Origin of the sequence: Allohoeflea poritis (assembly GCF_027889715.1) — a bacterium.
Lineage (GTDB): Bacteria > Pseudomonadota > Alphaproteobacteria > Rhizobiales > Rhizobiaceae > Hoeflea_A > Hoeflea_A poritis.
The window spans coordinates 57018-114145 of sequence record NZ_JAPJZH010000015.1 but is presented as its reverse complement, the minus strand read 5'-3'; the positions used below and the strand labels follow the sequence as shown (position 1 = coordinate 114145).

The 57128-nt window shown below is 59.7% G+C and carries 57 protein-coding genes (1 of these 57 only partly in view); 33 read left to right on the top strand and 24 right to left on the bottom strand.

Features of this window, described 5'->3' with window-relative positions:
- On the bottom strand, positions 1 to 690 hold the 5' portion of the coding sequence (gene tyrS / locus OOZ53_RS20725) for a tyrosine--tRNA ligase (protein ID WP_271091640.1). 564 nt of this gene lie to the left of the window's left edge; 690 of the gene's 1254 nt are visible here — the first part of the coding sequence; its start codon is at positions 688 to 690; its stop codon lies beyond the left edge, outside the window.
- Between the two features lie 122 nt (positions 691 to 812).
- Between tyrS and OOZ53_RS20720 the strand changes: the two genes are divergently transcribed.
- Complete coding sequence (locus OOZ53_RS20720) at positions 813 to 1955, top strand: anhydro-N-acetylmuramic acid kinase (RefSeq protein WP_271091639.1); 1143 nt, start codon at positions 813 to 815, stop codon at positions 1953 to 1955.
- Here the strand turns inward: OOZ53_RS20720 and OOZ53_RS20715 are convergent.
- Both OOZ53_RS20715 and OOZ53_RS20710 read right to left on the bottom strand, forming a co-directional pair.
- Positions 1952 to 2827: a formylglycine-generating enzyme family protein gene (locus tag OOZ53_RS20715; protein WP_271091638.1), complete on the bottom strand. Its 876-nt coding sequence runs from the start codon at positions 2825 to 2827 to the stop codon at positions 1952 to 1954. The genes OOZ53_RS20720 and OOZ53_RS20715 overlap by 4 nt on opposite strands.
- A 16-nt stretch (positions 2828 to 2843) precedes the next feature.
- Positions 2844 to 3521, bottom strand: a complete 678-nt coding sequence (locus OOZ53_RS20710; protein WP_271091637.1) for an alpha/beta hydrolase — start codon at positions 3519 to 3521, stop codon at positions 2844 to 2846.
- Between the two features lie 192 nt (positions 3522 to 3713).
- On the opposite strand from OOZ53_RS20710, the gene OOZ53_RS20705 reads away from it, so the two are divergent.
- From OOZ53_RS20705 to sufA, 7 genes are all read left to right on the top strand, one after another.
- Positions 3714 to 4892, top strand: a complete 1179-nt coding sequence (locus OOZ53_RS20705; RefSeq protein WP_271091636.1) for a cysteine desulfurase family protein — start codon at positions 3714 to 3716, stop codon at positions 4890 to 4892.
- Between the two features lie 154 nt (positions 4893 to 5046).
- A complete protein-coding gene (gene sufB, locus OOZ53_RS20700) occupies positions 5047 to 6516 on the top strand; it encodes a Fe-S cluster assembly protein SufB (protein WP_271091635.1) in 1470 nt (489 codons plus the stop codon).
- A gap of 75 nt (positions 6517 to 6591) precedes the next feature.
- Entirely contained in the window at positions 6592 to 7347 is a 756-nt protein-coding gene (gene sufC, locus OOZ53_RS20695; protein WP_271091634.1) for a Fe-S cluster assembly ATPase SufC, read from the top strand.
- A 26-nt stretch (positions 7348 to 7373) separates the two neighbouring features.
- Positions 7374 to 8645, top strand: a complete 1272-nt coding sequence (gene sufD / locus OOZ53_RS20690) for a Fe-S cluster assembly protein SufD (protein ID WP_271091633.1) — start codon at positions 7374 to 7376, stop codon at positions 8643 to 8645.
- Positions 8638 to 9894, top strand: a complete 1257-nt coding sequence (locus OOZ53_RS20685) for a cysteine desulfurase (protein WP_271091632.1) — start codon at positions 8638 to 8640, stop codon at positions 9892 to 9894. Before sufD ends, OOZ53_RS20685 begins: the two co-directional genes overlap by 8 nt.
- A 21-nt stretch (positions 9895 to 9915) precedes the next feature.
- Complete coding sequence (locus OOZ53_RS20680) at positions 9916 to 10296, top strand: SUF system Fe-S cluster assembly protein (protein WP_271091631.1); 381 nt, start codon at positions 9916 to 9918, stop codon at positions 10294 to 10296.
- 77 nt (positions 10297 to 10373) lie between these two features.
- Complete coding sequence (gene sufA / locus OOZ53_RS20675) at positions 10374 to 10772, top strand: Fe-S cluster assembly scaffold SufA (RefSeq protein WP_271091630.1); 399 nt, start codon at positions 10374 to 10376, stop codon at positions 10770 to 10772.
- Positions 10773 to 11155: 383 nt separating this feature from the next.
- On the opposite strand, the gene OOZ53_RS20670 is transcribed toward sufA, so the two are convergent.
- From OOZ53_RS20670 to OOZ53_RS20660, 3 genes are all read right to left on the bottom strand, one after another.
- The gene (locus OOZ53_RS20670; protein ID WP_271091629.1) at positions 11156 to 11683 is read right to left on the bottom strand and encodes a GNAT family N-acetyltransferase; all 528 of its coding nucleotides are present in this window, start codon (positions 11681 to 11683) and stop codon (positions 11156 to 11158) included.
- A gap of 103 nt (positions 11684 to 11786) precedes the next feature.
- Positions 11787 to 12275, bottom strand: a complete 489-nt coding sequence (locus tag OOZ53_RS20665; protein ID WP_271091627.1) for a LysM peptidoglycan-binding domain-containing protein — start codon at positions 12273 to 12275, stop codon at positions 11787 to 11789.
- A 91-nt stretch (positions 12276 to 12366) separates the two neighbouring features.
- Positions 12367 to 12804: an SRPBCC family protein gene (locus OOZ53_RS20660; RefSeq protein ID WP_271091626.1), complete on the bottom strand. Its 438-nt coding sequence runs from the start codon at positions 12802 to 12804 to the stop codon at positions 12367 to 12369.
- Positions 12805 to 13058: 254 nt separating this feature from the next.
- Here OOZ53_RS20660 and OOZ53_RS20655 point away from each other — a divergent pair, with 254 nt between their 5' ends.
- The 3 genes from OOZ53_RS20655 to OOZ53_RS20645 are packed head-to-tail and all read left to right on the top strand — an operon-like array spanning position 13059 to position 15020.
- A complete protein-coding gene (locus OOZ53_RS20655; RefSeq protein WP_271091625.1) occupies positions 13059 to 13553 on the top strand; it encodes a GNAT family N-acetyltransferase in 495 nt (164 codons plus the stop codon).
- Between the two features lie 32 nt (positions 13554 to 13585).
- The gene (locus OOZ53_RS20650) at positions 13586 to 13975 is read left to right on the top strand and encodes a methylglyoxal synthase (protein WP_271091624.1); all 390 of its coding nucleotides are present in this window, start codon (positions 13586 to 13588) and stop codon (positions 13973 to 13975) included.
- Between the two features lie 19 nt (positions 13976 to 13994).
- Positions 13995 to 15020: a threonine ammonia-lyase gene (locus tag OOZ53_RS20645; RefSeq protein ID WP_271091623.1), complete on the top strand. Its 1026-nt coding sequence runs from the start codon at positions 13995 to 13997 to the stop codon at positions 15018 to 15020.
- Here OOZ53_RS20645 and OOZ53_RS20640 read toward each other — a convergent pair.
- Positions 15008 to 15823: a helix-turn-helix domain-containing protein gene (locus OOZ53_RS20640; protein WP_271091622.1), complete on the bottom strand. Its 816-nt coding sequence runs from the start codon at positions 15821 to 15823 to the stop codon at positions 15008 to 15010. The two genes, OOZ53_RS20645 and OOZ53_RS20640, sit on opposite strands and share 13 nt — an antisense overlap.
- A gap of 170 nt (positions 15824 to 15993) precedes the next feature.
- Between OOZ53_RS20640 and OOZ53_RS20635 the strand changes: the two genes are divergently transcribed.
- The 6 genes from OOZ53_RS20635 to OOZ53_RS20610 all read left to right on the top strand — a co-directional run bounded on the left by OOZ53_RS20635 (position 15994) and on the right by OOZ53_RS20610 (position 23901).
- The gene (locus tag OOZ53_RS20635; protein WP_271091621.1) at positions 15994 to 17871 is read left to right on the top strand and encodes a TRAP transporter permease; all 1878 of its coding nucleotides are present in this window, start codon (positions 15994 to 15996) and stop codon (positions 17869 to 17871) included.
- Positions 17868 to 18887 carry a TAXI family TRAP transporter solute-binding subunit gene (locus tag OOZ53_RS20630; protein WP_271091620.1) on the top strand — a complete coding sequence of 340 codons (1020 nt, stop codon included), beginning with the start codon at positions 17868 to 17870 and terminating at the stop codon, positions 18885 to 18887. The genes OOZ53_RS20635 and OOZ53_RS20630 overlap by 4 nt, the downstream gene beginning before the upstream one ends.
- A 63-nt stretch (positions 18888 to 18950) precedes the next feature.
- Positions 18951 to 20639: an alkaline phosphatase family protein gene (locus tag OOZ53_RS20625; RefSeq protein ID WP_271091619.1), complete on the top strand. Its 1689-nt coding sequence runs from the start codon at positions 18951 to 18953 to the stop codon at positions 20637 to 20639.
- A 21-nt stretch (positions 20640 to 20660) separates the two neighbouring features.
- Positions 20661 to 21929 carry an alkyl/aryl-sulfatase gene (locus tag OOZ53_RS20620; RefSeq protein ID WP_271091618.1) on the top strand — a complete coding sequence of 423 codons (1269 nt, stop codon included), beginning with the start codon at positions 20661 to 20663 and terminating at the stop codon, positions 21927 to 21929.
- Positions 21930 to 22028: 99 nt separating this feature from the next.
- Positions 22029 to 23444, top strand: coding sequence for a magnesium transporter (gene mgtE, locus OOZ53_RS20615; RefSeq protein WP_271091617.1), 1416 nt, complete (start codon positions 22029 to 22031; stop codon positions 23442 to 23444).
- Positions 23445 to 23514: 70 nt separating this feature from the next.
- On the top strand, positions 23515 to 23901 hold the full coding sequence (locus OOZ53_RS20610) for a MerR family transcriptional regulator (RefSeq protein WP_271091616.1): 387 nt from the start codon (positions 23515 to 23517) through the stop codon (positions 23899 to 23901).
- Between the two features lies 1 nt (position 23902).
- Here the strand turns inward: OOZ53_RS20610 and OOZ53_RS20605 are convergent, their stop codons facing one another.
- From OOZ53_RS20605 to OOZ53_RS20590, 4 genes are all read right to left on the bottom strand, one after another.
- Positions 23903 to 24370 (bottom strand): methyltransferase family protein, encoded by a 468-nt coding sequence (locus OOZ53_RS20605; protein WP_271091615.1) that lies wholly within the window; start codon positions 24368 to 24370, stop codon positions 23903 to 23905.
- A complete protein-coding gene (locus OOZ53_RS20600) occupies positions 24367 to 25362 on the bottom strand; it encodes a heparan-alpha-glucosaminide N-acetyltransferase (RefSeq protein WP_425499202.1) in 996 nt (331 codons plus the stop codon). Before OOZ53_RS20600 ends, OOZ53_RS20605 begins: the two co-directional genes overlap by 4 nt.
- Complete coding sequence (locus OOZ53_RS20595) at positions 25346 to 26263, bottom strand: DMT family transporter (protein ID WP_271091612.1); 918 nt, start codon at positions 26261 to 26263, stop codon at positions 25346 to 25348. Before OOZ53_RS20595 ends, OOZ53_RS20600 begins: the two co-directional genes overlap by 17 nt.
- A gap of 116 nt (positions 26264 to 26379) precedes the next feature.
- Positions 26380 to 27072, bottom strand: a complete 693-nt coding sequence (locus OOZ53_RS20590; protein WP_271091611.1) for a DUF599 domain-containing protein — start codon at positions 27070 to 27072, stop codon at positions 26380 to 26382.
- Between the two features lie 568 nt (positions 27073 to 27640).
- On the opposite strand from OOZ53_RS20590, the gene OOZ53_RS20585 reads away from it, so the two are divergent.
- The 4 genes from OOZ53_RS20585 to OOZ53_RS20570 all read left to right on the top strand — a co-directional run bounded on the left by OOZ53_RS20585 (position 27641) and on the right by OOZ53_RS20570 (position 31106).
- A complete protein-coding gene (locus tag OOZ53_RS20585; RefSeq protein WP_271091610.1) occupies positions 27641 to 29041 on the top strand; it encodes an L-serine ammonia-lyase in 1401 nt (466 codons plus the stop codon).
- Positions 29042 to 29114: 73 nt separating this feature from the next.
- On the top strand, positions 29115 to 29552 hold the full coding sequence (locus OOZ53_RS20580) for a DUF1489 family protein (protein ID WP_271091609.1): 438 nt from the start codon (positions 29115 to 29117) through the stop codon (positions 29550 to 29552).
- A 114-nt stretch (positions 29553 to 29666) separates the two neighbouring features.
- On the top strand, positions 29667 to 30413 hold the full coding sequence (locus OOZ53_RS20575; protein WP_271091608.1) for a vWA domain-containing protein: 747 nt from the start codon (positions 29667 to 29669) through the stop codon (positions 30411 to 30413).
- Positions 30414 to 31106 carry a DnaJ domain-containing protein gene (locus OOZ53_RS20570; protein WP_271091607.1) on the top strand — a complete coding sequence of 231 codons (693 nt, stop codon included), beginning with the start codon at positions 30414 to 30416 and terminating at the stop codon, positions 31104 to 31106. It abuts the gene before it with no gap.
- 68 nt (positions 31107 to 31174) lie between these two features.
- On the opposite strand, the gene OOZ53_RS20565 is transcribed toward OOZ53_RS20570, so the two are convergent.
- Positions 31175 to 32599 carry a D-alanyl-D-alanine carboxypeptidase gene (locus OOZ53_RS20565; protein ID WP_271091606.1) on the bottom strand — a complete coding sequence of 475 codons (1425 nt, stop codon included), beginning with the start codon at positions 32597 to 32599 and terminating at the stop codon, positions 31175 to 31177.
- 268 nt (positions 32600 to 32867) lie between these two features.
- On the opposite strand from OOZ53_RS20565, the gene OOZ53_RS20560 reads away from it, so the two are divergent.
- The 6 genes from OOZ53_RS20560 to OOZ53_RS20535 all read left to right on the top strand — a co-directional run bounded on the left by OOZ53_RS20560 (position 32868) and on the right by OOZ53_RS20535 (position 38039).
- A complete protein-coding gene (locus OOZ53_RS20560; protein ID WP_271091605.1) occupies positions 32868 to 33221 on the top strand; it encodes a phasin family protein in 354 nt (117 codons plus the stop codon).
- A gap of 320 nt (positions 33222 to 33541) precedes the next feature.
- Positions 33542 to 33889 carry an ATP-dependent Clp protease adapter ClpS gene (gene clpS / locus OOZ53_RS20555; RefSeq protein WP_271091649.1) on the top strand — a complete coding sequence of 116 codons (348 nt, stop codon included), beginning with the start codon at positions 33542 to 33544 and terminating at the stop codon, positions 33887 to 33889.
- Positions 33890 to 33899: 10 nt separating this feature from the next.
- Positions 33900 to 36392: an ATP-dependent Clp protease ATP-binding subunit ClpA gene (gene clpA, locus OOZ53_RS20550; protein WP_271091604.1), complete on the top strand. Its 2493-nt coding sequence runs from the start codon at positions 33900 to 33902 to the stop codon at positions 36390 to 36392.
- Positions 36392 to 36913: a hypothetical protein gene (locus OOZ53_RS20545; protein WP_271091603.1), complete on the top strand. Its 522-nt coding sequence runs from the start codon at positions 36392 to 36394 to the stop codon at positions 36911 to 36913. Before clpA ends, OOZ53_RS20545 begins: the two co-directional genes overlap by 1 nt.
- 45 nt (positions 36914 to 36958) lie before the next feature.
- Positions 36959 to 37699 carry an AzlC family ABC transporter permease gene (locus OOZ53_RS20540; RefSeq protein WP_271091602.1) on the top strand — a complete coding sequence of 247 codons (741 nt, stop codon included), beginning with the start codon at positions 36959 to 36961 and terminating at the stop codon, positions 37697 to 37699.
- Positions 37689 to 38039: an AzlD domain-containing protein gene (locus tag OOZ53_RS20535; protein ID WP_271091601.1), complete on the top strand. Its 351-nt coding sequence runs from the start codon at positions 37689 to 37691 to the stop codon at positions 38037 to 38039. Before OOZ53_RS20540 ends, OOZ53_RS20535 begins: the two co-directional genes overlap by 11 nt.
- 3 nt (positions 38040 to 38042) lie before the next feature.
- Here the strand turns inward: OOZ53_RS20535 and OOZ53_RS20530 are convergent, their stop codons facing one another.
- The 3 genes from OOZ53_RS20530 to folE all read right to left on the bottom strand — a co-directional run bounded on the left by OOZ53_RS20530 (position 38043) and on the right by folE (position 40228).
- Entirely contained in the window at positions 38043 to 38924 is an 882-nt protein-coding gene (locus OOZ53_RS20530) for a patatin-like phospholipase family protein (protein ID WP_425499201.1), read from the bottom strand.
- Positions 38925 to 39117: 193 nt separating this feature from the next.
- The gene (gene hisI / locus OOZ53_RS20525; protein ID WP_271091600.1) at positions 39118 to 39582 is read right to left on the bottom strand and encodes a phosphoribosyl-AMP cyclohydrolase; all 465 of its coding nucleotides are present in this window, start codon (positions 39580 to 39582) and stop codon (positions 39118 to 39120) included.
- Positions 39583 to 39586: 4 nt separating this feature from the next.
- A complete protein-coding gene (gene folE, locus OOZ53_RS20520; RefSeq protein ID WP_425499200.1) occupies positions 39587 to 40228 on the bottom strand; it encodes a GTP cyclohydrolase I FolE in 642 nt (213 codons plus the stop codon).
- Between the two features lie 282 nt (positions 40229 to 40510).
- Between folE and OOZ53_RS20515 the strand changes: the two genes are divergently transcribed.
- The 3 genes from OOZ53_RS20515 to thrS all read left to right on the top strand — a co-directional run bounded on the left by OOZ53_RS20515 (position 40511) and on the right by thrS (position 43420).
- Entirely contained in the window at positions 40511 to 40960 is a 450-nt protein-coding gene (locus OOZ53_RS20515; RefSeq protein ID WP_271091599.1) for an iron-sulfur cluster assembly scaffold protein, read from the top strand.
- 7 nt (positions 40961 to 40967) lie between these two features.
- Positions 40968 to 41336, top strand: a complete 369-nt coding sequence (gene yidD / locus OOZ53_RS20510; RefSeq protein ID WP_271091598.1) for a membrane protein insertion efficiency factor YidD — start codon at positions 40968 to 40970, stop codon at positions 41334 to 41336.
- Positions 41337 to 41458: 122 nt separating this feature from the next.
- Positions 41459 to 43420, top strand: coding sequence for a threonine--tRNA ligase (gene thrS / locus OOZ53_RS20505; protein ID WP_271091597.1), 1962 nt, complete (start codon positions 41459 to 41461; stop codon positions 43418 to 43420).
- A gap of 62 nt (positions 43421 to 43482) precedes the next feature.
- On the opposite strand, the gene OOZ53_RS20500 is transcribed toward thrS, so the two are convergent.
- The 5 genes from OOZ53_RS20500 to OOZ53_RS20480 all read right to left on the bottom strand — a co-directional run bounded on the left by OOZ53_RS20500 (position 43483) and on the right by OOZ53_RS20480 (position 49275).
- Positions 43483 to 44601 carry a transporter substrate-binding domain-containing protein gene (locus OOZ53_RS20500; protein WP_271091596.1) on the bottom strand — a complete coding sequence of 373 codons (1119 nt, stop codon included), beginning with the start codon at positions 44599 to 44601 and terminating at the stop codon, positions 43483 to 43485.
- Between the two features lie 281 nt (positions 44602 to 44882).
- On the bottom strand, positions 44883 to 46016 hold the full coding sequence (locus tag OOZ53_RS20495; protein ID WP_271091595.1) for a transporter substrate-binding domain-containing protein: 1134 nt from the start codon (positions 46014 to 46016) through the stop codon (positions 44883 to 44885).
- Between the two features lie 19 nt (positions 46017 to 46035).
- Entirely contained in the window at positions 46036 to 47427 is a 1392-nt protein-coding gene (locus tag OOZ53_RS20490; RefSeq protein WP_271091594.1) for a formylglycine-generating enzyme family protein, read from the bottom strand.
- Positions 47428 to 47619: 192 nt separating this feature from the next.
- A complete protein-coding gene (locus tag OOZ53_RS20485; RefSeq protein ID WP_271091593.1) occupies positions 47620 to 48306 on the bottom strand; it encodes a TIGR02117 family protein in 687 nt (228 codons plus the stop codon).
- 66 nt (positions 48307 to 48372) lie between these two features.
- Positions 48373 to 49275 (bottom strand): hypothetical protein, encoded by a 903-nt coding sequence (locus tag OOZ53_RS20480; protein WP_271091592.1) that lies wholly within the window; start codon positions 49273 to 49275, stop codon positions 48373 to 48375.
- A gap of 130 nt (positions 49276 to 49405) precedes the next feature.
- On the opposite strand from OOZ53_RS20480, the gene OOZ53_RS20475 reads away from it, so the two are divergent.
- Together OOZ53_RS20475 and OOZ53_RS20470 are read left to right on the top strand one after the other, a co-directional pair.
- Positions 49406 to 49981 carry a nitroreductase family protein gene (locus OOZ53_RS20475; RefSeq protein WP_425499199.1) on the top strand — a complete coding sequence of 192 codons (576 nt, stop codon included), beginning with the start codon at positions 49406 to 49408 and terminating at the stop codon, positions 49979 to 49981.
- Positions 49982 to 50067: 86 nt separating this feature from the next.
- Positions 50068 to 50682, top strand: a complete 615-nt coding sequence (locus OOZ53_RS20470) for a flavin reductase family protein (RefSeq protein WP_271091590.1) — start codon at positions 50068 to 50070, stop codon at positions 50680 to 50682.
- 3 nt (positions 50683 to 50685) lie between these two features.
- Here OOZ53_RS20470 and OOZ53_RS20465 read toward each other — a convergent pair whose 3' ends face one another.
- Together OOZ53_RS20465 and OOZ53_RS20460 are read right to left on the bottom strand one after the other, a co-directional pair.
- Positions 50686 to 51576 (bottom strand): HpcH/HpaI aldolase/citrate lyase family protein, encoded by an 891-nt coding sequence (locus OOZ53_RS20465; protein WP_271091589.1) that lies wholly within the window; start codon positions 51574 to 51576, stop codon positions 50686 to 50688.
- A gap of 2 nt (positions 51577 to 51578) precedes the next feature.
- Entirely contained in the window at positions 51579 to 52031 is a 453-nt protein-coding gene (locus OOZ53_RS20460; RefSeq protein ID WP_271091588.1) for a MaoC family dehydratase, read from the bottom strand.
- A gap of 225 nt (positions 52032 to 52256) precedes the next feature.
- Between OOZ53_RS20460 and OOZ53_RS20455 the strand changes: the two genes are divergently transcribed.
- Entirely contained in the window at positions 52257 to 53303 is a 1047-nt protein-coding gene (locus tag OOZ53_RS20455) for a DUF2336 domain-containing protein (RefSeq protein WP_271091587.1), read from the top strand.
- 16 nt (positions 53304 to 53319) lie between these two features.
- Here OOZ53_RS20455 and parE read toward each other — a convergent pair whose 3' ends face one another.
- Together parE and gltA are read right to left on the bottom strand one after the other, a co-directional pair.
- Complete coding sequence (gene parE, locus OOZ53_RS20450) at positions 53320 to 55314, bottom strand: DNA topoisomerase IV subunit B (RefSeq protein WP_425499204.1); 1995 nt, start codon at positions 55312 to 55314, stop codon at positions 53320 to 53322.
- 325 nt (positions 55315 to 55639) lie between these two features.
- Positions 55640 to 56932 (bottom strand): citrate synthase, encoded by a 1293-nt coding sequence (gene gltA, locus OOZ53_RS20445; RefSeq protein ID WP_271091585.1) that lies wholly within the window; start codon positions 56930 to 56932, stop codon positions 55640 to 55642.
- Positions 56933 to 57128: the final 196 nt, after the last annotated feature.

Genomic DNA, 57128 nt, shown 5'->3' with positions numbered 1-57128 from the left:
CGTCAGCAATGGAGAGGTGACCGCGTAGAGCTGCGGTGTTCCCATCCGGTGGCCGAGATCGATGCCGTTGACGATGTTGCCCCACTGGTCGGAGCCGCCCATCTGCAGCCGGCAGTCATAGCGTTTGTTCAGCTCGACAAAGTCATAGGCCTGCAGGATCATGTAGTTGAATTCGAGAAATGACAGGGACTGTTCGCGATCGAGGCGCAGCTTGACGGAATCGAATGTCAGCATGCGGTTGACGGAAAAATGCCTGCCGACGTCACGCAGAAACGCGACATAGTTGATGTCCATCAACCAGTCGGCATTGTTGACCATAAGCGCGTCGGTGGAGCCGTCTCCGAATTGCAGATAGTTGGCGAAACACCGCCGGATGCCGGCAAGGTTCCCGTCTATCCTGTCCGGCGTCATCAATTGCCGGGCCTCGTCCTTGAAGCTCGGATCGCCGATCATGCCCGTTCCGCCGCCCATCAGCGCGATCGGACGATGGCCGGTCTGCTGGAACCAGTGCAGCATCATGATCTGGATGAGGGAGCCGGCGTGAAGGCTCGACGCCGTCGGATCGAAACCGATATAGGCCGTGACCGACTCCTTCTGCAGCAGGGCGTCTAGGCCTCTGTCATCCGATGTCTGGTGGATGAAGCCGCGCTCGCTGAGCGTGTGGAGAAAATCGGACTTGAAGGCGGACATGTTTTCTTTCCCTTGGCATCCGGCAACGGGACGCGTATTTGCTGTCTGTTCGGCGGCGCGTTTATCATCCTTTCCGGCAGATTTCACGCCATTTGTTTGAATGGCACCGATCGGGGGCATTGATGGCAGTTTCAAAGACAGGTGCGGAAGTGAAGACCGCCATCGGTCTGATGAGCGGCACATCCATGGACGGGATCGACGTTGCCCTGATCAGGAGCGACGGCGCGACGATTGCCGAACGCGGCCCGTTTCTGACGGTGCCTTATAGTCCCGCATTCAGGCGCCGGCTTGCGGACGGGCTTGAGACCGCGAAATCAATCGGGCGGCGGGGCGAAAGGCCGGGCGCGCTTGGCGCGCTTGAAGAAGAACTGACGAGGCTTCATGCCGAGGCCGTCTTTGCCTATTCGAGGCAATCCGGAATTCCGCTGGAATCGGTCGATCTCATCGGCTTTCACGGCCAGACGGTATTGCACAGGCCGGAGAAGGGTCTGACCGTCCAGATCGGCGACGGGAAGCTCCTGGCGTCTGAGACCGGGCTTCCGGTGATCCATGACATGCGGGCGGCCGATATGGAAGCCGGCGGCGAGGGCGCTCCGCTGGCGCCGGCCTATCACCGGGCGCTGGCGGCGTCGCTGGACCGACCCGGCCCGATCGTCTTTGTCAATATCGGCGGCATCTCCAATATCACGCTCATCGGGCAGAACGATGAACTCGAGGCCTTCGACACCGGTCCCGGCAATGCGCTGATCGACCAATGGGTCGAGACGAAGGCGGGCATTCCGTTCGATCAAGGCGGTGCCATTGCGAGCGAGGGGCAGATACTGCGCCGGCTCGTCGACCCCTATCTGCAAAACGATTTCTTCAGTGACGGGTCCCGCCGGTCCCTTGACCGTAACGACTTCCTGCCGCCCGACCCGGCTTCCGCGGACCTGGAAGACGGAGCGCGCAGCCTGGCACGGCTGACGGCCGAGGCAATCATGAAATCGATGCGATCCATGCGGGAGGCCCCGAAGACCTGGATCGTTTGCGGCGGCGGGCGCTGCAACCGGATGATCATGAGCGATCTTTCCGATCTTGCCGCAAGCCAGAACGGGACTGTACTGGCAGCCGAGGATGTCGGATTGAATGGCGATGCCATCGAGGCCGAGGCATGGGCATATCTCGCGATCCGCGCGCATTATGGATTGCCGTTGAGCTGGCCGACGACAACCGGCTGCAGAAAACCGGTAACCGGCGGCGTACTGGCGAAACCGAAAGAAGCCTAATCGCTGACGAGGCGGAAGCCGACGAGAATGTGCTTGATCGTGTCCGACCGGGAATGCCGCGCGGCCGGGCGGCACACGCCGCAGCCCTTGTCATCCCAGGAGCCGCCCTTGACGATATGGCGGGTATCGCCGGCGGGCGTCGCCGTCCATTCGAAGACCTGCCCCGCGGCATCGAGCAGTCCGTATGGGCTGGCGCCGTCCGGGAAGCTGCCGACCGGTATGGTGGCGAATGGTCCGGCGTCGTGGCTGTTTAACAGGGCGGCATTGAAGGTGTTGCCCCAGGGGAAATAGTTGCCGTCCGGGCCGCGTGCTGCCTTTTCCCATTCGGCCTCGGTCGGAAGCCGCCAGGCTTTACCTGCCTTGCCGCTCAGCCATGACGCATAGGCGATTGCGTCTTGATAGCTGACCATGACCACCGGGTGGTTCTCCCTGCCTGCCGGCGGGGCTGCCGACTGCCAGATATAGGGCTGCGCCCGCTCATAGGGGTGGATAAGGCCGTAGCCGTCCCATTCCTCGCGCCCGACGGATGGCGGCGTATGGCCGGTTTCCTTCAGGAACACGGCGTACTGCGCATTGGTGACCGGCGTCTCCATGATCCGAAACGCGTCGAGTTCGACCGTGCGCTGTGGCTCGTGGTCGTACCAGCCGCGCTGCCGGGTGACACTGTGGCCATAGGCCGCCTCATCGAGCCTGTAAGCGGCCTCGCGTTCCGCGGCGTCGGAACCCATGATGAACGGGCCTGCCGGTATCTCGATGGAACCGGGCGGCGGGAAAGCGTCATCGGCCATGCCCGGCGCTGCAAAAAGCGAAACCCAGGCAAGGCAAAAAAGCGCGGCCGACTTTACCGATCGGGGCCGCGCTTGTTTGTTCATGGCGTTCTCCGGCGTTTCAGCGGATCCGCTTGGGCGCCGGTTCGGGAACCAGTTCGCCATTCAGCCGGCGGTCCAGATAATCGGCGCATTCATCGACGAGGTTGTCGACCATGCCGTTGAAGAAGTGGTTGGCGCCGGGCATGATCTTCTGGGTGATCATGATGCCCTTCTGCGTCTTCAGCTTCTCGACAAGGCCCTGCACATCCTTTTCAGGAGCAACCCGGTCGGCATCGCCGTGGATGATAAGTCCCGAAGACGGGCAGGGGGCAAGGAACGCGAAATCGTAGATGTTCGGTTGCGGGGCGATGGACATGAAGCCCTCGATTTCCGGCCGCCGCATCAGGAGTTGCATGCCGATCCAGGCGCCGAAGGAATAGCCGGCGACCCAGCAGCTCTTGCTGTCGGGATGCAGGCTCTGGATCCAGTCGAGGGCCGCGGCGGCGTCGGAGAGTTCGCCGGTGCCGTGGTCGAAGGCGCCCTGGCTGCGCCCGATGGAACGGAAATTGAAACGCAGTGTCGTAAAGCCGCGCTGCTGGAACATGTAGAAGAGCTGGTAGACGATCTGGTTGTTCATCGTGCCGCCGAACTGCGGATGCGGATGCAGCACGATGGCGATCGGCGCATTCTTCTCCTTGCCGGGCTGGTAGCGGCCTTCCAGCCTTCCTGCAGGACCGTTGAAAATGACTTCGGGCATTGTGTCTCCGGCTCAAAATCGAGTGGCGGCGGAAGCTTGCCCCGAGGTGCGGGCTTTGCATGCGTTTCCACCAACTCTATTTAGGTAGGTTCGAATTGGTTTTTAGTTATCCTTCCGGATATAACGTCGTGTCATAAGGCATCGGCATCCGGAATTACAAGAAAAATGAACCAAGTGCGGGGCGTCTGTTCGATGAGCAAGTCACGACTGTATATGGACTACAATGCCACGGCGCCTCTGCTGCCTGCCGCGCGCAGCGCCATGGACGCGGCCCTGGATCTGGTGGGCAATCCGTCTTCGGTGCATGCGGAGGGCAGAGCCGCGCGGGCTCTCATCGACAAGGCGCGTCGCCAGGTGGCGCAATTGACGGGCGCAAGCAGCGGCGGTGTCATATTCACCAGCGGCGCGACGGAGGCCGCTGCGACGGTGCTCACACCGCAATTCAAGATGGGTCGTTCCGATCTGCGCATCGCGCATCTCCATGTGCTTGCCACCGAGCATCCCTGCATGCTTTGCGGCGGCCGGTTTTCGCCGGACTGCGTTACACGCGTACCGGTCGACGGCGAGGGCATCGTCGATCTGGACGATCTTGCCCGGCAGTTGCGGGCGCATGACAGATCCACCGGGCTTGCGATGGTGGCGATCCAGTTCGCCAACAATGAAACCGGTGTGGTGCAGCCGATCAAGGAGACCGCCGCCATCGCAAAGGAACACGGCGCTATCCTCGTTGTCGATGCCGTCCAGGCGGCCGGACGGCTGACGATCGATATCGAGGCGTTGGGAGCGGATTTCCTGTTGCTGTCGTCGCACAAGATCGGCGGGCCGAAGGGGGCAGGCGCCCTCATATGCGCAGGCGAGATCATGATGCCGTCACCGTTGATTCCCGGCGGGGGACAGGAAAAGGGGCACCGGTCGGGAACGGAAAATCCGGCGGCGATCGCCGGCTTCGGGGCCGCGGCGGCGCTTGCCTTGAATGAGCTCGATGAAAATGCACGCCGCCTGGCCGAGCTGCGTGACAGCCTGGAAGCCGGTATCAGGGCAGGTGCGGCGGACTATGTCATACACGGAGCCGATTCGCCCCGGCTCGCAAATACGACATTCTTTTCGCTTCCGGGTCTAAAGGCGGAAACGGCTCAGATTGCGTTCGACCTGGAAGGCGTCGCCGTCTCGGCCGGTTCGGCCTGTTCCTCCGGCAAAGTCGGCCCTAGCCACGTGCTTCAGGCGATGGGAAAAGACGCCAATCTCGGGGGTATCCGTGTGAGCATCGGGCATGCAACCACAGCCGAAGATGTCGACCGCTTCCTGACCGTTTTCGACAAAATCAACGCCAAACGTGAGAAAAATACGCAAGAAAAAGGAGCGCTAGTCTAGAAAAGTTACAAAATACAGCTTACAAGCTGCAGCAGCGATGGAAATCTGATTTCCCGCACACTAAATCTGATATGGCGCGGCACTTTAGCCGGACCGACTACATATGACGTTGACAACTGCCGGACCTTGACCCCGGCGAGATTGGAGAGCGCCAATGCCTGCTGTGCAGGAGACGATCGATCAGGTCCGCCAGATCGATGTGGACCAGTATAAATACGGTTTCGAAACCCTCATTGAAATGGACAAGGCCCCCAAGGGGCTGAACGAAGACATCATCCGTTTCATTTCCGCCAAAAAGGATGAACCGGAATGGATGCTCGAATGGCGTCTTGACGCCTATCGCCGCTGGCTGACGATGGAAGAGCCATCCTGGGCCCGGGTCGAGTATCCGCAGATCGACTTCAACGATATCTACTATTACGCGGCGCCGAAGAACCAGACCGGCCCGAAGACCATCGACGAGGTCGACCCGGAGCTGCTGGCGACCTACGAGAAACTCGGTATCCCGCTGCGCGAGCAGGAGATACTGGCCGGGGTTCAGGAATCGAAAGTCGCCGTGGATGCGGTCTTCGATTCAATATCTGTCGTCACCACCTTCAAGGAGGAACTGGCCAAGGCTGGCGTGATCTTCATGTCGATCTCCGAGGCCATTCGCGAGCATCCGGAGCTGGTTCGCAAATATCTGGGCTCGGTCGTACCGGTCACCGACAACTATTATGCGACGCTGAACTCCGCGGTTTTCACTGACGGTTCATTCGTGTTCGTTCCAAAGGGCGTTCGCTGCCCGATGGAGCTGTCCACCTATTTCCGCATCAACGAGAAGAACACGGGTCAGTTCGAGCGTACGCTGATCATCTGCGAAGACGGCGCTTACGTTTCCTATCTGGAAGGCTGCACCGCGCCGCAGCGCGATGAGAACCAGTTGCACGCAGCCGTCGTGGAGCTCGTCGCTCTTGACGATGCCGAGATCAAATATTCGACGGTACAGAACTGGTATCCCGGAGACAGCGAGGGCAAGGGCGGCATCTATAATTTTGTCACCAAGCGCGGCGATTGCCGTGGCGCCAACTCCAAGATCTCCTGGACCCAGGTCGAAACCGGCTCGGCGATCACCTGGAAATATCCGTCCTGCATCCTGCGCGGCGACAACTCGCGCGGCGAGTTCTATTCGATCGCCGTTTCCAACGGGCGGCAGCAGATCGACAGCGGCACCAAGATGATGCATCTGGGCAAGAACACGTCCAGCCGCATCATTTCGAAGGGCATTTCGGCAGGCCGTTCCAACAATACCTATCGCGGCCAGGTCTCGGCGCATCGCCGCGCCACCAATGCCCGCAATTTCACGCAATGCGATTCGCTCCTAATAGGCAACAATTGCGGCGCGCACACGGTGCCGTATATCGAGGCCAAGAACGCCACAGCCCAGTTCGAGCATGAGGCGACCACATCCAAGATTTCCGAGGATCAGCTGTTCTACTGCATGCAGCGCGGCATCCCGGAAGAAGAAGCCATCGCGTTGATCGTGAACGGCTTCGTCAAGGAAGTGATCCAGGAACTGCCGATGGAATTCGCGGTCGAAGCGCAGAAGCTCATCGGCATCAGCCTTGAAGGCAGCGTCGGCTGATCGATCATCCGTTCGCCGACCGCCACCGAGACAGAAACGGCCACGGTGCCGACCACTACAAGTTTGGACAAGAGAATGCTTGAAATCAGAAACCTGCACGCACGCATCGCCGAAGATGGAACGGAGATTATCCGCGGTCTTAACCTGACCGTAGGGAAAGGCGAGGTCGCCGCGATCATGGGGCCGAACGGCTCCGGCAAATCGACGCTTTCCTACATTCTGGCCGGTCGTGAAGACTATGAGGTCACCGAAGGCGATATCCTCTATAATGGCGAGAGCATCCTCGAGATGGACACCGCCGAGCGCGCCGCCGCCGGCATTTTCCTCGCGTTTCAGTATCCCGTGGAAATACCGGGTGTAGCGACGATGCAGTTCCTCAAGGTCGCGATGAACGAACAGCGCAAGGCCCATGGCGAGGAAGAGCTGACGACCCCCGATTTCATCCGCCAGGTGCGCGAGGCGGCCGGAGCATTGAACATCGATATGGACATGCTGAAGCGGCCTTTGAATGTCGGTTTTTCGGGCGGGGAAAAGAAACGCGCCGAAATCCTGCAGATGTCACTGCTGCAGCCGAATCTGTGCGTTCTCGACGAGACCGATTCCGGGCTCGACATCGACGCGTTGAAGATTGTTTCCGATGGCGTGAATGCGCTGCGTTCGCCGGACAGGGCAATCGTGGTCATCACCCACTATCAGCGCCTTCTGGAGCACATCGTACCGGATACGGTCCATGTCCTTTACAAGGGACAGGTCATCAAGTCGGGCGACAAGGCGCTGGCGCTGGAGTTGGAAAACAACGGCTATTCCAACATCATCAAGGACGCGGCCTGATTGCGGCTGATGGAACAGGTTTTGTGATGAACATGCAAAGCAAACGACCGATCACCGCCGCCGAACAGGGGCTTGTCGACAGTTTCGTGAACAGGCTCGGCAGCCTGCCCGGCGATCAGACGATCACGGAAATCCGCGATGGCTATATCGAGGATATCAAGCGTGACGGACTGCCAACACGCCGGATTGAGGCGTGGCACTATACGGATCTGCGCAGCCTGCTGAAAACGGTTCCGCAGGATACCGGCGATACTGCCGGGCCAGTGGAGCCGCTGGTTGCAGGCTCGAATGTCCTGGCCGTGGCGGCCGGACAGGCTGACGACGCGGTGGCAGCCGACGGAATCCAGATCAGCCAGTACCGGGATGCTTTAAGTGATGGAAGTGCCCGATCGCGGATGGCTGTGCACGGGGCCGACGATGTTATCGGGCGGCTCAACGGCGCCCTTACGCGGGATGGATTTGCATTGGACATCGCGGACGGCGTCTCGCTTGAAAAGCCCCTGGAAATCCAGATGGTTCAGGGCGGCGGACAGGGACATGCCCGTTTTCCCGTAACTATCGGCGCCGGCGCCAAGGGAACCTTTGTCGAGCGGCATGTTTCGGTTTCTGACGACAGCGCGCTTGTCTCCTCCATCACCGATCTGAAGGTTGGCGACAATGCCGAGATCGTCTGGGTCATCGCGCAGGAGCGTGGTCTTCAGGATACGCATTTCGGGCAGATCAATATTGAGCTCGGAGCCGGCGCGACGCTGACGCTCTTCGTCGCCAATTCCGGCGGGGAACTGGTGCGCCAGGAAATCCATATCCGGGCGCGCGGCGAAGGATCTGAACTCATCCTGCGGGGCGTCAATCTGCTCGGCGGCCAAAGCCATACCGATGTGACGATGACGCTCGATCACCTTGTGCCCAATTGCGTTTCCACCGAAACGTTCCGTAACGTGGTCTTCGACCGGGCACGCGGCGTTTTCCAGGGACAGATCCGTGTGGCGCAGATCGCGCAGAAGACCGATGCGCAAATGGCCTGCAACACGCTTCTGTTGTCGGATGACGGTGAATTCTCATCGAAGCCGGAACTGGAGATCTTTGCAGACGATGTCCAGTGCGCGCACGGCGCAACCGTCGCCGATATCGACGAGAACCATCTCTTTTATCTGAAGAGCCGCGGTATCGGCGACAAGAAAGCCCGCGCCATGCTCGTCAACGCGTTCATTGCCGAGATTGTCGAGGAACTGGAGGACGAGGCGCTGATCGAGGCGCTCGAAGCGCGTTTCGAGGAATGGCTGGACCATCATGGCTGAACTCCAGCAGGCCGTCATCGGCAAGACCGGTGCGTATGATGTCGAGGCAATCCGGCGGGATTTTCCGATCCTGTCGCGGGAGGTTTACGGCAAGCCGCTGGTCTATCTCGACAACGGAGCCTCGGCACAAAAACCGAAGGCGGTCATCGATGCGGTGTCGGACACCTATTCGCATGAATATGCCAATGTGCACCGTGGCCTGCATTTTCTTTCGAATGCGGCGACGGACGCCTATGAAGCGGCACGCGAGAAGGTCCGCGGCTTCCTCAATGCCGAGTCGGTGGAAGAGATCGTTTTCACCAAATCCACGACAGAGGCGATCAACACGGTCGCCTATGGCTATGGCATGCCGGAAATCGGTGAGGGCGACGAGATCGTTCTTACCATCATGGAACACCATTCCAATATCGTTCCCTGGCATTTCATCCGCGAGCGGCAGGGCGCCGTCATCAAATGGGTGCCTGTCGACGACAAGGGCCAGTTCCATCTCGACGATTTCGAGGCGCAACTGAGCGAGCGCACGAAGCTCGTCGCCATCACGCATATGTCGAATGTCCTGGGCACCGTGGTGCCGGTCAAGGAGATCTGCCGCATTGCTCACGAGCGTGGCATTCCGGTGCTCGTCGACGGCAGCCAGGCAGCCGTGCACATGCCGGTCGACGTGCGCGACATCGATTGCGACTGGTATGTCCTTACCGGCCACAAGGTCTACGGCCCGTCTGGAATCGGCGTGCTTTACGGCAAGAAGCAGATGCTGGAAAAGATGCGCCCGTTCCAGGGCGGCGGCGAAATGATCTTCGACGTCAGCGAGGACGTGATCACCTACAATGATCCGCCACACCGGTTCGAGGCCGGAACACCGCCGATCGTGCAGGCTATTGGACTGGGTGTCGCGCTTGACTATATGGATGGTATCGGTCGAGAGCGAATCGCGGCGCATGAAGCTGAACTTCAACAATACGCGCACGAAAAACTGAGCAAGATCAATTCTCTGCGCATTTTTGGTGAAGCTCCAGATAAAGGCGCGATCGTTTCCTTCGAGATGGAGGGTATCCATGCCCATGACATTTCGATGGTCATCGACCGTGCCGGGATTGCCGTGCGTGCGGGAACCCATTGCGCGCAGCCGCTGCTCAGGCGGTTCGGCGTAACTTCGACGTGCCGTGCGTCTTTCGGCATGTATAATACGCGCGACGAGGTGGACGCGCTTTACGATGCGCTGCTCAAGGCGCGCGACTTTTTCGCCTGATTCAGGACCGGGACCGGATCGATGAGTGACGATGTACAGATGAGCGAAAACAGCAACAGCGGTACCTTTACCGCGTCGGCCATTCCGCGGGATGAACTGGCCCGTTTGACCGATGATATCATCGCGGCGATCAAGACCGTCTACGATCCGGAAATCCCGGCCGACATCTATGAGCTTGGTCTGATCTACCGCATCGACATCGAGGATGACCGCACGGTCAAGATCGATATGACCCTGACGGCGCCGGGCTGTCCGGTGGCCGGTGAAATGCCGGGATGGGTTCAAAATGCGGTGAGCACGGTGGAGGGTGTATCCGGCGTGGACGTCAATATGACCTTCGATCCGCCATGGACGCCGGACCGCATGTCCGAGGAAGCGCAGATCGCTGTCGGCTGGTACTGATTGATTGTTTGCCGCCTGACACTATCCTCTTGGTGAAGTGTCCTTGAAACGGAACGCCAAAGGTTTGGAGACGAATAATGGGCCGATTTGAAGTCATGACAATGACAGACAAGGCCGCCGAAAGGGTCAGGAACCTGGTTTCCGGCTCCGAAGGCTCGGCCGAAGGTCTGCGCATCGGCATCAAGAAGGGTGGTTGCGCCGGCATGGAATACACGGTCGACCTGGCCACGGAGCACAACGACAAGGACGACATGGTCGAAAAGGATGGCGCCCGGGTCTATGTCGCGCCGGAAGCGGTGCTGTTCCTGCTTGGAACGGAGATGGATTTCGAGACGACCAAGCTGCGCTCCGGTTTCGTTTTCAACAATCCGAACCAGACGTCGGCCTGCGGCTGTGGTGAATCGGTCGAATTGAAGCCCGCCGACCTGCAGGCGCTTGCAGACAAGGGCGACGCGGTGGTGCGTACCGACAGTTAAGGCCGCCCGAGAAACCGGCAATCACCTGAATTGAAAGACCCCGCGACAATGTCGGCGGGGTCTTTGCTTTTCAGCCGGTTCGCCGGCCAGGATTTACCTGGAACCTGAAACGGCGCCTACCAGCCTGGTGTAAGCGCGGTGCAACCAGCTGTTCTTCGTCCGCCTCGGCGGAATGTGGTTGTTGATGTTGTCAAAACCCACGGTCGAAGAATGGGAATAGCGTGCGGTTTTATGTTCCATCACATTCACCCCCTTTCGGTAGACCTTATCTGGTAACTGAATATGACCATTGCCTGTCTGCCGCATTACAAAGGGGCAATGTTGCGGAGTGAACGTTCATTGCGACGTGTGGAACGCCGTGCGGCTTTGCGAGGAGCCGCGAATTACGGTGTCCACAGGGCGCGATGGCGCCAGGGTGGCGGAACTTCCAGTTTCCCGCGAGGCGACTGCGTATTGCCTGGCAGGTCAACGGATTGCCAGGCGCCGCGCCATTCGTCCGGCAACGCATAGGGCGGCGCGACATATTCATCGGGCGCAAAGCCGAAACGTCCATAATAGGCGGGGTCACCTAGGACGAGGACCCGATGCATTCCTGCGTCTGCGGACCGCCTCAGCCCTTCTCGAATGAGCGCGCTCCCAATGCCTTGCCGTTGCCGGCTGGAAGCGACAGCCAGTGGACCAAGGAGCGCGACCTTGCCGGATGCTCCGGAGACGCCACAGGTGGTGAATACGACATGTCCCGCAAAAGCACCGTCTGCAATTGCGACAAGCGAGAGAATGCTTTGCGTTTCCGCAAGCAGGCTTTTGACGAGAGGCAGCAGGTCCTCATCCGGAAAGGCGTCCGGATAGAGCGTTTCAATCGCGCGAAGGTCGTCTGGCATGCTGTCGCGTATCTCAATTGCGTCGGTCATGTTCCGCCTGCGTTTTCCGCGCAATCCGCCATTGCGCACCATCTCGTCTGTGAGCGCTATAGCACGAATTTGCGGTCGAAACGGACTGGTCCGCGCCCCGGCCTCAGACGTTGCGCGGGATGCGCAGAACCTGACCGGGAAAGATGAGGTCGGGATTAGCGATGATATGCTGGTTCGCCTGCATGATGGGCTGCCAGTCCGAGCTGCCCTCATAATAGTGCTGGGCGATTGCTGAGAGCGAATCGCCGGGGACCACTTCATGCTGGAAGTAGCCGGTATATCTCGGGAGGATCATCGGCCCGTAAAGAACCGGCACGGTGACAGTGGGAATGCCGCCTTCGCCGCCGGCGCTGTCATCCGCAACCGTGACAAAGAGGCGGTTGAGGGTGAAGCCGACATTGTCCGGAATGAAGATGCTTGCCTGGAACTGACGAATGGAGGTGGAGCCGGCCGTTGCCGATCCGACGACCTCGTCATGGCCTTCGCTGACCGTGACGGTGAGGTGCGATTCAAAGCCGACCGCGTTTCCTGCAATGAGAATTTCCTGACCGACGAGGTCGAAAGGCCGGGGCTGCTGAATTTCGATGTTCATTGTCGCCATCTCCGTGGGGCGGGGAATCCGCCACTAACCGGATGGTTGCATGCGAGCGCGACATTTTGATGGCTCGCCGCCTAGCGTTTCGTTATGCGCCGAGACCCGCTCGCCAGGCCGGATTCGCGCGCGGCTCGACGTGGCGCCTGACGTCCGACAGGTCCCGTTCCCATTGCGCGATCAGGCGTGTTGCAATCATTTGGACCAATGGCCCAAACGGTCCGACCGTACCCGACGGCGAGCTGACCGTGACCAGCGTGCCGCCACGCTCGTCCCGCAAGGCCACATCCACCCGAAGCGGTATTCCCAGCCAGCGGTATGCAAATGAGATCCGGTTCGGCGGCCGGTAGTCGACGATCCTGAACGGTCCTTTGAACAAGGAGCCTGCGGTGCGTTTTTCCCTTATCCGTGTGCCCGTTTCGATGGGGAGTGGACCAACGCGAACAACACGCTTCACGCTCTTCAGGACTGCCGCGCGGTTCTCCATGTCGGCGAGGACGGAAAACACGGCCACGGGGGCAGCGTTCATGAAAACTTTCACGCCTGGTTCCGGCCTATCGCTGGGTGGGGCCACAATTGCCTCCAAACGCGCACGGGTGCCGCATCATCGCCAATGGATCGGTGTGTATCGGGACAATGGGTGGATATTGCAATCGCCCATCATGATATGCCAGTTTCAATAGCACGTTTTGCTTAATTGGCTACCGGAAACAAGCATATAAGCGGCGCCGGACGAAACGGGACGGGCAGGGGACCAGGCTTTTTGGCCCGCAAGGAGGCGGCATGATCGAGATACGCGATGCCCATGCGCAGGATGCCCGCCAGCTTGCGTTGATCGGTATCCGGTCCTGGGAAGCGGCGATCACATCGTGGGGCGAAGATGCGGCTAGGATCAGGGACAATGCGCACGCCGCATACCGGGATTTCACCGCCAACTACTGGGACCGGATCGTGGTGGCGCAGTCCCGCGGAAGCATTCTCGGGTGGGGCGCGCGTGAAAATCTGGACCAGCTTATCTCGGATCTCTGGATCGATCCGCTGCACCATCGCAAGGGTGTCGGAACTGTCTTGCTGAATGCGCTGGAGGATGCCGTGGCGGCCGCGGGCTACGCGTTCACCGAACTCGAAACGCATGCGCGCAACACGTCGGCCATCGCATTTTACGAGCATTCAGGCTACAGGGTGACGTCCTTTTCGGTCAGATATTCTTCCAGCCTGCAGCAGGATATCGAGAAGGTCACGATGCGTAAGGACTTCGGCGGCAGTGTCGAAGCTTAGTTTCACGGTGAATACAGGAAGGCCGCCAAAGCATGAGCGCCAAGAAAATCGCGCTGGTCGCGCATGACGCCTGCAAGGACGAGATGGTTGCCTGGGCCGGCAAACATTTGAGTCGCCTGAGGCACATGTCCGTCGTCGCAACGGGCACGACGGGCGGGCGAATCGCCGAGGCATATCCTGAAATCTCCGTAACGAGGCTCAAGAGCGGTCCACTCGGGGGCGATCAGCAGATTGGCGCCATGATCGCCGAGGAGGCGCTCGACGGGCTTGTGTTTTTCGTCGATCCGATGTCGCCCATGCCGCATGATGTCGACGTCAAGGCGCTGACGCGCCTTGCCATTGTCTACGACCTTCCGATGGCCTGCAGCCCGTCGACGGCCGATGCCGTGCTTGATTATCTCGCCAGCGATGCGGAGCGTTGAGCCCTTGCCGAATTCCCATATGAACACCGAAAACGTAACGATTGATCTTATCGAGGATGCGGCGGAACGGCTCACCGGCCTTGCCGTGCGGACACCATTGCTGGAGTCGGCGCAGCTCAACGAAGCCTTGGGCATGCGCCTGTTTTTCAAGCCCGAATGCCTGCAACGCACCGGCTCCTTCAAATTTCGGGGCGCCTATACCAAACTCTCGCGAATTGCCCCGGACAAACGCAAATGCGGTGTCGTCGCCTATTCCTCCGGAAATCATGCGCAAGGTGTTGCGGCTGCCGCGCAACAGCTCGGCATGCATGCGACGATCGTCATGCCGAGCGATGCTCCACGCATCAAGATCGACAACACACGGGGCTACGGTGCGGATATCGTGCTTTATGAGCGCCACAGCGAAGACCGGCAGGCCATCGCGGAGGAGATCGCAGGCAGGAACGGTTCAATCATCGTTCCGCCGTTCGACGACATCGATATTATTTCAGGGCAGGGGACCGTCGGTCTGGAGATCGCGCGGCAGGCAGACTATGCCAATATCGGCGTTGACGAGGTCCTGTGTCCGGTCGGCGGTGGCGGGCTGCTTTCCGGTGTAGCGACCGCGCTCAAGTCAAAGCTTCCCATGACCCGTATCTGGTGCGCGGAACCGGCCGGTTATGACGACGTGGTCCGTTCACTTGCCGCCGGATCGCGTATCGCGATTGAGCCGGGCGCGGCCTCGATCTGCGACGCCATCGTGACGCCGCAGCCCGGCAGCATTACGTTCGAAATCATGAAACGGCTTGTGTCCGGTGGTTTCGCGGTTTCGGACCACGCGGTGATGAATGCCGTTGCGGCGCTGTTCGACCGCCTGAAACTCGTCGTGGAACCGGGCGGCGCGGCCGCCTTCGCGGCCCTGGTACAGCAGCGCGAGCGCTTTGCCGGCAAGACGATTGTCGTCGTTTTGTCGGGCGGAAATGTCGATCGTGCCGCCTTTTCCACATATCTCGACAGGGCTGATGACCTCGAGGGCGCTCTAACCGGCCAAACTCAAGAACCTTGAACGGACTTGCGATCATGGGCATCGAGCTCCTTCATGATCGCAGCCGCCGTCTCGTTCAATGGCTTGAGGAAAGATTCGGCGAATTCCTCGGCTGAAAGATAAGTGCGTGGCCACAGCATCGTTGCCGCGCCGACGGGCCGGTCACGCCATATGATGGGAACCGCGATCGCCGACAGGCTGTCGTCGATGATGGTGTCGCCGAGATAATCGTGCAGTCGTGCGCCGTATCCCCTGCCGCGCGCTGTTTCTATTTCCTGCCAGAATTGTTCTGGCAGCATACTGAAACGAGCCAGGCCCCATATGCGGTGATTTCCGAGGCGTTCGATCCGATACGCGATTTTCCTGTCTCTCATCGCCGACAGGCAGGCGATGCCTCCCGCCGCGCCGAACTGGTTGATTTTGCGGTCGATCTGTCCGCGATAAAGATGAAACGGACTGAGCGGTCTCGTCGAATCGATAATGCGCATCCAGTCGTCTTCAAGCAGATGCAGGTCCGACGGCCATTCAACCGACTTCGTCAGTTCCATGAGGTATGGCATGGCGATGTCGACCATCAGCATTTGTTCGAATGTCGGCGCTTCGATATGGCCTGACGGCATCGATACATTGGTGCGGTACTTGCCGTCGGACAGGCTGCGCCGGACGATCTGACGGTCGATCATGGTGGCCAGCAGGCGCCGGATCGTCGATTTCGCGATGCCCGTACTTTTGTGCAGCTCGCCAAGCGAACAGGCGCCGTTGCGGGCAAGTGCATCAAGCAGCGTGATGCCGCGGTCCAGCGATCGGTTTCGAACGACGTCCATTGCTCCCCCTCCGGTGGAGAGTATGGCACCCGGGCGTGCCAAATGCCACAACGTGCCAAACAGTGGCACGATAAGCGAATAAGAATTGCCGCAGAATGGGGATTACCGCACTGTCTGCAAAAAAAAGGAACGAAGTTCCGGCAAAGGGATAGTCCGCGGGAGGAAACGGGTTGAACGCCCTGCGCATGACAAGTCGTGTCGTTGCCGACATGCTGGCGGTGGTCCTGGCTTGCGGGGCCATTTATACCGCCGGTTTCGGCGTATTCGACAATGTCATCTACTATGGCAGCATCGTCGCGATTGCGATGACGATCGCCATTCTTGGCTGGGATGCGCAGGAAGGCAGCGCGTTGCGTTTTGGTTTCCACGCGGCGCTGGCCGTGCTGTTCGTCTATATCAGTTGGGTGTGGATCGGCTTCATGCTGGAGCAGGAGGAATTCCTGCTCGACGCTGAACAATGGCAGCTTATCCTGGCCTGGGCCGCCTTTGCTGTCGTGGCCTATGCGACCTGGCGGATATTCGGCCTGCCGATGCTGATCGTCTTCGCGCTGGTCGCGCTTTATGTGCTTCTTCCATCCCGGTTTTACGGGGCGGGAGAGGACTGGACGCGGGTCGCCGAAAATCTCTGGTATTCCAGCGACGGGGTCTTCGGACGACCGGTCGAGGTGGTTGGCCGCACGGTGCTCGTATTCATCGTTTTCGGAGCGGTCCTGCAAACCTCGGGGGCAGGCGGTGTGCTGCTCAAGATGGCGTTTGCGGCGACCGGCCGCTTTGCCGGCGGGGCCGCGCATGCGTCGATCGTCGGCTCGGCATTGTTCGGCACGATGTCGGGCGCTGCCGTCGCCAATGTCGTCTCGACCGGCGTCTTCACCATCCCGATCATCAAGAAGGCAGGCTTCAAGCCGAAATTTGCCGGCGGTGTCGAAGCGGCGGCTTCGACCGGCGGTCAGATCATGCCGCCCGTCATGGGCGTCGTCGCCTTCATGATGGCGGATGTGACCGGCATTGCCTATGTGAACATCGTTCTGGCGGCCCTGATCCCGGCTGTCTTCTATTATGTCAGCCTGTTCGTGGTCGTGCTGATCGAATCGCGCAAGCTCGGCATCGGTGCGGTTCCGCCGGCGGAGCGTGAGACCATGACGTCGCGGGATTGGCTTAACAGCATGTCGTTCTTCCTGCCGCTGGCGTTGCTTGTCGTGTTTCTGGCGATGGGGCGGACGGTTCAGTTTGCGGGTTTCTACGCGCTGATCGCGGCGACAGTGCTGTCGCTGATCCTGTTCCCGAGCTTCAGACACCCCTCCGCCTGGTGGCGGGCGCTGGTGTCCGCGGGCGGGACGGCGGCGACGCTGCTGGTAATCGTCGCGGCGGTTGGCTTCGTTATCGGGGTCATCAACATGACCGGAGTCGGCCTCAAGATGGCGCAGCTCATTCTGTCCGTATCCGGTTCGAGCCTCTTCTTCAGCCTCGTGCTGGTGATGATCGGCTGCCTGATCATGGGCATGGGCGTTCCGTCGGTGCCGGCCTACCTGATCATCGCCGTGGTCATGGGGCCGGCGCTCGGAAAGCTTGGCGTCACCACCATTTCAGCCCATCTCTTCATGGTTTATTTCGGTGTGCTTTCGGTGGTCACGCCGCCCGTTGCGCTGGCGGCGTTCGCAGCCGCGCCGCTGGCCGGCGCCAAGCCGATGGCGACCGGTTTCGAAGCGCTGCGCATCTCGATCGCCGGCTTCATCATTCCGTTTATATTCGTCTATCACACGGACATCCTGCTGATCGACGGTTTCACCGTGGCGGGACTTGCCTGGGCGATCGGCGCGTTTTTGCTGGCGACCTGGCTGATTGCCAGCGCCATGGCGCGTTTCGAACGGCTGGCGCTGCCGCCGTGGCAGAGCATCGCCCGGCTCGTCTGTGCGGCGGCATTGCTGGTGCCGGAACCGGTCCTGAGCCTGGCCGGTGCCGCCGGCGGTCTGCTTCTTTTGTTCGAGCACAAAATCGCATCCTCCCGGGATGCATCTTCAAAAACCGCGAAACAGGGAGAAAAAGCATGAACGCATTCAAGAAATGGGCGCTGGCCGGCGCCGCCGTCCTGGCGCTGGGAGGCGCACCGCAGGCCGCCGATGTCATCAAGATGGCGACGATCGCACCCGGAACGTCGGCCTATCTGACGCAATCCACGATGGCCAGCATCGTCAACCAGGAGCAGGACGATTACGAGATCCAGGTCGACGCCACGGGCGCTGCGACCAAGCACATTATCGACATGGCCGAGGGCGAACTCGACATGGTGATGACCTCGCCGACCGTCTACTTCCTGATGAAGAACGGCAAGGCGATGTATCAGAAGATCAAGAAGGCGCCGGAGCTTTCGGAAAATGTTCGCCTGGTCTTCTGGTATCCCTATGGGGCATATCATGTGCTGACCTATGCCGATGACGGTATGACCAAGCTTGAAGACATCAAGGGCAAGAAAGTGTTTCTCGGACCGCCCGGCGGCGGTGCATGGAATGCCGCCAACCAGTGGATCGAAGCCCAGACCGGCTACAAGGTCGGTGAGGATTACGAGAATTTCAAGGGGTCCTGGTCATCGGCGTTCCAGGCGTTCCAGGACAAACAGGTGGATGTCTACATCAATGGCGGCATCGCACCGTTCCCGCAGGTCGAGCAGCTTGCCGCGACAAACAAGCTGACAATCCTCGGACCGAGCAAGGAAGAGGTCGACAACCAGAGCGAAGACCAGCTAAAGCCAACCAAGGCGCTCGGTCGTTTCCTCGATGTCATCCCGGCCGGGATCTATGGGGACGGGGTGACCAACACCGATGATGTCTACTCGCTCGGCGCGGTTGTCGGTGTGGTAACACGCTCCGATCTCGACGACGATACGGTCTACAAGATCACCAAGGCATTCTGGGAAGGTGCTGAGAAGATGCGTGCAGACGCGCCCTGGCTCGACCGTGTGACGCTTGATTATGCGGTGCAGGAAGGCGGTGTTCGCCTCCATCTCGGCGCGCAGCGCTACTATGAGGAAATCGGTCTTGAAATTCCCGATGGAACCAAGGCCCAATAAGCCAATCCAACAGGACGGGCCGCGGCGCGGCCCGTCACAGACATCGTTCAACGAAGGACAAAGATGCAGCGCACGATCAAAAACATCCTCTTCATCATGTTCGACCAGTTGCGCTACGATTATCTGAGTTGCGCCGGGCATGCGACTCTGGAGACGCCGAATATCGACCGTATCGCGGCGATGGGCGTGCGGTTTTCCAATGCCTATGTCCAGTCGCCGATCTGCGGGGCCTCGCGCATGTCCTTCTATACGGGCCGCTATGTGCACAGCCACGGCGCGGCCTGGAACAATTTTCCGCTCAAGGTCGGTGAGATGACGCTCGGCGACCATCTGCGCGAGATCGGGGTGGAAACCTGGCTTGTCGGCAAGACGCATATGAAGGTCGACCAGAAGGGGATGGACCGGCTCGGCATATCGTCGCAGTCGATCATCGGCGCGCGCGTCTCGGAATGCGGTTTCGATGTTTTCGAGCGCGATGACGGGCTGTGGGCGCAGGGACCGGAAGGCTTTTACGATTCCCGGCGCTCGCCCTACAATGAATATCTGAAATCAAAGGGCTACGAAGCGGAAAACCCTTGGCATGACTACGCCAATTCCGGTGTCGAGGACGATGGCGCCGTCGCTTCCGGCTGGTTCATGCAGCATGCGGACAAGCCGGCGAATATCCGGGAGGAGGATTCCGAAACGCCCTACATGACCGGCCGTGCCATTGATTTCATGGAGAAAATGGCAAGCGAGAACAGCGGGCCGTGGCTGTGTCACCTGTCCTATATAAAGCCGCACTGGCCCTATATCGTTCCAGAGCCCTATCATGCGATGTACGGGCACAACCAGATCCAGCCGGTCATCCGAAGCGAAGCGGAGCGGATCAATCCGCATCCGGTCTATGCCGCCTACATGGACAATGCCATCGGCAAGGCGTTTTCCCGCGACGAGGTGCGTGAAAAGGTCATCCCCGCCTATATGGGCCTGATCAAGCAGTGCGATGATCAGATCGGCCGCTTGCTGGCTTATCTCGAGCAATCAGGACGCATGGACGACACGATGATCGTGGTCACGTCGGACCATGGCGACTATCTCGGCGATCACTGGCTGGGCGAAAAGGACCTCTTCCACGAGCAGTCGGTCAAGGTGCCGCTGATCGTGTGCGATCCGTCTTCATCTGCGGACGGCACGCGCGGAACCGTGTGCGATGCGCTGGTCGAGAGCATCGATCTGGCGGCGACGTTTGTCGAAGCGGAGGGCGGCAAGGTTCCCGACCACATCATCGAGGGCCGTTCGCTGATGCCGTTGCTGCGCGGCGAAACCGTCGACGACTGGCGCGACTTTGTCATCAGCGAATATGACTATTCCGCGAGCTCCCAGGCAGCCGCGCTCAATCTGTCGCCGAAACAGGCCCGTCTGTTCATGGTCGCCGACGGGAGCTGGAAGTTCATTCACGCAGAAGGCGGCTTCCGGCCGATGCTGTTCGATCTGGTCAATGACCCGCAGGAACTTAAAGACCTCGGCGATGATCCGGAATATGCCGAAATCATCGACCTCATGTATGAGCGGTTGGCGCGGTGGGCCCGTCGCGCCTCGCAGCGCACGACCATCTCCGACGAGACGATTGTCGAAAGTCGCGGCGGATCGCGCCGTTCCGGTGTGCTGCTCGGCCTCTATGACGGGACCGAGGCAAGCCCTGACCTCACCGAAGTCTACCGGGGGAGGGCGCAGGGCCGTTACACCGGTGTCGATGAGGATGCCGGTTAGAGAAATTCTGGAGGCATCCCCATGACGCCGCTGCAGCGCCTGAAAGATCACTCAAACGAATTTCGCAAGGAGGTCATTGCGCTCGCGCCGAATGTCCATGCGGCCATCGGTTTTGCCGCCTCGAACGTCTACATGATCGTCGGCGACGAGGGCGTCATCATCGTCGATACGACGGAATCGACGAAGGCGGCAGAGAACATCCTGCATGAATTTCGCCGCATCACGGATCTTCCGATCCAGGCGATCATCTACACCCATTCCCATCGCGATCATATCAGCGGCGCACGGGTTTTTGCCGGTGCGGGCGAGCCGGAGATCATCGCCAGCCATCGCTTCTCCTCCGACCTTGTGGCCGTCGATGAAAACAAGCCGCTGCCCAACAAGGCGCTTGCCGCCCGGACAAAGCGCCAATTCGGCATCGGACTGTCGTTCCCGGATGAGCGCGTCAATCTCGGATGCGGTCCGGGCGACCGGCCGCTCGAAGGGCTTGGCGCCGGTTTCGTCCCACCGGCGACTCTTGTCAGCGAGGAACGGATCCGGCGCACCATCTGCGGGATAGAGCTGGAACTTGTCCACGCGCCGGGCGAAACGCCTGATCATCTGGTTGTCTGGGATGCAAGCAACGGGATCCTGATCTGCGGCGACAATTTCTACAAATCGTTTCCCAACCTCTATGCCATACGGGGTACGCCCTATCGGGATTTTGATGCCTGGGTGGATTCGCTGGACCTTCTCCTGGCGTTCAATGCCGAAATCCTCGCGCCCGGTCACACGCGCCCGGTAATCGGAGCGGACAATGTGCGCGGCGTGCTGACGGATTACCGCGATGCCATCCGGCATGTCGTCGCCGAGACCGTCGCCGGTCTGGACCGGGGCGAGGGGGCCGATGAGCTGGCGGACAAGATCGGACTTCCCGCATCGCTTTCCGACAAGCCGCATCTGCAGGAGTTCTACGGAAAGATCTCATGGTCGGTTCGCGCCTATTGCGCCGGGACACTGGGATGGTTTGACGGCAATCCGACCAATCTCGACCGGCTGCCACCCCGACGGGAAGCCGAACGCATGGTCACGCTTGCTGGTGGCGAGGCGGCGCTGTTCGATTCGGCGCTGACCGCTCATCGGGACGGTGATCACCAATGGTCGCTGGAGCTGCTGGACCGGCTGCTCGCCATTGACAGCGGAAACACGCAGTATCGGCTGCTCAAGGCCTCCTGCCTGCGCGCCCGGGCGAATGAGGAAATCAACGCAACGGCAAGAAACTATTATCTCGTTGCGGCTGCCGAAATTTGATGTGGGCGCGCTGAATCGCTCCTGTCAAATGGTTCAATCCAGTCAAGACTTGCTCTAAGGTCGCCCGAACCGACATGCAGCGCTTCAGATTCGGCCTTTATGAACGAGCACAGCGTCCATTCGGCGGTCGGAGATCAGACTCCGGACCGCACCGAGATCTACGACGAGGACGGCGTTATTCGCGCCGACTACGTCGCTCGCATCGGTGCGGCGATCGCCGACCGGGACACGCTGCTTTTAAAGGAACATGTCGGAAGTCTGCACGAATCGGAACTCGGCGACCTGATCGAGTCGCTTCAGTCCGAGCAGCGTCATGCGCTGGTGCGCCTTCTTGGCGATGATTTCGACTATACCGCTCTGACCGAGGTGGACGAGGCGATCCGGCGCGAGATCGTCGACGACCTGCCGAACGAAAAGGTCGCGGAGGGCCTCGAGGACCTCGATTCCGACGACGCCGTCTACATCCTGGAGGACCTGGACGAGCAGGACCAGGAAGACATCCTGGCGAAGCTGCCCTTCACCGAGCGGATCAGGCTGCGGCGCTCGCTCGACTATCCGGAAGATACCGCCGGGCGGCGCATGCAGACGGAATTCGTCGCCGTGCCGCCGTTCTGGAGTGTCGGGCAGACAATCGACTATATGCGCGAAGAGGACAATCTGCCGGACTCCTTCGCGCAGATTTTCGTGATCGATCCGACCTTCCGCCTGCTCGGCGCCGTGGACCTTGACCGCATCCTGCGCAGCAAGCGCGAGGTGAAGATCGAAGCCATCATGCACGAGACGAGCCATCCGATCCCGGCCGAGATGGACCAGGAAGAGGCGGCGCAACTGGTTGAGCAATATGACCTTTTGTCGGCCGCCGTTGTCGACCAGAACGACCGGCTGGTCGGCGTCCTGACCATCGACGATGTCGTCGACATGATCCAGGAGGAGGCCGAAGAGGACATCATGCGGCTCGGCGGCGTCGGCGACGAGGAGCTTTCGGACGATGTCGCAGCGACGGTTCGCTCGCGTTTTCCATGGCTGATGGTCAATCTGGGAACAGCGGTGCTCGCCTCCATGGTCATCGGTCTTTTCGATGCCACAATCCAGCAGATGGTTGCGCTGGCTGTGCTGATGCCGATCGTTGCCTCGATGGGCGGAAATGCCGGAACGCAGACACTGACCGTCACCGTCCGCGCGCTGGCGACACGCGACCTCGATATCTACAACGCGGCCCGCATCATACGCCGTGAGTTCTTCGTCGGTTTCATCAACGGCATTCTGTTCGCCTTTGTCGTCGGGCTTCTTGCCTATGCCTGGTTCGGCAACGGTCAGCTTGGCTTCATCATTGCCGCGGCAATGATCATAAACATGCTTGCTGCCGGCCTTGCGGGAATCCTGCTGCCGCTGCTTCTCGACAAGGTCAATGTCGATCCGGCCATTGCGTCGGCGGTGTTCGTGACCACCGTAACCGACGTTGTCGGCTTCTTCGCCTTTCTTGGCCTTGCAGGCTGGTGGTTCGGTCTGATCTAGATCCGGCTTAATTGACTTTTACGTAAAAGAAAGACAAAATTCCTAAAGGTCAAAAAATACAGGAATCAATGTGCGCAAATACTATACCATTACCGAATTGACCCGCGAATTCGGCGTGTCGACGCGGACGTTGCGCTTCTATGAGGACGAGGGGCTCATTCAACCGGACAGGCGCGGGCGCACCCGCCTGTTCCGTGCGGCCGACCGTCACCTGATCAAGGAAATTCTGCGCGGACGGCGTCTCGGTTTCACCATCGCGGAAATCCGTGAGATCATCGAAATCTACAAGGGACCGCCCGGCGAACTCGGTCAACTCGAACTGATGATGCAACGTGTTGCCGAAAAGCGCGAGCAGCTCAATCAGAAGCGCAGGGATATCGAGGAAACGCTGGCCGAGCTGGACAGTGTCGATGAGGCCTGCCTGGCGCGGCTGGCCGAATTACGCGTCGGAACCTGAGTCAGACCCACCGCCGAACACGGCGGCAATAGGCTTCATATTCTGCCCCGAATACTGCCAGCAGATGCAGTTCCTCACGTTCGATCGCAAAGCGTTGGATGCCATAGGCCGTTGCCGCAGCAAATACCACGAACCAGGCGTTCGCCAGGATCAGCCCGAGTGCAATCAGGAACAGGACATAGCCGCAATAGATCGGATTTCGGCTGAGACCATAGGGCCCGGCGGTGACGAGGCATGTCGATTTGCGTGTCGGCATGATAGTGGTCCGGGCAGCCCGCAAGGTGGTGATCGACCAGATATCGACCGCGATGGCCGCCAGTAAAAACAAAACGCCGATCATGCGGAGGAAGGCCGTGTCGGGCAGCGGCAGGGCAAAAACGCGACCAGCGAGGATTGAAAGCAGCAACGCTGCGGCAGCTATGATCGGTGGCCATGGAACATTGCTTGGCTTTGCCCGGTATGCGCTCATTCCGCCCGGTTTCCCTCTAAGACTGATGCTGTACACGCGTTTACGATCTCCGTTACACCCGGTGTCAGTCCTACATCCGCTTCCGAGGTGAGCAACGTTTCCAGCAAACCCGCATTTCTGAGTTCGCCGAGCGTGCACTCGCAGAAGCGATTGCAGAAATCGGCCGGGTTCTCGCTCGCGCAAGAGCTGTTGCAACTGGCGGAGAAATTCGCCGCCGGATCCGCAGCAGGAGCCGGAATCGCAATGCTTGCAAGATAGACCAAACCGATCAGAACCGGTTGATGGATGAGATAGACGGCAAGACTGTGGCGGCCGGCAAAGGCCAGCGGTTTTTCAACAGCGATTTGCCTGCGGTCGATTGACGCAATCCACGCAAACAGTCCGAAGGCCTGGCCGGCTCGTGCCGCTGCGATGCCAAACAGCACAGGTCCGAACCATGGCAGGATCGGCACATAGTCATTGGACCGGACAGGTTCTGAGGAGAGGCCGAGCCACAGAAGCCAGTTCTGACTGAAAAAGCCGGAAGCGAGATAATAGGGCGCAAGCATAGCCGCGAGGCCTGCAATGGCGGTCACGATGGGCGGCAGCCGCAGGAACGCCAACCCCAACAGGCTGGAAGCGGCGATGCAATGCAGAATACCGAAGAAGATGTATCGGTCCGGCGTGGCAAATCGCGTGGCAATGGTGATGGCAAGCGCGGCGGCGGCGATCATCAGGAGGCGTTTTCCAAAGGACCGCCACCGAATGCCGTTGCTGTGCCCGAGGACCAGGCTGATGCCGACCAGAAACAGGAAGCTGCCCGCGATGAGGCGTGCAAACAGCTTCCAGCCGCCTTCGGTGGTCAGGCCGGGTGAGACATAACCGAAGAACTCGAGGTCCCATGTGAAATGGTAGATCGCCATGGCCAGGAGTGCCGTACCCCTGGCCACGTCAATCAGGGCCAGACGCTGTTTTGGGGACCTTTCCGATAGCGCGTCAGTCATGGGCTGCATGCTCCGGCGTTCGGTTCCTCGGCTCGATCCTGGCGATAAACAGTCCGCACACCACAAGGGCGAGCGCAAGAATGATGCGTGCCGAAAGCGGCTCGCCAAGCAACCAGATTCCGAGGAATACTCCAAATACCGGGATCAGATTGAGACCCATCGCGAAGGTCGAATAGCCGATTTTTCGGATCAGATGGAAGCGCAAAATATACGCCACGCCCGTGGGCAGGATACCGAGATAGACGAGCGCGAAAGCGGCGGTCGGGGACAGGTCTGCCGAGGGGGCGCCGTCAACCGCGAAGGCCAGCGCCACCAGAGCGATGCTGGAGGTCCCAAGCGCCAGGCAGGCAAGGCGGCCCGGCGGGATATCGATGCGGCGGATCAAGAGACCGGCCACGACATAGCACATGGAGCCGAGAAAGCAGGCGAACTGCGCCAGAAGATTCGATCGTCCGAGACCCGCGAGCGCGTCGTAGCCGACGATGACCATGACACCGCAGAATCCGAAGGCGACGCCGATGAGCTTTGTGGCGGTCAGCTTGTCGTCATCGGTAAAGAGGTGGCTTCCGACAAGGGCGAAGAAAGGTCCGGTGCCCATGAGGAGCGCGGTTACGCCCGCATCAATGGACAGTTCCGCCCAGGAGATGAGCAGGAAAGGAAAAACCACGTTCAGCACAGACATGCCGATCAGAAGCCACCATGTCCTGCTGTCTTTCGGAAAGATGAACCCCTTCCACAAGGCATAGGGAAGCAGAACGATGAAGCCCAGCAGAACGCGGATTGCCGCCAGCCAGTATGCCCCGGTTTCCGGAACCGCCACCTTGATGGCGGTAAACGCCGAAGCCCAGATCACGGCCGTCAGCCCGATCAGCAGCAGATCGGCGATCGTTGCGCGTTCAATCCTTTCCAAGGATTTCCTTTCGATGCTTCGAGCTGTGTCGGCAGGGAACCGGCTGCCGTCACTGGCGATGAGGCCAAACCGCGAAGTTTCCCGAATGTGACCGACGAAAACTGAAGGCCGCTGGGCTAGATGTCAACGCCGGACATCAGGGCCTTGCGAGCCGCCGAGAAATATTGCCGCCGGATGAGCACAAGCATGACCAGCAATGTAGTGAACAGGAACACGACCGGGCCGATGAACCAGCCGATATATCCGAGTGAAATGAAGATCGCGCGGAAACCGGCGTTGAAATGTTTGCCTGCAAGAATGTTGATGGCGGCCGCGCGCTTTACGCAGTGATCGGCGTGCTGCCGGTCGGCCTCGACATCCTCAACCATGGGGATGGCCCCGACAAGGATCTGGCAATAGTTGAACAGGCGGTAGGACCATCCGAATTTGAAGAAGGAGTAGCAGAAGATAACGATCAGCCCGGCCACTTTGAGCTCGAATGCCTGACGATCCGCCGGAACGCCGAGCGGGATGTCGGACAGAACCCCGAGTACCTGGTCGGTCGCGCCAAGCAAGGCAAAGCAGCCGCCGATCGCCAGCAGCGCCGTCGAAGCGAAGAAACCCGTGCCCTGCTGAAGGCCGGCCATGATGCTGGTGTCGATCATCCGCAGATCGCGGCGCAGGCTGTTTTCCAGCCAGGCTGCGCGATGAATGTTCATGACCTGGGTCAGGCTGACCGGAAGAAATCCGTGCTCTCGGTCCGTCGCCCAGGAAAAGACGGCCCAGGCCAGGAAGCAGATCAGAACGGCAATGATATCGAGTTCGCTCATGCTGAAGATGTGTCATGAGTCGTCGAATTGACAAAGTGTACGGCAGGAATTCCTGGCCGCGACTGTAGTTTTCGCCACAAAGTGCACAAAAAACGACACCGGTGCCTTTTTCGTAAGCGGTTGAAATGGCTGATATGTTTAACAAAGTCTGAATCAATTGCAGAAAATCTGCCACCAAGCCGCCATTTTTGCAGTTGCGAAGGCAAATAGGTTCCTCTAGAAGACCTCTCCACCACACGGCAGAAAACAAGGCCGGTGGATCTGATGAGGCATCACTCGGAGCCAACATGGAAGATACAGTCCAAAAGTCCTGCTGGGGCATTACCGCCCGCGCAGTGATAGGGTTTGTGGGCTTGCTGGCGTTGATCTACCTTTTTGGTGGCATCTAAGCCGGAATTACACACCAAGGTTTTGAAAACAGCGTGGGGTCCTCCCGCGCTGTTTTTGTTTGTATAGATATCCGCGCCGTGTCGCGCGCAATCAACTGGATGTCGGCGTGCAGGTGCACGGGCGGCGATTGTGCACGTAAAGTAGTGAAACCTCGTGGCGACAAGTGGATGCGCAGAGCATGTTCCTTTCCGTTTTCGACGTCTTCAAGATCGGTATCGGCCCGTCGAGTTCCCATACGATGGGGCCGATGGTTGCGGCCGCGCGGTTCCTTGATGACATACTGAATGGCGACTGGCCGCGGCCGGCCGGTTACAGCGTGAGCCGGCTGGAGGTCAGCCTGCATGGCTCGCTTGCCTTTACCGGGATCGGGCATGGTACCGGCCGTGCGGTTATTCTTGGCCTGATGGGACATGAACCCGATACGGTCGATCCGGATGCGATGGACGGCATTATCGCCGGTGTCGAGGCCGAGCGGAAAGTTACCCCGGCCGGTCATCCGGCCTATGAATTCGACCCTGAAACGGATCTGATCTTCGACCGCAAGAACCCGCTTCCCGGGCATGCCAACGGCATGACATTCAGCGCCTATGATGCGGATGACCGTCTGTTGTTGCGGCGTATCTATTACTCCATCGGCGGCGGTTTCGTGGTGACCGAGCTGGAACTGGAAGCGATGAAGGGCGCGGCGGAGACGCCGGTCGAAGCCGGCGTTCCATACCCTTTTCATAACGCCGCCGAAATGCTGGTCATGGCCAAGGAGTCGGGCCTCTCCATCGCCGAGATGAAGCGCGCAAATGAGGAAACCCACATGAAGCGCGCCGACCTTGATCAGAGGCTCGACGCGATCTGGTCGGCGATGCATGGCTGCATAGAGCGGGGCCTGCAGCAGGATGGCGTCATGCCAGGCGGCCTCAATGTTCGCCGGCGCGCGAGGGACATCCACCACAAGCTGCAGGACGAGTGGAAGCAGAACAAGGCCAATCCGTTGCTGGCCAATGACTGGCTCAGCGTCTATGCCATGGCCGTCAATGAGGAAAACGCGGCCGGAGGCCGGATCGTCACGGCTCCGACGAATGGCGCGGCGGGCGTGATTCCTGCGACGGTCCAGTATTTCACGCAGTTCCATGACGGTGCCGACGCCGCGGGCATCCGCGATTTCCTGCTGACGGCGGCCGCCATCGGCGGCATCATCAAGCACAATGCGTCCATTTCCGGGGCCGAGGTCGGTTGCCAGGGCGAGGTCGGTTCGGCCTCGGCGATGGCGGCGGCGGGGCTTGCGGCCGTGATGGGCGGGTCGCCGGAGCAGATCGAGAATGCTGCGGAGATCGCGCTGGAGCATCACCTCGGCATGACTTGCGATCCCGTCGCCGGGCTCGTCCAGGTGCCATGCATCGAGCGCAACGCGCTTGGCGCCGTCAAGGCGGTGACCGCCGCATCCCTGGCGCTGAAGGGCGACGGACAGCATTTCGTGCCGCTCGATGCCTGCGTCGAGACCATGCGCCAGACCGGCCTCGACATGAACGAGCGCTACAAGGAAACGAGCGAAGGCGGGCTTGCGGTCAATGTCGTGGAGTGCTGACGGCAAGCACCCGGATTTGTGGACATCGTCGTCCCGGGCTTGACGCGCGGCGTCAGACCTATACCTCAGAGGCATGATCCTTAATCTCGTGAAACTGTGTGTCGGCGTCGACAGTGTCGAGGACCTGCAGGCCTCGATCGATTTCGGCCTTGCCGACAAGAAGAGCCGCGGTGTCGAGGTTATCCAGTTTCATACGACCCGCATGGTTCCCAAGCGGGCCGACGAACTGCTGGATGGCGGATCCCTTTACTGGGTCATAAAGGGCAATATCCAGGTACGTCAGTATATTCAGGAAATCCGGCCGTTCACCGATCCGGCCGGAATCTCGCGCTGCCGCATCGTGCTCGAACCCCGTCTTATCCCGACCGTCTGGCAGCCGCGACGGGCGTTTCAGGGCTGGCGCTATCTGAGCGTGAAGGACGCGCCTGCCGACCTTACCGCCGGCGATTCGGGGATTTTGGCACTACCACCGGAGCTTCGGCGCGAACTTGCCGATCTCGGTCTGCTTTAGCGGTCCCGGCAGCTTTTCGTCTCCAAGTGCTTCAATTTGAACACATCTCGCTCTAGATTTGTGTAAGCCGATGTATCGCGGCGCACAGCGATACTGTTTTCAGGGAGTCACGCGATGCCAGGTCGCGACATTACGGACAAGGGCGGTTCGAAACCGGTCGTGCCGGGTGGCGATGCGCAATCGTCAAAAACGGACATCGCCGATTTCCTGAATGCTGCACGCACCATCGCCAAACCCGTCGATGGCGGCGGCGGGCGGTTGATCTTCGCGCTTGATGCCACAATGAGCCGGCAGCCGACCTGGGACGCGGCGTGCATGCTGCAGGGCGAAATGTTCAATGCCGTGGGTCGGGCAGGCGGTCTCAACGTTCAACTGGTCTATTTTCGCGGCTTTGGCGAGTGCAGGGCCTCCAAATGGGTCGCAGACACCACCCAGCTTCGCGACCTCATGGTGCGGATCGACTGTCGCGGCGGTCATACGCAGATCGCCAAGGTCCTGAAGCATGCGCGTGACGAAACAGTCCGCAAGCCGGTCAGCGCGCTTGTGTTCATCGGTGACGCCATGGAGGAGAATATCGACAAGCTGTGCCAGCTGGCCGGTGAACTGGGTATGCGCAAGGTGCCGTGTTTCATGTTCCAGGAAGGCGGCGATGCTGCCGCGCAGACGGCATTTCGCGAGATCGCGCGCCTTTCGGGCGGTGCATATCTGCGATTCGATGGCAATGCGGCCGGCGCGCTCCTCAATCTTCTCAAAGCCGTCGCTGTCTATGCCTCGGGAGGAATGACCGCCTTGCAGCAGGATAAAAGCCGTGAGTCGCGCCTGCTGCTGGAACAGCTTTCCGGAGGGAAGGGCGGCAAATAGGTGTTTATCCTGTTCTATATCGTTCTGGCGGCATTGCTGCTGGCCGGATCAGCGGCGCTGTTCGTGCACATGAATCCACGACGGCTTGCCGTTGTGCTGCGCTATTTCATCCCGGTCCTTCTGACGATACTGGGTGTCGCGTTCATCCTGCTTGGACGCACCGGCATTTCGCTGGGTCTGTTCGGACTTGCGGCTGCCCTTTTTGGCAGGGCGCGTGCAAGGTCACGCGCCACACGCAGTGCCCGTCAGACATCGCGGGTGCGAACCGCAGCGCTTGAGATGGAACTCGATCTGGACAGTGGAGCGATGAACGGGCTTGTGCTGGCAGGTCAGTTCGAAGGGCGCGAACTCGATGCGCTCAGCGAAAGCGACCTCATGCTTCTGCACACCGAATTGCGGGGCGATCCGGAGAGTGTGCAGGTCCTAGAGGCGTATCTTGACCGCCGTGCTCCCGCTTGGCGTGACGGCTTTGAGGCGGACCCGGACGACGGGTTGGGCGCCGCGCCAGCTTCTGGCTCCATGACTGAGGAGGAGGCTTACGAGATCCTTGGTCTTGCGGCTGGTGCCTCCGAGGCGCAGATCCGCGAGGCGCATCGCCGCCTGATGAAGCGCGTTCATCCCGATACCGGTGGTTCGGTTTTTCTGGCGGCCCGTATTAACGAGGCCAAAGATGTGCTGTTGCGTCGACATTAGTCAGTCCTCAATACTCAATACAATTCGAGGATGCGCCGGGACTGGCCGTCGCATCTTTACCAACTCGGTTACTGCTGTGTAGCCCAGCAGCCATAGCCCTTTTTCTTGAGTGCCTTACAGGCTTTCCATGCATGGGACTTGCCATCAAAGCCGGCAAACCGGGCACGGTGAAGCTGTTCGCCGTCACGATGCGTCACGATCGTGAAGGGCTGTGCGCTGTTGATCATGCCGCCGGTTTTGGCCTTGGCTTCCGCGAGCAGTTGCTCGGCGGCCTGCCGCGTCGGTGTTGCCCCGATCTGTACGACCCAGCCGGAAGGCTGACCCGTGCTGGATGTGGTTACCGCATCAACGGTGGAAGACGATGTCTGCGCGATATCTGCCTGCGCGCCGACCGGTTCCTTTGGACGCGGCACGGGCGCCACAACGGAACGTTGCTTGTTCAGGCTTGCGATCAAGGCATCCTTGCCGACCACAGGCTTGTCGAGGGGAATGGGGAAGCTGGATGTCTTCTGCGGCTTGGCATAGGCCATCGCAACCCGGACTTCCGTCACATCGCGGAACTTCGGAACAGGACCCTTCTTGGGAAGCACGATGCGGGTCGTCGCCGGCCCTTTTGCAATGAGATTGCCGCCACCCTTGCGCGATGCCTTTTTGAGGTAACGCGAAATCAGGTCCGTCATATGCTTGTTGCGGCTGGCGCCGCTCTTGCCGCCCATCACGACGGCGACAATGCTGCGACCATCCTTGCGCACGGAGCTGACAAGGTTGAAGCCGGACGCGCGCGTATAGCCGGTCTTGATGCCGTCGACCCCTGACACGGTGCCGAGCAGCCGGTTGTGGTTGCCGAAGCGGGTCTTGCCGTATTTGAAAGAACGGGTCGAGAAATAATGATAGTGATGCGGAAAATGCTCCCGCAGGGCGAGGCCGAGCCGCGCCATGTCGCGTGCGGTGGTTTTCTGGCCGGAGTTGGGCAGGCCGTGGGCGTTCCTGAATGTCGTCCTCTTCATGCCCAAAGCCCTGGCCTTGGTTGTCATCTGCCTGGCAAAACCGCTCTCCGAGCCGCCGAGATGTTCCGCGACGGCAGTTGATGCGTCATTCGCGGACTTCGTGACCAGAGCGTAGATGGCCTGTTCAACCGAAATGGTCTGGCCAGGCTTCAGGCCCAGCTTGGACGGCGGTTCGGCTGCGGCGTTCTTTGAAACCCGAATGCGCGTTTTCTTCGAAATACGTCCGCTGTCGAGGGCCTCGAACACCATGTAGAGCGTCATCATCTTGGTCAGCGAAGCGGGATAGCGAAGCGAATTGGCATTCGATGCGTAGAGCGTCTTGCCTGTCTTGGCATCGATGACGAAACCGGCATATTTGGGATTGGCCGCGGCGCCGCTCGCGCCTGCCACGATAACAAGCAATGCCGCCGCAAGCAGTCTTATTGTTTTTGCCAGGCTGTTTTTTGTCTGGACGGAGCCGAAGCTGCCGAAGGAAGCTCTGTACACGTTACAGTCCCATCAATTACGCAAGCACGAATGAGGGATCACCTGACCCCGAATTTCGGAGAAGTGTAGGCAGACTGCGTTACCAATCCGTTTATGGTTGCTGAAATCTTTCAGCCGGCGCCGGTGCTGCCGGCGGATTTTAGTATTGCTGCAATGCACAAGATTCGATTGACTTTCTGCTGCAGTGCACATATTATCCGGGCGTATATCGGGGCAGTGCCCCGTTTCGCGAATGCGTTCAGACCCCACCGAACAATAGGATATCCAGATGTTCTCCTTTGATGATGCGAGCAAGTACGGCAAGGACGCCATGGAAAACATGCTCAAAAGCTATTCTGCCATGGCTCAGGGCATGCAGACGCTGACGACGGAAGCGTCCGACTATTCCAAGAAGTCCTACGAGGAAAATGCTGCCGTGATCGAGCAGCTCTTCGGCGCCAAGACGCTTGAAAAGGCATTCGAGATTCAGAGCGAATATGCCAAGAACAGCTATGAAGGCTTTGTTGCCCAGGCAACGAAGATGAGCGAAATCTACGCCGATGCGGCGCGCAATGCTTACAAGCCGTACGAAGCTGCTGTCGCTGCTCCGGCACCGGCTCCGGCTGCCAAGAAGGGTTCCTGACTTTAATCGACTGGTTTCAGCCAGTTGCGGGACGATCCGACCCGGCGGCCTTCGGCAGCCGGGTTTTTTGTGCCGTGCATGAGGCGTTTTGCAGACATCATCAAATTTTGACCCGGGTGCCTCTGGGCTGACGGAATTTCATGCCTATGTAATAGAGTGACAGCCTGCCAAAGCGAGCCGCCGTCCGGGGCTTAAAATTGCACAAATTCGGTATAGATTAGAGTAGACTGGAAAACGGATCGTGACTGTATCAAGATCAGCGCGAAACAAGGGTGAGTCAGGACAGGGGAATAATGGCATTGAAGCCTTTATGGGCAACGATGAGCGGCGATGAAGACGACAATGGCGGTGATGCCGACGGCAATGGAGCCGGAAACGGTATCTCGGTTATTACGCGCACGCAAAAGAAGCTGAAGAAACCGAGTCTGTACCGTGTGCTGCTTCTGAATGACGATTACACCCCGATGGAATTTGTCGTCCATGTGCTGGAGCGATTCTTCCAGAAGGACCGGGAGGCTGCCACGCGAATAATGCTGCATGTTCACAATCACGGTGTGGGCGAGTGCGGAGTCTTTACTTATGAGGTCGCGGAAACCAAAGTCACACAGGTGATGGACTTCTCGCGTCAGAACCAGCACCCGCTGCAATGCGTGATGGAAAAGAAATGAGGATATAGCCGTGCCGACATTCTCCAACAGCCTCGAAAAAGCGCTGCATCAGGCACTGACCTTTGCCAATGACCGCCATCACGAATATGCGACGCTGGAGCATTTGCTGCTGGCGCTGATGGACGATTCCGATGCGGCGGCGGTGATGCGCGCGTGCGGCGTTGATCTCGACGCGCTTCGTTCGACAGTAACCGAATATATCGACAATGAACTGCACAATCTCGTCACCGGCTATGACGAGGACTCCAAGCCGACTTCCGGCTTCCAGCGCGTCATTCAGCGCGCGGTCATACACGTTCAATCCTCCGGCCGTGACGAGGTGACGGGCGCCAATGTTCTGGTGGCTATCTTCGCCGAGCGCGAGAGCCATGCCGCCTATTTCCTGCAGGAGCAGGAAATGACCCGTTACGATGCGGTCAATTTCATTTCGCACGGCATCGCCAAACGGCCCGGCGTTTCGGAAAGCAGGCCGGTGCGCGGAGCCGAAGAGTCCGATTCGGACAGCCCGTCGGCGCCGAGCGAGAGTGAGGATGGCGGCAAGCCCAAGAACCAGGACGCGCTGAGCGCCTATTGCGTCAATCTCAACCAGAAGGCCGCCGACGGTAAGGTCGATCCGCTGATCGGGCGTACCGACGAGGTAAACCGGACGATACAGGTTCTGTGCCGGCGTTCGAAGAACAACCCGCTTTATGTCGGCGATCCCGGCGTCGGCAAGACGGCAATCGCGGAAGGGCTGGCGCGGCGCATCATCAATAGCGATGTGCCGGAGGTGCTGCTCGATGCGACGATTTATGCGCTCGACATGGGCGCGCTGCTGGCCGGAACCCGCTATCGCGGTGATTTCGAGGAACGTTTGAAGCAGGTGGTCAAGGAACTCGAGGAAATGGAGGGCGCGGTGCTCTTCATCGACGAGATCCATACGGTCATCGGCGCGGGCGCGACTTCGGGCGGCGCGATGGATGCCTCCAATCTTCTGAAACCGGCCCTGTCATCCGGAACGATCCGCTGTATCGGATCAACCACCTACAAGGAATTCAGGCAGTTCTTCGAGAAGGACAGGGCGCTGGTTCGCCGCTTCCAGAAGATCGATATCAACGAGCCGACCATCGACGACGCCGTGGAGATCCTGAAAGGCCTGAAGCCCTATTACGAGGACTACCACAAGGTCAAATACAGCAACGAGGCGATTACCTCCGCCGTTGAGCTGTCGGCCCGCTATATCAACGACCGCAAGCTGCCGGACAAGGCGATCGATGTGATCGATGAGACCGGCGCGTCGCAGATGCTCGTCGAGGAAAGCAAGCGCCGCAAGACGATCACCGAAAAGGAGATCGAGGAAACGGTCGCGACGATGGCGCGTATTCCGCCGAAATCGGTGTCGAAGGATGACAAGCAGGTTCTTGCCAATCTCGACAAGGAACTGCGCCGCGTCGTCTACGGTCAGGACAACGCGATCGAAGCCCTGGCATCGGCGATCAAGCTGGCACGCGCCGGACTGCGCGAACCGGACAAGCCGATCGGCAGCTACCTGTTCTCCGGCCCGACCGGTGTCGGCAAGACCGAGGTCGCACGTCAGCTCGCAAGCTCCCTTGGTGTCGAACTGCTGCGTTTCGACATGTCCGAGTATATGGAGCGCCACACCGTTTCGCGGCTGCTCGGCGCACCGCCCGGATATGTCGGATTCGACCAGGGCGGCCTCCTGACCGACGGCGTCGATCAGCATCCGCATTGCGTGCTGCTGCTCGACGAGATCGAGAAGGCGCATCCGGACCTTTTCAATATCCTCTTGCAGGTCATGGACCACGGCAAGCTGACGGACCACAACGGCAAGCAGATCGATTTCCGCAATGTCATCCTGATCATGACGACCAATGCGGGCGCGGCGGATCTCGCCAAGCCGGCAATCGGTTTCGGTTCCTCGAAACGCGAGGGCGACGACGTCGAGGCCATCAACCGGATGTTCTCCCCGGAGTTCCGCAACCGGCTCGACGCGATCATACCGTTCGGTTCGCTGCCGACGCCGGTCATCCACCAGGTTGTCCAGAAATTCGTCATGCAGCTTGAAGCGCAGCTCGCCGAACGTGGCGTTACTTTCGATCTGTCGAAGGACGCTGTGGCATGGCTTGCCGACAAGGGCTATGACGAGCGCATGGGCGCGCGGCCGCTTGCGCGGGTCATCCAGGAGCACGTCAAGAAGCGGCTCGCCGACGAGGTTCTGTTCGGCAAACTCAAGAAGGGCGGAACCGTGAAGGTGACGGTGGCGCCCGATGCAGATGGCAAGCCGGGCCTCAAGCTGGAGGCGATCCCGGACAAGGCGCCGGCAAAGCCACGCAAGGAAACCGCTGCCAAGCGAAAGCCCGCCACCGCGAAAGCCAAGGATGACGGTGCCGCTTCGCAAGCTGCCGAAGGCACAAAGAAATCCAATGGCCGAGCGACAGAGAACAAGAGTGAGCCACAGAAACCGCGCGGCGGGACCGTTCCGAAAGTTCCGCGGAAGAAATAGTGACAGCACAAATCTTGCGCGATCGCCTGAAGGAGGGCGATCGCCGTGTTGCTGGCGCGGCGGGTGCCGTTGCCGATCTGGTCAAGGGTGATCCTGAGCTTCTCGGCGCGCTCATCGGTTTGCTCGACGACGAGGATGCGGCGGTCGTCGCGCATACATCCCATGCATTGATGCAGATCGCGCAGGACCGATCATCGCTCTTCGATCCATTCGCCGACGCGCTGCTCGACCGTCTGGAACAACTGAGGCAGTGGGAGATCGGCGAACAGCTTCCCAAGATCCTGGTTTGCCTGCCGTTGACCGATCAGCAGGCAGACAAGCTTTGTGAGATCCTTTCGGCCAATATTCAAAACCGCTCCAATATCGTCGCGGCCTGCTCCCTTCAGGGAATCGTCGACCTGGCACGGGACGGGCGCATTGAAAGCGCCCGTGCACGTGGAGTTCTGGATGAGGCGTTGCGCTCAGATCGAAAGGCGCTGTCGGCACGAGCGCGGCGTCTTCAAAAGCAGCTTCCGTCATAACGGTTTTTGCTTTTCATTCGACGCGATGGACTCTAACAAGTCCTCATGAGCACGCCATCGGAAATCAAGAAAATGCCCTGGTTCCTCATGGGCATGCGTGGAATTTGGTCCGGTCCGGCGCTGGTTCTGATGAGCGCATTTGTCGGATTTTGCGGCTTTGCCTATGAGGCCGGCATTCCTTTCGGTGAAGCGCTGTTCATGACCGGCATGGTCTGGGCGCTTCCCGGTCAGTTTGTCCTGATCGGGGCGATCGTGGCCGGCGCATCGCTGCCGGCGGCGGCTCTTGCGGTTGCGCTTTCCTCAATGCGCCTGATGCCCATGGTGGCCTCTCTCGTCCCGGAAATCAGGTCCAAGGATACGCCAACCTGGGTGCTGCTGGTGGTATCGCATTTTGTCGCCGTGACGGCCTGGGTCTTCACCATGGAGCGCGTCCATCTGGTGCCGCGGGAGGGGCGGGTGGCCTTTTTCGCAGGCTTTGGCTGCGCCATCACCAGCGCCAACCTGATGATCGTGGCGGTGCTTTACGGCGTCATCAGCCAATTGCCCGCCATGATCGGCGGTGCGCTCTTCTTCCTGACGCCGATCTATTTCATCACGTCGATCTGGGCATCGGCGCGCGGCATCGAGGTCTATTTCGCAATGATCGCGGGGCTGTTGCTCGGGCCGCTGTTCCACACGGCCGACGCGGAACTCGGTATTCTTTATGCGGGCGTGGTGGGCGGCACACTGGCCTTCCTGCTGGAGCGGATCGTTGCCGCGCGCGGAAAGCGCAAGAATGCCTCCTGACGGCACGCTCGACCTCCTGTGGCCCTATATCTATATCGCGATCGCCGGCTGGCTTGCGACGGATATGTGGCGCTGGCTCGGCGTGCTGCTCGGCAGCCGCATTTCGGAAGACTCCGTGGCACTGATCTGGGTGCGTTCTGTGGCAACCGCGCTTGTCGCGGCCGTCGTTGCAAGGCTTATTCTCTACCCGGCCGGATCGCTTGAGGCGACCCCCGTGATGTTGAGGGTCGTGGCGGTGATTGTCGGCTTCCTGGCATTTCTCGGTGCCCGTAAAAACATCTTCGCGGGGATTGTGTCAGCCGAGGTGATCCTGGTGGCCGGAATCATCTATCTGCAATAGCGGTCAGGTGAGAACTTCGCTCATCCGCTTGATATCTTCGATCTTGGACTTCGTTTCTTCGTAGCCGCGATCAATGGCCTCGGCAGCGCGATGGAACTCCGAAAGGCCGATATCGGACAGGCGGGGCATCAGGAGCATGTCCGGCGGGTCGCCCGCCAGACGCGCGCGCGAGATGCGATCCTGAATGATGTTGTAGGCTTCGACCATCACATTGGTCATGCCGATGCGCGCGGATTTTCTCTTTTCCTTGCGTGTGCGGGCCGGCTCGGCCGCGATCTGGGTTGCGGAAGCTGCATGCTTGACGACAGCCGAGCGTCCATAAAGGTCGTAGTGCAGGTTGACCGCCACGACGAGCCGTTCTTCCTGGGCGCGGCAGACGGAAACGGGGACCGGATTGACCAGCGCACCGTCGACAAGCGTGCGGCCGTTGCAGACGACCGGCTCGAAAATGCCCGGCAGGGCGTATGAGGCGTGGATGGCGGTGGTCAGAGAGCCGCTGTGGATCCAGATTTCGTGACCGGTGGAGATTTCGGTGGCCACCGCGGTGAACGGCCGATCAAGGTCCTCGATGTCGATGTCCTGGAGATGTTCGCGCATGCGCTTGCTCAACCGCATGCCGCCGAGCAGGCCGCTGCCGCCAATGGCAAAGTCAAGCAGCGCGACGATCCTGCGCATGGTCAGGCTGCGGGCAAAATCTTCCAGCTCGTCCAGCTTGCCGGCGAGGTAGCAGCCGCCGACGAGCGCGCCGATGGACGTTCCGGCGACCATTCCGATCTTGATGCCGGCCTCATCGAGTGCGCGAAGCACACCGATATGCGACCAGCCGCGCGCCGCGCCGCCGCCAAGCGCCAGTGCAATGGTTGTTTCCGGTGCCTGTTGCAGCACGACGACATTCTCCTCAACCAGGACGGTCTTTAGGTCCTCCGGTTAGACCGCCGAACCTTACGTTAACGTTCATTGAACGCTCATATTATTTAAGATTGATGAAGTTGGCACGCCATGGCAATCACCAGGAAGCGACCTGTTGTCATCTTCAATTGATTTCACGTGATGTCACCAGGAACGGGCCCGGCGTGCTTCAATACACCTTATCGGGGTCAAAACGCGGCACATCTTCTGCATCCGCAACGAGGCGCACAGTGCCGTTTCCGGTTTCGATCCGCCTGTAGAAACAGCTGTTGTGTCCGGTATGGCAGCTCGATCCATGTCCGGAGACGCTCACCTTCATCCAGATGGCGTCCTGGTCGCAGTCGGTCCGGATTTCATGCACGGTCTGGAGATTTCCCGAGCTCTCGCCCTTCTTCCAGAGCGATGCGCGCGAGCGGCTGTAATAGTGGGCGATACCGGTCGAAAGGGTCTTTGACAGTGCTTCGGCATTCATATGCGCAAGCATGAGTACCGTTCCGTCGGCGACATCGGTCACGACGGCCGTGACAAGCCCATTGGCGTCAAAGCGCGGCGTCAGGTCATCACCTTCCTCGAGGGCAGCCTTGTCTTTCGGCGCCGGCGGAAAGGGCGATGCAGGATTGGATGTATCGGCCATGGGTTCAGTCTTTGCCGCGCAGCATGGACATGAAGCGCGCCTGCTCCTGCGGCTCCGTCTTGAAGACACCCGTGAATGTCGATGTCAGGGTCGTTGATCCGAGTTTTTGCACACCGCGCATCACCATGCACATGTGCTCGGCTTCGATCATGACAGCGACACCGCGCGGCTTGAGCGTCGTGTCGATGGCGCCGGCGACCTGCGCTGTCATGGCTTCCTGCGTCTGCAGGCGGCGTGCGAACGTATCGACGACACGGGCGATTTTGGACAGTCCCAGGACACGGCCGTCGGGCAGGTAGCCGACATGGGCCTTTCCGATGATCGGCACCATGTGGTGTTCGCAGTGGGAGAAGAACGGGATATCCTTCACCAGCACCAGTTCGTCGTATCCGGAAACTTCCTCGAAGGTGCGTCCGAGAATTTCCTGGCTGGAATGGCCGTACCCGGAAAACAGTTCCTTATAGGCTTTTGCAACGCGCTTGGGCGTGTCACGCAGGCCTTCGCGCTGCGGATCCTCGCCGATCCAGCGCAACAGCACGTCGACGGCGGCGCGTGCCTCTTCTTCCGTCGGCCTTTCAATGGCATGGTCCTGCGCGGTCGCATCTTCACCCATGCCATTGGGAAAACTCTTGATTACGGCGTCCATCGTCACATGTATCTCCGCGGCTGCGCTTGCAGCCAAGCTTTTCGGACCAACCGCCTCTGGCCGAAACTCGGACTTAGCCGGGCACGGGAACTTTGGCAAGGTTCCGGGGCTCTTAATGAGAGCACGGTTTCCTTATCTCAGGCCAACGACCACTTGCAATGGTGTCGCCATCTCCCAAAATAGGGTATAGGACGCGTAAAAGCCAACAGAATGACGACGTTATGGCGTCGGAAATAGGTGGTTGGCGTTAACGGGCACGAATCTTGACCGGGAATCCGCCACATGATCGATGAAGTGTACAATGCCAAAATTCTCGAGTTTGCGGGCAATATTCCGCGAATTGGCACACTCGAAGACGCCGATGCCAGCGCACGGGCGCATTCAAAGCTGTGCGGTTCGACAGTCAAGGTGTGGCTGAAGCTCGATGGCGACAAGGTCAGCGATTTTGCACATGAGGTCAAAGCCTGCGCCCTCGGCCAGGCATCCTCGTCGATCATGGCGAGCAATATCATCGGCGCTTCAACCGCGGAACTGCGGACCGTGCGGGATCAGATGATCGCCATGCTGAAGGAAAACGGCCCTGCGCCGACAGGTCGTTTTTCGGATCTGAAATTCCTGGAGCCTGTACGCGACTACAAGGCGCGACATGCGTCCACGCTTCTAACCTTCGATGCGGTCGTCGATGCGATCAACCAGATAGAGGAACGGCGCGCGGCAGGCGCTGCGGCCTGAGTCGAATATGTGTGCGCAGGGTCAATCGGGCCGGCGTGTTCGCGAATCCGGCGCGCGCGGCCGGAATTATCATGGACCATTCAGAAAAACGCCCGGCCGGCTTCTCGGCATGGGCTTGGTTCGACTTTACCAACTGACGCTGTCTGGTTTTGTCGGAAACAGTTGCCGCCATCTGCCGACCTGCTCGGAATTTGGCTATGAGGCGATCGCGCGGCACGGGCTGTGGGCGGGCGGCTGGATGACGTTCTTCCGAGTCATTCGCTGCGGGCCGGGCGGGACACACGGATACGACCCGGTTCCGGATGTTCCGCCGCCGGGTGCACGTTGGTTCATGCCCTGGCGTTACTTCCTCCGCAAGGGTGCCGGACAAGCCTGATTCCAGGCGGCTTTCGCATTGCAATACACATCGGGCCGGGCTAAAAGGCCGGCGCCGGAACAGATGTTCCGGCCGATTTAACCACCCGCATTCGTTGGCGGGACTGGATAGGAGAAAGACCCATGGCAGATACGCTTGCCGATTCCGTTTCCCTTAAATTTCCCGATGGTTCAGAGCGTCAGTACGACGCCGGCAGCACCGGCCGTGACGTTGCCGAGAGCATTGCCAAGTCGCTGGCCAAGAAGGCTGTCGCCGTTGCGATCGACGGTGAAATCCGCGACCTGTCGGACCCCGTCACGGACGGAGACCTGCAGATCATCACCCGCGAGGATCCGCGTGCGCTGGAGTTGATCCGGCACGATGCCGCTCACGTGATGGCCCAGGCGGTTCAGGAGCTTTATCCTGGCACGCAGGTGACGATCGGGCCGGTTATCGAAAACGGCTTTTACTACGATTTCGCGCGCAACGAGCCGTTCACGCCGGATGATCTGCCGAAGATCGAAAAGAAGATGCGGGAGATCATTGCCCGCAACCAGCCGTTCACGAAGGAAGTCTGGTCGCGCGATCAGGCGAAAAAGGTCTTCTCCGACATGGGCGAAGCCTACAAGGTCGAACTGGTCGATGCGATCCCGGAAGGCGAGGACGTCAAGATCTATCGTCAGGGCGATTGGTTCGACCTATGCCGCGGACCGCATATGGCATCGACCGGCCAGATCGGCAATGCGTTCAAACTTATGAATGTGGCCGGCGCCTACTGGCGCGGCGATGCCAACAATCCGATGCTGACGCGGATCTACGGCACCGCCTGGGCCGACCAGAAGCAGCTCGACGCCTATCTTCACATGCTGGAGGAGGCAGAGAAGCGCGACCACCGACGGCTTGGCCGCGAGATGGATCTGTTCCACTTCCAGGAAGAAGGCCCCGGTGTGGTTTTCTGGCATGCCAAGGGCTGGCGGATGTTCCAGAATCTCGTCAACTACATGCGCCGACGCTTGGACGAGCATGGCTATGACGAGGTCAACGGGCCGCAGGTGCTCGACAAGGCGCTTTGGGAAACTTCCGGTCACTGGGACTGGTACCGGGAAAACATGTTCACGACGCAGACGGAAGACGATCGGGTCTTCGCGCTCAAGCCGATGAATTGTCCGGGACATATCCTGATATTCAAGAACGGTCTGAAGAGTTATAAAGAACTGCCTGTAAAGATGGCAGAATTCGGTGCGGTTCACCGTTATGAACCTTCCGGAGCGCTGCATGGTCTGATGCGTGTGCGTGCATTCACACAGGACGATGCGCATGTCTTCTGTACGGAAGAACAATTGCGGGCGGAGTGCCTGCGCATCAATGACCTCATCCTGTCCACCTATGGCCATTTCGGTTTCGACGAGATCACCGTCAAGCTGGCGACACGGCCCGAAAAGCGCGTGGGCACGGACGCGATGTGGGATCACGCCGAAAACGTGCTGCGCGAAATCCTTGAGCAGATCGAACGGGAGTCCGGCGGCCGCATCAAGACCGGCGTCAATGAGGGCGAGGGGACGTTCTACGGACCCAAGTTCGAATATGTGCTGCGCGATGCAATTGGCCGCGAATGGCAGTGCGGAACGACGCAGGTGGATTTCAACCTGCCGGAACGGTTCGGCGCATTCTACATCGACAGCGACTCGGAGAAGAAGCAGCCGGTGATGGTGCACCGGGCGATCTGCGGCTCCATGGAGCGCTTCCTGGGCATATTGATAGAGAACTATGCCGGCAACATGCCGCTGTGGTTCGCTCCGGTCCAGGTCGTCGTTGCCACCATCACATCCGACGCGGATGCCTATGCGCTGGAAGTGGCGGCTGCGCTGAAAAAGGCGGGCCTGAAGGTTGAGACGGATCTTCGCAACGAGAAGATCAATTACAAGGTGCGCGAGCACTCCATGGCCAAGGTGCCGGTAATCCTCGTTTGCGGCAAGCGCGAGGCCGAGGAGCGGAGCGTCAATATGCGGCGGCTCGGAAGCCGGGATCAGGCGTCGATGCCGCTTGAAGATGCCATTGTCGCGCTTTCGGATGAAGCGACACCGCCTGATCTGCGGAACGACTGAGCGACGGTTCCTGAAAAAGGTTAAACAAGGCGGGCCTCGGCCCGCCTTGTTTTTTGCCCGGCTTACTTCTGTACCAGCCGCCGGGTGAATTCGTCGTTGAAGAAGGAAACGATCTGGCTGTAGACGCCGTTGGCGATAATCCGGTCGAGTCCGACGTTGAATTCCTCGAGGTAACGGTTCGACTCGTCATTGGTCGCGTAAGCGAGGAGATGGAGCGTACCGGGGACCGAGAAATTGGACATTTCAACGCTGTCGCTGATGCCCATATCGTAGGACACAGCCAGACCGACAAAGCGGTTGAGAGCCACGTAATCCGCGCTGCCCTCCAACAGGCGCTGGAAACAGTCCTGCGGCGAACTGCCGACAACCAGGCCTTCGATGGAAAATCCGGCTTCAACCATGTCGAAGGTCGAATATCCTTTGGGCCGGCAGATCCGGCGCTTCTTGACGTCGTCGAGTGACGTGTCGTTGAGGTCCGAACGGCCGACTTCCTGGAAGAAGACCTGTGTGGTGTTAACGATAGGCTTGGACTTGCTGTACTCGCAGCGGATCTGCATGGGTTCGGGCAGCTTGTCGCAGCTTTGCCAGAAATCCATGTTGGGCATCGCCCATGGAAAGGTCATCTGGTAGCGGTCTTTCTTGACCAGGCTCGTGACCTGCGCGTTCCAGTCGTCGATGATGTCGATCTCGACATTGGCGCCGATATCGGACGCCTGGAAGGCAGCCCGGATGATTTCCGTCGCCATGCCGTCATTGGGCCATTTCGTATCGGTGAATGGCGGCCAGTTGTCACCGGTGACAACATAGATCGTCATGGTTTCGTCGCCTGTCGCATCCGACTTGGCTTCGGTCGTGACCGACGCGGTTTTCGGAAGGCTCGCGACCGAGCCAGGGCAGGGCGGGATGCGCAACTGCATTCCGATGAGCAGCAGATCCGGATTGTTGCCGATGACGTCGGCATTGCCGGGATATTCGTAGATACGCGGCCACATGAGCGAGTCCCCGAGGGATACCCGCGCGATTTTCGACAGGGTGTCTCCGGACGCGACGGAATAGTCCTGAACGGAATCCGAGCAGGCCGAGGGTGCCGCCTGGGCCGGTGTCGCAGTGGTGCCGGTGAACTGGGCCGCGGCAAATAAAGCCACTGCCAGGCCGGAAGAGAGGGAAAGTCGGGTTTTCACTGAATACTCCTAATCGTGGGGTTTGCGGTTCAGGTGGATTTCTTTGCTCGTAGTCTCAGCGCGTTGTGGCGGGTGACGGTTCGGGTTTCCGTGCGGGCCGCAATGGTCACCGGATTGCGGCCCGGGGGTTCATGAGAACGCGTTGAACCGGCACGCTGACGGCGTCGCAGCGCGTGATCCTGTTCGAATTTTGGCGGGCATCAGTCCGTGGTCGGTATCGATGCCAACTGCCCCGATCTCACGGGCAGCATTTTCGGCGAGCGGCGGCGGGCCTTATCCCCTTACTGGGTCAGGCGCCGCGTGAACTCGTCGTTGAAGAAGGAAATGATCTGTCCGTAAACACCGTTGTCTATGATGGTCTGCAGGCCCTTGTTGAACTCATCGAGATACTGGACCGTATCCATCGGATTGTTGCGGTAAGCCAGGATATGGATTGGGCTGGCAATGGTGATGTCCGCCATCTCGACATTGTCGCCGATCCCCATTTCAGCCGCGACGGCAAGGCCGGTGAACCGGTTGAGGAGCACGTAGTCGACGCGCCCTTCCAGGAGCCGCAGGAAACAATCTGTCGGGGACAGCTCAATGTGCAGGTTGTCGACGGACAGGCCGTTTTCGACGAGCTCGAATGTCGAATAGCCTTTCGGCCGGCAAAGGCGTTTCGATTTGATGCCCTCGAGCGTGTCCTGCGCAAGATCGGCGCGGCCGGCTTCCTTGAAGAAGGCGAGCGTTACATTGGCGATCGGATTGGAGTGATCGTACTCGCAGCGGATCTGCATGGGCTCCGGCAGGCGGTCACAGGACTGCCAGAATTCCATCTTCGGGTAGTACCAGGGAAAGGTCAGCTGATAGCGGTTCGTCTTGGTGAGCGTTTCGAGCTGCGCGGACCAGTCGTTCACATAGTGTATCTCGACATTGTCGCTCATGCCGGCCGCCTCGAAAGCCGCCTCGACGATGACGACGGCCATGCCGCCCTTCGGCCAGTCGGTCGAGACATAGGGGGGCCAGTCATCGCCGGTTACGACGTAAAGCTTGATCGGCAGAGTGGTCGTCGTGCTGCCGGTGTTCCTGCCGACCCGCGCGGTCTTGGCCGGCGCGGCTTCCTGCGGAATGCTCTGGATGGCCCCGGGACAGGGTGGAATCTGCAGCCTGACGCCGATGTTCAGAACATTGGGATTGCGGCCGATCGCTTCGGTATTGCCGGGATACTCGAATATGCGCGGCCATTGCCGTGGATCGCCAAAAGCGGATTCGGCGATTTTCGACAATGTGTCGCCGGCACTGACGAAATACTGCTGAACTGTATTGTTGCAGGCGGAGGGCGCTGCGGAGGCAGATGTCGCGTTGTTCATTGCCGCCGGGATGGCAAGGAACATTGCTGCTGCTATTCCAGGTAGACTACGGGCAATCTTATTCACTGAAGGCTCCTCAATGTGGTTACTGTGCCAGGCGAAAACCGATGTTCTGGTATGGCGTGTTTTGCGACCGGCCCACCCGGTGGGTGAGGGCGGTCGTCCGGTTGTCGATCTTGCCGGGCGTGGGACCAAGAACCGTTCCCAGATTGCGGAAGCATTTTCCGCCGGCGAGCGCCTTTATCCAGCATCCGGACACGCGCTCGGCGGCATTGTCCGACATGCCATAAAGACCGTTCACGGGCTCACCATGTTCGACGGGGATCAGTATGTCGGTTGCACGGATTTTCTGCGGATCGAAGTTCTGCCCCCATGCGAAATTGCTGTGTCCCGTCTCGCCGCCGCGGGCTGCCACGATCCATTCCGCATCGCTGGGCAACCGGAACGGCGGCTCGTTGGAGCCGCGCTTCGAGTTGATCCAGTCGATAAAACCCATCATCTGATCGGCCGTGATCGCGGTAATCGGCAGCGCGAGTTTGTTCTGGCTGAAGTATTCGGCCGGAAACCCTTCGACCGAACAGCGATTGTCGGCGGCGCAGGCTTGCCATTGCTGCCGCGTGACTTCGCTTGTCGCGATCCGGAAGCTTTTCAGCGTTATGTTCCGCAGCTGAAAATCGCTCTGCTGGGCATCGGGTTTCGGAACGAGATACTCACCCTGTGCGATGGTGACCATGGCCGGCATGATTGCGCCGGCCGGCGCAGCGGCCGCATCATTGTCTTTCGGAGCGGTGGCGGGTGCGGTCGGTTCTTCTGGTCGCGCCGGAACCGGCTCCGCCGCGACAATCTGAGCCTGGCTTACCCTTACCTCATCAAAAATTGACGGTGTCTTCGGCTCAACGGATGCCGCTTGCGATGGTGCGGCCTGCGATGGTTCTGCCTGCGCCGGGGCGCTGTCCCGGGACATCAAACCGACATCCGCCGTCAGATAGTCGGTGAAGATGCCGATGCCACTGATCGCGAGCAGCAGAACAGCGGCAGCTGCGACTGTTGCCTGTTTCAGTCGGCGGTGCTTGTTTTCGTTGCGGGCGTTTTCGTTCGGGTCCTTGAGCAGGAAGTCCGGAATGTCCAGCGCGGAGTCGGTATCGTCCTCCCACTTGAACTTGGGTGCGAGCACCTTGCCGGATTGCTGTCTGCTTTTCGGGTGTACCAGCCTGATGTTGTTGAGCGGTGGCCGCGTCGATGCTTTTTGTTTCAGGCCGGTGACTGTGTTTCCTCTGGGGTCGTGTACTTTATACATAATACATAAACTTTCTAACTTTCTGCCTCGGGAAAGCCGAAAAATACGAATAACGAGAGGTCGATCTCGATCCGGAAGATCTGGATATTTTTGGAAATAATTCGCCTGCCCTGACGCCACCGCAGAAATATCCTGCAGCGTCGTAGGGGTCGTTAATTCGGCATTATGGGGCGCTCCCAAAACACCATTCCGCCCAAATCAACCCGACTGATGCCGGCCTGAATCAAGTGGAGAACGAATTTCGGCCTAAACTATGGCGAACACACCGCGATGCTGCCGCAATCTGGACGTTCGATCTTCAAGAATTGTGTCACTGTGATGCATAATGTTGTCGCAGGCGCCGATAGTCCTGTCACAATTCAATTGCAGGCGCTATCTCGATAGCCGGCTCATATTCCACTCTATGGACTGCGCGAACGGCGTCCAGATTCCTACCGGCACGCCGGCCTTTCTCAGTGCCTGTCCGGTCCATGCATTGCAGCCGTAAAACGGGCTGAAGCGGCCGTTCGCGCGATAGAACACGTCACCGAACCCCTGGGTGACCCCGTCGATCAGTTCGGCCTCGCCTTCCGGGTCGGTCTTGAATGCATCCGCGATGAAGCGAACCAACCGTTCATACTGTGCGTCATCCAGTTCAACCCGGTATACGCCATCACCGTAAGGAGCGCCCGGGATGGGGAGGACATGCACAACCGTCCTGTCGAAGGCGAGTGCGCGAACGACAATGCCGGGTGTCAGGTCCGTCAGGGCCAAAAGGCTGGTATAGGCCGTCTGCGATCCCCAGCCGATAATCAGATAATGTGCCTGAGCCAGGCCGTGAGGCAAGTCGGCATCGCGCACAGGAATGCCTGCTGGTGGTTGACCGTTCACGACCGGCAGCGCGATGTCGCTGTGAAATCCGTTTGACAGGACATATACGACGTTGGATCGGTCCGTGGCCGCGACCGCCGCGCCTGGCGCCGTCCACAATGTTCCCGCCACCGCAGCGGTGAGATAGGCGGCGATGAGGCCAAGCAGGACGACAACCGAATAGATGACCGCCTTGACTATTCTATGCACTGCTGCGGGTTTTCCGCCGTCACGGGTTTCCACATCTGCCTCGCGAAGATGTACGGTGCGGACCGCTTACTGCAGCAGCACCTCGACATCGTAATTGAATCCGGCCGCCACCTTGAAATCCCTCCGGTAGAGTTTCTCCTTGTGGCGGGCAATGGCCGTATAGTCGCCCTCAGCGAGCACAAGCGAAGGGAAGGCTCCGACGCTCTCGCTGATCAGGTCGCCGGCCGAGTTGGTGATGGACCATGCGGTATCGGCAATGGCTTCGCCGCCTTCATCGGCAACGAGCTTCAACGTGATCTGCGCCGCGCGATGCTGGATCGTCGCTTCGGTCAGCTTGCCGGCGGCCACGGAGATGTCGGAGCGGATGACAGCATTGACCTCGCCATATTCCGAAACCACGTGATAAATGCCGTCATTAAGGCGAATGATCTTGCTCGGCCGCACATCGGCGATGATGAGCTGCCGCTGGCCGTTGGCGTCCCGTTCCTCGGAATAGATCGAGAATTTCAGCTTGGCCGGCGGAATTCGCACGTCGTTTCCGGAAACGGCGTTCAACACCAGGCCGCCGGCGTTGAGGATGAAATCCTGCGTGTCCACCGGTCCGCGCGGCGGAACCACGAGTTTGCGTGTCACGCCTGCAAGACCGAATGACACGTGAACGAAGTACTCACCCGGCTCCATGGAAATCAGCGCTGAACCGCCTTCCGATGTCGCCAGGATTGGCAGCTTGCCGTCGCGGTCCGGAACGGGGTGATAGACGCGCCAGATCAGGCCGTGTTCCAGGGGTGCGGCACCCTCGACTAGACGTGCATCGAGATCCACGTTGCGCAATTCATCGGATGGAGCGGTGATCTCGGGCACGTTTCCGGTCGGCGCGAATTCGGTCAGTCCGGGAAGGTCCAATGTGTTTGCATCGCCGGCCGGCGCTTGCGTATCCTGTGCCGATACCGAGCCCGCTGTCGCGCACAACAGCAACGCAACAGGCAAAAATGCGGTTCGAAGACTGAAATGTAACATCCGAATCCCGATATCACTTGTCAGAGGTTTGAAACCCATGCAAATGGCAAATTCAAGGCAATTGTGCAGGTATGGCAAGGACATGGCAATGAATGAAGCATTGAAAACCTATCTCGAGACGCGCCGGTCCATTCCGGCCAATGTGATGACGGAACCGGGCCCCGACCGGGACACCATACAAGAGATGCTGACCCTTGCCACGCGCGTTCCCGATCATGGTAAACTTGCGCCCTGGCGGTTCATCGTGTTTCGCGGCCAGGGGCGGGACCGGATTGGCGCAAGGCTGGCGGAACTGGCGTCGCGCAAGGAACCCGACATGCTCGCGGAACGGCGCGAACAGGAAGAGACACGCATGACGCGGGCTCCTGTCGTCATTGCTGTCGTCAGTACAGCGGGCGAACATCCGAAAATTCCCGAATGGGAACAGGTCCTGTCGGCGGGGGCGGTCTGCCTCAATCTGTTCATGGCCGCCAATGCCTGTGGATTTTCCGCCAATTGGCTGAGCGAGTGGATGAGCTATGATCCGGAGGCGCTTGAAATCCTGGGAGTCCAACCCGGCGAACGCATTGCCGGCATGCTGCATATCGGAACGCCCGGCATGCCGCCGAGCGAGCGCCCGCGCCCGGATGTCGATCAGCTGACGACATGGGTCGAGTGATCCGATGGCGTTGAATACTCATTGCCGCCATCAGATGGCGGTCCGCACCCATTGCCGGATGCCGCGACCGGGAGAGGCAGGACAACATGTTCTATGAAACGCATGAAAACGATCATGGCCTGCGGCATGATCCATTCAAGGCGCTGGTTTCACCGCGGCCGATCGGCTGGATTGGAACGCTCAGCGCCGACGGGGCTCCGAACCTTGCCCCTTACTCCTACTTCAACGCCATTGGCGACGGTCCGAAAATGGTGATGTTCGCCTCCGACGGGCGCAAGGATACGGTCACCAATGTCGAGGCCACCGGCGAGTTTTCCGCAAGCCTTGCCAGCCGCGTTCATGCCGAGAAGGTCAATGCCAGTTCGGTCAACGCACCGGCCCATATCGACGAGTTCCAGTATGCCGGTCTGACGGCAGCGCCTGGAAAGCTGATCGATGCGCCGCATGTGCGCGAGGCATTCGCTGCGCTCGAGTGCAAGGTGGTGGACATCTTCAGTCCCAAGACCCTTTCAGGCGGAATATCGGACTACATCCTCGTCATCGGCCAGGTGGTCGGCATCCATATCGATGAGGCAGTCATCAAAGACGGCAGGATCGATATGGCGAAGGCCGCGCCGCTTGCACGCTTGGGTTACCGCGACTACAGCGACGGGGCCGCAACTTTCGAGATGACCCGACCGACCTGGGACGAGGACGGATAGCGGCTAGCCGATCCCGGCCACGCGCGCACGTTCGAGTATTTTCAGGGACTGCTTCAGGTGCGGGCGGTCAATCATCTGTCCGTCCAGAGACAGAACGCCCGCATCCTCACCGGCTTCCTCGAACAGGCTGACAATGCGTTTTGCGCGCTCCACCGCCGCATCCGACGGTGTGAAGATGCGGTTGATGATGTCCACCTGCGCGGGGTGGATCGCCATTTTTCCCGAGAATCCGTCGCGGACGGCCTCACGGCATTCCTGTTCCAAACCATCACTGTTCCTGAAGTCCACATAGACCGTATCAACCGCCTCGACGCCAGCAGCCGCAGCGCCGAGCAGTGTCATCGTGCGGGCGTGGCGGAAGAGATTCGTGTAGCGCCCGTCTTCATCCCGGTTGGATTCGACGCCGATATCGGCGGAAAGATCTTCTCCGCCCCAGGACAGGGTGCGCAGCCGATCCGAAACGGCCCCATAGGTGTTCGCGTTCAATGTGCCCTTGGCTGTCTCGGTGACGAGGGCGTGGATATCGGTCGCACCTTCCGCGATGCCGGCTTCCGCTTCGTGAACCGCGATCAGCGCGGACAGGTTCTGGACATCCGCGCCGTGCTCGCATTTCGGCAGCAAAACGCCGTCCGGTCGTGCAGAGATGACCGCGGCAAGGTCCTCATCTGTCATTGCGGAACCAAGAGGATTGACCCGAATCACCAGCCCCGGCGTGTCGCGCGTGTCGTCCTGGCGCAGTTGAGCGATGAAGTCACGGGCCATCTGCCGGGCAACGGGTTTCTGTGAAACCGAAACCGAATCCTCGAGGTCGATCAGCAGGCAATCGGCGCCGCTCGAGAGGGACTTTTCCAGTTTTCTTTGCGAATCACCGGGAACAAAAAGATAAGAGCGCACGTTCAGACCGCCTTCTTGCGCATCATTGCCTGCCGGCGGCAGCTTGCCACCAGAACATTGTCCTGATTGTACCCGCGATGCTCGAACTCGACGATGCCTCGGTCATTCTTGGATTTCGACTCGCGCACGGAGATGATTTCGGTTTCGACCCGCAGCGTATCGCCGTGGAACATCGGGTGCGGGAAGACCACATCCGTCATGCCGAGATTGCCGATCGTTGTCCCGATTGTCGTGTCGTTGACGGAAATGCCGATCAATAATCCCAATGTAAACAATGAGTTGACGAGAGGCTTGCCCCATTCCGTCTTGGCCGCGAAATCAAAATCGATATGCAGGGGCTGTGGATTCAGCGTCATGTTGGAAAACAACATGTTGTCGCTTTCGGTAATTGTTCTGCGCAATTCGTGCTGGATCACCTGACCGGGTGAAAACTCCTGCAAATACAATCCTGGCATCGGGGCCCTCCATTTGGCCGGCAAGATAGGCGAGGGCCCGAACTGCCGCAAGCGGTTAACAAATATAGTGAACCGATCGTAAACCTTTTGCTTTTACGGTCGTTGGCAATGGTGCTTTGAGGGTGGAAATACTGAATGATCGTCCGAAAATTCTTGCAATGGTCTGAGACCGCGGGTTCCAGGGACAGAGCCCGCGCGGCAAGCGCACTGGCACGTGCTTTTGTGATGAGCGAATTGTCGGTGGAAGAAACGCGCGCGGCGGAGGCGGCAATGGCATTGCTGCTGGACGATCCGTCTCCGATGGTCCGGCAATCGATGGCGGAAGCGCTGTCCGGCAGTGAAAAGGCGCCGCGCTCGGTCATTTGCAGTCTTGCACGGGATCAGATCGATGTGGCCGGTGTTGTCGTCTGTTGCTCGCCGGTTCTGAGGGAGCAGGATCTGGTCGACCTGGCCGCCGATGGCAGGCCGGGCATACAAAGCGCGATTGCCAACCGCGCCGATCTCAGCCCGGCCGTGTGCGCCGCACTTGCGGAAGTTGCCGGACGGCACCCGATCGCGGAGATGCTGGATAATCTGTCAGCGCGTATAGCGAAAGTGACGCTGCGCCGGATCACCGAACGCTTCGGCGATCATGCGGAACTGCGCGCGCGTTTGCTGGAGCGTGGCGATCTTCCCTGTGACGTGCGCCATGCGCTTATCATGAAAGTGGGCGATGCGCTGACGCAATCGGCCTTCGTTGCCGGCATCATCGGCCAAAGCCGCGCGGAACGGATCATGGACGACGCATGCCAGTCGGCAACGCTGCAACTGGCCGGAAGCATAACGGGGGACGAAATTCCGGCGCTGGTGGAACATCTGCGTCTTGCCGGCAGGCTGACACCGGCCTTCCTCATGCACACGCTTTGCATCGGCAATATCGAGTTCTTCGCGGCAGCGATCGGCTCCGTTTCCGGTGTCAGCGATGACCGCGTCCGCAGCATACTGGTCGATGGCCGTCGCAATGCGATTGTGGCGCTCTACACGTCCGGAGGTCTGGACAGCACGGTGGCGGAGGTCTTCGTTTCAGCGACGCTGCTTTGGCGTCAGGCAACCCGTGTCGATACAAGCCCGAGCGCGCTGCGGATTACCGAATCGCTGGTCGATCAGCATGCCGGTGCGGGAGAGGGCGGTGCGGTCTCGGATCTGCTCATGCTGGTGGAGCGCATGAATCTCGAATTCCGCCGACAGGCGGCAAAGGATTATGCGGTGTCAATGACTTACGAAGCCGCATAAAGGCATCTGAATTCAATCAGATATCGAGGTCTTCGACGAATTCGGCGCGTTCCTGGATGAACTGGAAGCGTGCGTCCGCCTTCGTCCCCATCAGGTTATCGACCGCCTTGCGCGTATCGTCGGCAATCGACTCATCGATCTCGACCCGTAGCAGCGTGCGCTTGTCGGGATGCATGGTCGTTTCCTTCAACTGCGCCGGAAGCATCTCGCCAAGCCCCTTGAAGCGGCCGATATCGATCTTGCCTTTTCCCTTGAACTCGGTCTCCAGGAGTTCGGCCCGGTGGGCGTCGTCGCGGGCATAAAGGGTCTTGCCGCCCTGGGTGATGCGATAGAGAGGCGGGACGGCCAGGTATAGATGCCCCTCGCGGATGAGTTCCGGCATCTCCTGATAGAAGAATGTGATCAGCAGCGAGGCGATATGCGCGCCGTCGACATCGGCGTCCGTCATGATGATGACCCGGTCGTAGCGCAGATCCTGCTCGCGATATTTTGAGCGCGTCCCGCAGCCCAGCGCCTGGACGATGTCGGCGATCTGCTGGTTGGCTCCGAGCTTGTCGCGGCCGGCGCTGGCGACATTGAGGATCTTGCCCCTGAGCGGGAGGATCGCCTGGTTGGCCCGGTTGCGGGCCTGCTTTGCGGAGCCGCCGGCGGAGTCGCCCTCGACGATAAAGAGTTCGGCGCCCGCGGCGGCATTTTGCGAACAGTCGGCAAGCTTTCCGGGAAGCCGCAGCTTGCGGACCGCGCTCTTGCGGCTGACTTCCTTTTCCTTGCGCCGCCGCACGCGCTCGTCCGCCCGCTCCAGAACCCAGTCGAGCAGTTTGGCCGCTTCCTGCGGGGAATCGGCAAGAAAATGATCGAAGGGATCGCGCACGGCATTTTCGACGATGCGCTGCGCCTCGACGGTTGCGAGCTTGTCCTTGGTCTGACCAACGAATTCCGGTTCGCGCACGAAAACCGACAGCATGCCAGCAAGCGAGATCAGCACGTCGTCGGTGGTGATGATCGATGCACGCTTGTTGCCGGTGAGTTCCGCATAGGCCTTCAGGCCGCGCGTCAGCGCCAGGCGAAAGCCGGCTTCATGGGTGCCGCCCTCGGGCGTCGGCACGGTGTTGCAGTAGGAGTTGATGAAGGCATCGCCCGTATACCAGGTGACGGCCCATTCAACCGTTCCATGGCCGCCGGTCTTTTCGGAGCGGCCGAAGAATATGTCGCGCGTGACCTTGTGTTCCGGGCCGATGGTGGCGTCGAGGTAGTCCTTGAGGCCGCCAGGGAAATGAAAGGTGGCCTTGGCGGGCGTCTCGCTCTTTTCATCCAGCAGTGAGGGATCGCAGCTCCAGCGGATTTCCACACCGCCGAAGAGGTAGGCCTTGGAGCGCGCCATCTTGAACAGTCTGGCAGGCTCGAAATGCGCGTTCTTTCCGAATATCTCGGCGTCCGGGTGGAAACGGACCTTGGTGCCGCGCCGATTGTGTACCTCGCCGAGATCCTGCAACTTGCCCTTCGGCAAACCGCGCGAGAAATCCTGACGGTAGAGCCGCCGGTTGCGGGCGACCTCGACCTCCAGATGATCGGACAAGGCGTTGACCACCGAAACGCCGACGCCGTGCAGGCCGCCCGACGTCTCATAGACCTTGGAATCGAATTTGCCCCCGGCGTGCAGCGTCGTCATGATCACTTCGAGCGCAGACTTGTTCTTGTATTTCGGGTGCGGATCGACGGGTATGCCGCGGCCATTGTCGCTGACGCTGAGGAATCCGTCGGCCTCCAGTTCGACCTCTATCACCTTGGCATGGCCTGCAACGGCTTCGTCCATGGCGTTGTCGATGACTTCGGCGAACAGGTGGTGAAGGGCCTTGGTGTCGGTTCCACCGATATACATGCCGGGCCTGCGACGAACCGGTTCCAGTCCCTCGAGCACCTCGATGTCGGAAGCTGAATAAGCCGCTTCGGCATTGTCCTTCATTGCTGCTGCCCTGTTCGTGCGTGTTCGCTTCGATCCGGTCTTGCCGATTTCCTTTTCACTGGCCGTGTCGTCCGTCGCCTGCGGTGCGCTCAGGTCGGAAAATAGGTCGGTCTTGTCATCCATCGAGCGGGCGGGTCCTCGTTGTTCCGATCCGAAAATACCCGGATCGGATTTCCGACCGGAGATTTTCATTGATTCGCATCGGCCAGAGTCTGCCAGAATCGGACGTCTGTTGCGAGTGCGCGCGCTTCAACGAGGTATATATTCGCGCCTTGAAAGCCGGGATTTCGCCGTTTTCAATCGAAAATCGCCCCGGTCGGGATTCATCCGGCCGGAGCGATTGTCGGTTTGGGGCGCGGTTACCCGCAGGCCATCAGGAACGGCTGGAAATCGGAATGTAGTCCCGGCTCGTTTCTCCGGTATAGAGCTGGCGTGGACGGCCGATCCTCTGATGCGGGTCCTCGATCATTTCCTTCCACTGCGCAATCCAGCCGACGGTGCGTGCCAGCGCGAAGAGGACGGTGAACATGGTGGTCGGGAAGCCCAGCGCCTTCAGCGTAATGCCCGAATAGAAATCGATGTTCGGATAGAGCTTCTTCTCGATGAAGTACTCGTCGGTGAGCGCGATGCGTTCCAGTTCGATGGCCACGTCGAGAAGCGGGTCGTCCTTGATACCGAGTTCGGCCAGAACCTCATGTGTCGTTTTCTGCATGATCTTGGCGCGCGGATCGTAGTTCTTGTACACGCGGTGGCCAAAGCCCATCAGGCGGAACGGATCGTCGTGATCCTTGGCGCGGTCGATATATTCGGGAATGTTGTCGACCGAACCGATCTCCGAAAGCATGTTCAACGCGGCCTCGTTCGCGCCGCCATGGGCGGGGCCCCAAAGGCAAGCGATGCCCGCGGCGATACAGGCGAACGGATTGGCGCCGGATGAGCCGGCGAGACGGACCGTGGACGTCGAGGCATTCTGCTCGTGATCGGCATGGAGGATGAAGATCCGGTCCATTGCGCGGGCCAGAACCGGGTTGACCACGTACTCCTCGCAAGGAACCGCGAAGCACATGTGCAGGAAATTGGAGGCGTAATCGAGGTCGTTCTTCGGATAAACGAAGGGCTGGCCGATATGGTACTTGTACGCCATCGCGGCGATCGTCGGCATTTTCGCGATCATGCGCAGGCTCGCCACCATACGCTGATGCGGATCGGTGATATCCGTGGAGTCGTGGTAGAACGCCGACAGCGCTCCGACAACGCCGCACATGATGGCCATCGGGTGCGCGTCGCGTCGGAAGCCGGTGAAAAAGCGCGACATCTGCTCGTGGATCATGGTGTGGCGGGTCACACGGTAGTCGAAGTCAGCTTTCTGCGCCTTGTTCGGCAGTTCGCCATACAGAAGCAGATAGCAGGCCTCGAGGAAATCGCCGTGTTCGGCCAGTTGGTCGATCGGGTAGCCGCGGTGCAGAAGCACGCCTGCTTCGCCGTCAATATAGGTAATCTTGGATTCGCAGGAGGCGGTCGAGGTAAAGCCCGGGTCGTAGGTAAAGGTGCCTGTTTCCTTGTAAAGGCTTGCGATATCAATAACATCCGGACCAACCGTTCCGCCGCGTACCTGCAGTTCGATGTCTTTGCCATCGACAGAGAGCTTTGCCTTCGATTCCGTCATATTGGTCCCCTTATACTATCAATCAAAAACGACCCTCGGAGGCTTCCGCGGATCAAACCGGAACTTCGTGCGCCGTTGCTAGCCGATTTCGCACGCGCTGCCAAGCTCGGCAATGGTGTAATTGTGCACTGCAACGCGGACGGTGCAGCCGACAGGCGCGTTGGCACGGAACGTGCCAAGCGGTTGCAAAAAGGGG

Coding starts and splice junctions, on each gene's coding strand:
- OOZ53_RS20720 (WP_271091639.1), top strand. CDS start 813: ATGGCAGTTTCAAAGACAGGTGCGGAAGTGAAGACCGCCATCGGTCTG.
- OOZ53_RS20715 (WP_271091638.1), bottom strand. CDS start 2,827: ATGAACAAACAAGCGCGGCCCCGATCGGTAAAGTCGGCCGCGCTTTTT.
- OOZ53_RS20710 (WP_271091637.1), bottom strand. CDS start 3,521: ATGCCCGAAGTCATTTTCAACGGTCCTGCAGGAAGGCTGGAAGGCCGC.
- OOZ53_RS20705 (WP_271091636.1), top strand. CDS start 3,714: ATGAGCAAGTCACGACTGTATATGGACTACAATGCCACGGCGCCTCTG.
- sufB (WP_271091635.1), top strand. CDS start 5,047: ATGCCTGCTGTGCAGGAGACGATCGATCAGGTCCGCCAGATCGATGTG.
- sufC (WP_271091634.1), top strand. CDS start 6,592: ATGCTTGAAATCAGAAACCTGCACGCACGCATCGCCGAAGATGGAACG.
- sufD (WP_271091633.1), top strand. CDS start 7,374: ATGAACATGCAAAGCAAACGACCGATCACCGCCGCCGAACAGGGGCTT.
- OOZ53_RS20685 (WP_271091632.1), top strand. CDS start 8,638: ATGGCTGAACTCCAGCAGGCCGTCATCGGCAAGACCGGTGCGTATGAT.
- OOZ53_RS20680 (WP_271091631.1), top strand. CDS start 9,916: ATGAGTGACGATGTACAGATGAGCGAAAACAGCAACAGCGGTACCTTT.
- sufA (WP_271091630.1), top strand. CDS start 10,374: ATGGGCCGATTTGAAGTCATGACAATGACAGACAAGGCCGCCGAAAGG.
- OOZ53_RS20670 (WP_271091629.1), bottom strand. CDS start 11,683: ATGACCGACGCAATTGAGATACGCGACAGCATGCCAGACGACCTTCGC.
- OOZ53_RS20665 (WP_271091627.1), bottom strand. CDS start 12,275: ATGAACATCGAAATTCAGCAGCCCCGGCCTTTCGACCTCGTCGGTCAG.
- OOZ53_RS20660 (WP_271091626.1), bottom strand. CDS start 12,804: ATGAACGCTGCCCCCGTGGCCGTGTTTTCCGTCCTCGCCGACATGGAG.
- OOZ53_RS20655 (WP_271091625.1), top strand. CDS start 13,059: ATGATCGAGATACGCGATGCCCATGCGCAGGATGCCCGCCAGCTTGCG.
- OOZ53_RS20650 (WP_271091624.1), top strand. CDS start 13,586: ATGAGCGCCAAGAAAATCGCGCTGGTCGCGCATGACGCCTGCAAGGAC.
- OOZ53_RS20645 (WP_271091623.1), top strand. CDS start 13,995: ATGAACACCGAAAACGTAACGATTGATCTTATCGAGGATGCGGCGGAA.
- OOZ53_RS20640 (WP_271091622.1), bottom strand. CDS start 15,823: ATGGACGTCGTTCGAAACCGATCGCTGGACCGCGGCATCACGCTGCTT.
- OOZ53_RS20630 (WP_271091620.1), top strand. CDS start 17,868: ATGAACGCATTCAAGAAATGGGCGCTGGCCGGCGCCGCCGTCCTGGCG.
- OOZ53_RS20625 (WP_271091619.1), top strand. CDS start 18,951: ATGCAGCGCACGATCAAAAACATCCTCTTCATCATGTTCGACCAGTTG.
- OOZ53_RS20620 (WP_271091618.1), top strand. CDS start 20,661: ATGACGCCGCTGCAGCGCCTGAAAGATCACTCAAACGAATTTCGCAAG.
- mgtE (WP_271091617.1), top strand. CDS start 22,029: ATGAACGAGCACAGCGTCCATTCGGCGGTCGGAGATCAGACTCCGGAC.
- OOZ53_RS20605 (WP_271091615.1), bottom strand. CDS start 24,370: ATGAGCGCATACCGGGCAAAGCCAAGCAATGTTCCATGGCCACCGATC.
- OOZ53_RS20600 (WP_425499202.1), bottom strand. CDS start 25,362: ATGCAGCCCATGACTGACGCGCTATCGGAAAGGTCCCCAAAACAGCGT.
- OOZ53_RS20590 (WP_271091611.1), bottom strand. CDS start 27,072: ATGAGCGAACTCGATATCATTGCCGTTCTGATCTGCTTCCTGGCCTGG.
- OOZ53_RS20585 (WP_271091610.1), top strand. CDS start 27,641: ATGTTCCTTTCCGTTTTCGACGTCTTCAAGATCGGTATCGGCCCGTCG.
- OOZ53_RS20580 (WP_271091609.1), top strand. CDS start 29,115: ATGATCCTTAATCTCGTGAAACTGTGTGTCGGCGTCGACAGTGTCGAG.
- OOZ53_RS20575 (WP_271091608.1), top strand. CDS start 29,667: ATGCCAGGTCGCGACATTACGGACAAGGGCGGTTCGAAACCGGTCGTG.
- OOZ53_RS20560 (WP_271091605.1), top strand. CDS start 32,868: ATGTTCTCCTTTGATGATGCGAGCAAGTACGGCAAGGACGCCATGGAA.
- clpS (WP_271091649.1), top strand. CDS start 33,542: ATGAGCGGCGATGAAGACGACAATGGCGGTGATGCCGACGGCAATGGA.
- OOZ53_RS20540 (WP_271091602.1), top strand. CDS start 36,959: ATGAGCACGCCATCGGAAATCAAGAAAATGCCCTGGTTCCTCATGGGC.
- OOZ53_RS20535 (WP_271091601.1), top strand. CDS start 37,689: ATGCCTCCTGACGGCACGCTCGACCTCCTGTGGCCCTATATCTATATC.
- hisI (WP_271091600.1), bottom strand. CDS start 39,582: ATGGCCGATACATCCAATCCTGCATCGCCCTTTCCGCCGGCGCCGAAA.
- folE (WP_425499200.1), bottom strand. CDS start 40,228: ATGGACGCCGTAATCAAGAGTTTTCCCAATGGCATGGGTGAAGATGCG.
- OOZ53_RS20515 (WP_271091599.1), top strand. CDS start 40,511: ATGATCGATGAAGTGTACAATGCCAAAATTCTCGAGTTTGCGGGCAAT.
- yidD (WP_271091598.1), top strand. CDS start 40,968: ATGTGTGCGCAGGGTCAATCGGGCCGGCGTGTTCGCGAATCCGGCGCG.
- thrS (WP_271091597.1), top strand. CDS start 41,459: ATGGCAGATACGCTTGCCGATTCCGTTTCCCTTAAATTTCCCGATGGT.
- OOZ53_RS20475 (WP_425499199.1), top strand. CDS start 49,406: ATGGCAATGAATGAAGCATTGAAAACCTATCTCGAGACGCGCCGGTCC.
- OOZ53_RS20470 (WP_271091590.1), top strand. CDS start 50,068: ATGTTCTATGAAACGCATGAAAACGATCATGGCCTGCGGCATGATCCA.
- OOZ53_RS20460 (WP_271091588.1), bottom strand. CDS start 52,031: ATGCCAGGATTGTATTTGCAGGAGTTTTCACCCGGTCAGGTGATCCAG.
- OOZ53_RS20455 (WP_271091587.1), top strand. CDS start 52,257: ATGAGCGAATTGTCGGTGGAAGAAACGCGCGCGGCGGAGGCGGCAATG.
- gltA (WP_271091585.1), bottom strand. CDS start 56,932: ATGACGGAATCGAAGGCAAAGCTCTCTGTCGATGGCAAAGACATCGAA.